We start from the raw sequence: 56,544 nt of genomic DNA, 5'->3' as shown, positions 1-56,544 counted from the left end.
CAGGCCCCCACCGGGCCTTCGAGGTTCAGCACGTCGCCTATGCCGAGTGATGGCAGCAGGTGCTCGGAAAACAGGCCGCCAGCGACCTTGCGGATATGAAACAGCATCCGTCCCTGGTCCTGCGCCGGCAGGTTGGCGATGGAGAAACAGCGGCTGTCACCGTTGTCGAGGCGGAACCTGAGGTACTGGCCGGCACGTACCTCGACGGGCTGTTCGGGTTGCAGCACCAGCTCGGTGATATCGACGCTCAGGGAGCGCTTGTCCAGTACCCGCGCGCTGAAGGCCAGCGTCGGCGTGTCCAGTGACCAGCCGGGAATCGCCAGGCGCATGTCGCCGCAAGCGTGGCTCTGGCACAGCAGCATTTCGTCGGCGGCCAGGGGATAGGAGGGCGCGGGCGTATCCGCGTCGCGCAGCCTGTCGCGATACTGGCCGGCGACCACCTTGACCTTGCACGAGCCGCAGGCGCCGCGACGGCACGAGAAGGGCACGGCAAGGCCACTGGCGAGCATGGCGTCGAGCAGCAGCTCGTCGCCGGCCTCGAAGGTTCTGCCCGAGGGCGACAATTCAATGACATGGTGGTTGGGCATGGCGACCTCGCGGCAGTGGGAGCGGTGATTGTTGCGGTAGACTTGGACCAGGAAAACCTCCAGTTTTGGATAATTCACATGGTCCAGTTACGCAAATGGCGGCCGTTGCTCAACCTGGACGGGGGCGAGCCGCAGGCCTCCTATCGAAAGATCGTCGAAGGACTGGTCAGCGCGATCAGCGATGGCCGCCTGCTTCCCGGAACCCCCTTGCCGGGTACCCGGGACATGGCGCAACTGCTCGACGTCAATCGCAAGACGGTGATCCTTGCCTACGAGGAAGCGGCGACCAAGGGCTGGCTGTACAGCGTGCCGCGCCGGGGAACCTTCGTCAGCCAGCAGCTCGCCGCGCAGGCGACGCCGGCGCGCCAGGTGGCGCAGCCATTCGCTCCGAAATTGCGCGATGCGCCTGCCACTGCGTATTTCGCGGCGAGCGAGCAGGCAACGGCGTGGCACCAGCGCCCCGGGGCACTGTTCTTCGACAATGGCGCCTGTGACCATCGCCTGTTGCCCCAGGCGGTCCTGCACCGTTACTACCGCAAGGCCCTGCGTCACAGCTTCGCCACCAATACCGTGCGCCATGGCAGCGACGGCAGCGGCCATCACCTGCGCCGGGTGCTGGCGGACATGCTGCGCCAGGAGCGCGGGCTGAACGTGGGGGCCGAGCACATCTGCCTCACCCAGGGCACGCAGATGTCGCTGTACCTGGCCGCCAGCGTGTTGCTCAGGCCCGGTGACGTGGTGCTGGTGGAGCGGCTGAGCTATCCGCCGGCCTGGGAGATCTTTCGCCAGCTGGGTGCCCGGCTGGAGACCGTGGACCTGGACGAGGAGGGTTGTCGCGTCGAGCAGATCGAAGCGCTGTGCCGGCTGCATCCGGTGCGCTTTCTGTATGTCACGCCCCACCACCAGTTTCCCACCACCGTCAGTTTGCGCGCCGGTCGCCGGCGGCAGTTGCTGGAACTGGCGCGGCGCCATGATTTCTGCGTGATCGAGGAGGACTACGACCACGAGTACCACTTTGCCGGGCGGCCCTACCTGCCGCTGGCCAGTGATCCCCTGCAGCGCCATGTGATCTATGTCGGCTCGTTGTCCAAGTCGCTGGGCAGCACCTTCCGTTGCAGCTTCATCGTCGCGCCGCCGGCGGTGGTCGAGACGCTGAGCCGCACCGCGGCGCTGAGCCTGGGGCAGGGTGATGCGGTGATGCAGCGGATGCTCGCCGACCTGATCGAGGCTGGTGAGCTCAGGAAGCATCTGCGGCGGGTATCCAGGGAATACCGGCAGCGCCGGGATATGTTGCTGGCTTGCCTGCGGGAGGCCTTTGGCGAGCGTATCGCAGTGCAGGTGCCGGAGGGCGGGTTGGCGCTGTGGGTGAGGTTCGCCCCGTCGATCGACGTGGGTCGGCTGGCGGTCGAGGCGCTGCGACTGGACCTGGTGGTGCGTGCCGGCCGGCAGTTTTCACCCGCCGGCCAACCCGAGAATGCCCTGCGCCTGGGGTTCGCCTCGCTGGATCCGGACGAGATCCGCCAGGCCGTGCAGCGTCTGGCCCAGGCTGCGAAGGCGGTGGCCGGCTGAGGCCAGCTACTGCAGCGCGCCCTGTTCCTGAGCCGGTGCGCCGAACGAGACGTAGTAGGCCAAGCCGACGAAGATCGCCCCACCCACGGCATTGCCCAGGAACACCGCCGCCAGGTTTTCCAGCAACTGCCCCCAGCTCAGGTAGCCGGCAAAGATCGCCGCCGGGATCAGGAACATGTTGGCCACCACGTGCTGGAAGCCGATGGCGACGAAGGCCATGATCGGGAACCAGATGCCGAGGATCTTGCCGCTCATCTCACGGCTGGCGTACGACAGCCACACCGCCAGGCACACCAGCCAGTTGCAGCCGATGCCGGAGACGAAGGCATGCAGGAAATCGGCACTGACCTTGCTGGTGGCGCCCGCCAGGGTCTTGCCCAGGTACGGCCCCTCGGTCAGTCCGAGCAGATGGCCGAAGCAGTAGGCGACGAACAGCGCGCCCAGCAGGTTGGCCAGGGTCACCAGGGCCCAGTTGCGCGCCACCGCCCACAGGCGGATACGTCCGGCGAACATCGCCAGGGGCAGGCTCATCATGTTGCCGGTAAGCAGTTCGCCCCCGGCCAGGATCACCAGGATCAGGCCGATGGGAAACACCGCGGCGCCCAGCAGGGTGCCGAACGAGGCCCATGGTGTGGGGATCATGGTGCTGACGTGGATCGCCAACAGGAAACCCAGGGAGATGAACGCCCCGGCCAGGAAACCGAGGATCAGGGTGGCGCGGGTGGGTAGATGGGCTTTACGGGTGCCGGCTTCTATGACCAGCTCGGTGATCCGGGAGGGGGTATTCACAGACATTTCAACAACTCGAACGCAAGGACGACGGCTCAGGCCGTGGATCGGGGTTTGGCAGCAGCGGGGAAGGCTTCGAAGCGGGCGGCACGTTAGCTGAGGCAATTTGACGCGGTCAAATCGATAGGCTGGATGAGGTGATAGATATCATCTATGAAGGGCGGGTGTTCAAGCGGGCTGTACTATATCAAAGCGACCGTAATGGACGACCTGCAACCGACGCGCTTGAAAAGGCGGCGCGGGACGTGCAGTATTCAGCAAATTACATGGTACATGCCATGGTATGTAATGGTGGAGTGAGCAATGGCCCGTATAGGCATCGACAAGGCAGCGGTTCAGCAAGCGCGGCAGGCGCTGATGGCCCGGGGTGAGAATCCGAGTATCGATGCGATACGTATCGAATTGGGCAACACCGGGTCGAAGACCACCATCCACCGCTACCTGAAGGAACTCGATCGCCAGCCTGTGTCGCTGCTGGGCAACAGTACGGCGCTGAGCGAACCGCTGGGGCGGATGGTCGAGCGACTGGCCGCGCAATTGCAGGAGGAAGGGCAGGCACGCATCGATGCCGCCGAGGCTGCCGCACAGGCCCATTGCGCGGCGATGCAGGCTGAGCTGCAACGGGTCCAGCGCGAACTGGCCGGCGCGCTGCGCCAGGTCGAGACCTTGAGTGGTGCGCTGCACGTCGAGTCCGAACGCCTGGCCGCCAGCCAGGCCAACCTGCAGGCCGAACAGTTGCGCAGTGCCGGTCTGAGCCAGTCCCAGGGCGAACTGCAGGCGCGCCTGGCCGACAAGGACGAGCAACTGCGCGCCAGCCTCGAACAGCGCCAGCAGGAGCAACGCCGGAGCGAGACCCAGGTCCGCCAGTTGCAGGGCCAGTTGCAGACCCTGCAGCAGGGCGCCATCGCCCGCCAGGATGAGCTGACCCGCCTGCACCGCGACAATGAGCGCCTGCTGGCCGAGCAGCGCCAGGCGACGGCACAGAGCAGGTTGCTGGACGAGCAATTGCAGCAGCGTGACGCCCAGGTGCAAGGGTTGCGGGCGATACTGGCCCAGGCCCAGGGCGCCAATGACGAGATGCGTCGTCAGTTGGCGGCACGAATCCAAGGCGCGATCGACGGTCCCCTGTAGGAGCGGCCTTGTGCCGCGAAAGGGCTGCGTAGCGGCCCCAGGATTTCAGCGTCGATGCAAAGATCGCCGGGGCCGCTTTGCGGCCCTTTCGCGGCACAAGGCCGCTCCTACAGGGACGTGTGCAGGCCTGAGGCAGGAAATGCGCCGTTCGTTCAAGCGTCACGTTCAGGCACCAGGCAACACTCGCGGCTCCATCCATGACCGGAGCCTTCCATGCGCATCCTCTATGCCCCATGCTTCTTCCTCGGTTTCATCGGCACAGCCGTCTACCTGATCAACCTCGGCGCCGACATTCTCTGGCTGCTGCCCCTGCTCGGCGTGGCCATCCTGCTGTCGTTCACCTGCGAAGCGCTGTATCCGTACAAGCCTGCCTGGAGCGAGGCTGACGGGGAGGGCGGGCGCGATGGCTTGCACGCGCTGGTCAACGAAACCCTGAATGTCGCCAGCATCGCCACGATTCCACTGTTCGCCGGCTGGCTGCCGGCCAGCGGGCTGTGGCCCAGCCACTGGCCGGTGCTGTGGCAATTGCTGCTTGCCATACCCCTGGCCGACCTGGGCATCACCCTGGTGCACTACGCCAGCCACCGCAGCGCGCTGCTCTGGCGCCTGCACGCGGTGCATCACAGCGTGACCCGGCTGTACGGCTTCAACGGCCTGATGAAGCACCCGCTGCACCAACTGGCCGAGGCCCTCGGCGGTGTGCTGCCGTTGCTGTTGCTGGGCTTGCCGCAGGATATCGCGGCGCTGCTGGCCTTCAGCATCTCGGTGCAGTTGCTGCTGCAGCACAGCAATGTCGACATGCGCATCGGCGGCCTGCGCCATCTGTTCGCCTGGGCGCCCGTGCACCGGCTGCACCATCTGAAGTACGGCACGCTGGGTGACGTCAATTTCGCCCTGTTCTTCCCGCTGTGGGATCGCCTGCTGGGGACCGCGCTGCATCTGCCTGGTTATGGGCTGGCCGATGACGACATGGGCATTGGTGATCGCCCGGACTACCCGCAAGCATACCTGGCACAGCTGCGTGAGCCGTTTCGCCCGGCAGCCACGGCGCAGCCGCCGGCACCACTGCCACGCGGCCTGCGCCAGGCCCTAGACCAGCGAGTCTGAGCGCAGGTGGCGCAGGGCCTCGCTGGCGCGGATACCGAACTGCTGACGCAGGCTGCGTGAAAGGTGCGCCGAGTCGGCAAAGCCCGCGGCCATGGCTGCTTCGGTCAGGGAGGCGCCGGTCAGGGCTTGGCGCAGGGCTTGGCGTAGACGCTGCCACAGCACCAGGCGTCGTACCGACAGGCCGAGGCTGTCGCTGAACAAGCGTTCCAGCTGGCTGATCGACAGCGCGGCCTCCTGCGCCAGCGCCGTGGCAGGCAGACGCTGGTCGTCCAGCGCACGGATCCGCGCCAGTGCCCGGTTCAGGCGAGGGTCCAGCGAACGGCGCGGTGTCAGACGCAGTGCTTGGGCCAGACCGGGGATGCTACGGGGTGCCTGTTGGCAGACGTCGAGCAAGGTCTCCAGGGAAAACGCCAGAGGTTCGGCGAACAGAGTGATGCAAGGCGGCTGATGAGCGAGGATGGCGTGGGGCTGCAGCGACCCGATGGCCAGCAACCTGCCGCTGCGCTGCTCGCCCGCGATCTCAACGCACACCTTGCCCTCGAGGGGCAGCAGCACCTGATGGGCATAGTGGGCGTGTGCACTGGTACGGCCCGGCGTGCCGAACAGCAGGCAATGGTCATCGGCCAGCCAGAGTCGACCTCGCCAAGCGCCGTCCTGTCGTTCGTTCATCCCTGCTTCCTATCCAAATTGGCCCATAAACACTCATGCGAGTGGATATCGTTCAAAGGCCGATTATGCTTGAGGTGACTTGCCGCGATCCGAGGCCGATGCCTCGTCGTGCTTCGCGCAGCCTGCAATGCCCTTGGGCCTGGGTGCGTGCTTTGGGATCTGCTGGAGCACTCCGGTCTACCACAACCAGACGGAGGCGACCCATGGCGGTCCTAGACAGCGCATCCACGGGCAGTAGCGCGCCCCAACGTGGCATCACCCGGGAGGAGCGCAAAGTCATCTTCGCCTCGTCCTTGGGCACCGTGTTCGAATGGTACGACTTCTACCTCTACGGATCACTGGCGGCGATCATCGCCAAGCACTTCTTCGCCGGGGTCAACGAGACCACCTCGTTCATCTTCGCCTTGCTCGCCTTCGCCGCCGGCTTTGCCGTGCGGCCATTCGGCGCCATCGTGTTCGGGCGCCTGGGCGACATGATCGGGCGCAAGTACACCTTCCTCATCACCATCGTGATCATGGGTATATCCACCGCGGTGGTGGGGCTGCTGCCCAGCTACGCGACCATCGGCGTGGCCGCGCCGGTGATCCTCATCAGCCTGCGCCTGCTGCAGGGGCTGGCGCTGGGCGGCGAGTACGGCGGCGCCGCGACCTATGTGGCGGAACATGCGCCCAAGGGCAAGCGCGGCTTCTTCACCGCATGGATCCAGACCACCGCCACCCTTGGCCTGTTCCTCTCGCTGCTGGTGATCCTGGCCTGTCGTACCGCCATGGGTACCGAGGCGTTCGAGGCCTGGGGCTGGCGCATACCATTCCTGCTGTCGATCCTGTTGCTGGCGATCTCGGTGTACATCCGCCTGCAGCTCAACGAGTCGCCGGTATTCATGAAGATGAAGGCCGAAGGCAAGGCGTCGAAGGCGCCACTGACCGAGTCGTTCGCCCGCTGGGACAACCTCAAGGTGGTGATCATGGCGCTGCTCGGCGGCACCGCCGGGCAGGCGGTGGTGTGGTACACCGGGCAGTTCTATGCGTTGTTCTTCCTGCTGCAGACGCTGAAGATCGACCCGCAGACCGCCAACCTGCTGATTGCCGGTTCGCTGCTGATCGGCACGCCGTTCTTCATCGTCTTCGGCAGCCTGTCCGACCGCATCGGGCGCAAGAAGATCATCATGGCCGGCTGCATCATCGCCGCGCTGACCTACTTCCCGATCTTCAAGGCACTGACCGAGTACGGCAACCCGGACGTGTTCGTCGCCCAGGAGCAGAACCCGGTGGTAGTGGTGGCCGACCCCGGGCAGTGCGCGTTCCAGTTCGATCCGGTGGGCAAGGCCCGGTTCACCAGCTCCTGCGACATCGCCAAGAGCCTGCTGGCCAAACGGGCCATTCCCTACGAGAACGAGAAAGCCGAGCCTGGCAGCGTGGCGCAGATCCGCATTGGTGAGCGGGTGATCCCGAGCTTCGAGGGCAGCAGCCTGGCCGCGGCGGACCTGAAGACCCAAAGTGATGCCTTCACCGCCACCCTGACGGCGGCCCTGAAGGAAGCCGGCTACCCCGAGAAGGCCGACCCGGCGAAGATCCACTACCCGATGGTGTTGTTGCTGCTGAGCATCCTGGTGATCTACGTGACCATGGTCTACGGCCCGATCGCTGCCTGGCTGGTGGAGCTGTTCCCGGCGCGGATCCGCTATACCTCCATGTCGCTGCCATACCACATCGGCAACGGCTGGTTCGGCGGCTTCCTGCCGACGGTGGCCTTCGCCATGGTCGCGGCGACCGGGGACATCTACTACGGGCTGTGGTACCCGATCGTGATCGCGGTGATGACCGCGGTGCTGGGGATCTTCTTCCTGCCGGAAACCAAGGATCGCGACATCAACCACACCTGACCGCCCGCAAGCCCGCTCCACACGCTCGTGGGAGCGGGCTTGCCCCGCGATGACGGTTGATCAGTCGAAGTACCCACGCAAGGTAAATCGGTACCCGACATCCACCGCCGCCATCTGCGGTTTGGCATAGGTTCTCTTCAGCACGAACTCGATCGCCGGTTCGTACAACCCGTCGCGCACCACGGCGCCCGCCAGTACCTCCACCACGTACCAGCCGTTGTCCAGCTCGATGATCGGCCGCCCCGGCTCCTGGTAGCGCGCCAGCAGGTCGCCCAGGGTCTTGTTGGTGAAGTGCTGCAGGACGCGCCAGGTGAACAGTATCAGCGCACGGTTCTCGACCCGCAGCACATACCCCGCACGACGATGCTTGAGACGGCTGCCGGGCTCCAGCAGTGCCGGCGTGCGCTCGTCGAGGGTGAACAGGATGCGATAAGGCAGGTTATCGATTCCGGCCAGCGGCAGGATCACCCCTTGCGCCACCGCCAGGTCGCCGCTGTCGGTGCTGGTGAAGGCGCGGGCGAGGTCGTCGGGCAGGTCGTGGTCTTCCTTGAACTGTTCGAGCAGTTGAACATCGCCAAGCAGGAAATAGTCGATCAGATCGTTGAGCACTTCACTGAATTCGTAGCGCATGGGTTGTCCTTGTTCTGGCTGCGCCGGGGGAAGCCAGCAATGTAGCAGCCTGCGGGGAATGCCACGCAGGTTTCAGGCGGACACTTGGCCGCTAATGCCGCTGGGCGATCTGGATCAGGTTACCGCAGGTGTCGTCGAACACGGCCACGGTGACAGGGCCCATGGCGGTGGGCGGCTGGGTGAACTTCACGCCGGCCTTGCACAGCCGCTCATACTCGGCCTGGATGTCGCGCACGCCGAACGAGGTGGCGGGAATGCCGTCCTGCTTGAGCGCGGCCTTGTAGGTCTTCGCCGCAGGGTGGGCGTCGGGCTCGAGCAGCAGTTCGACGCCGTTGGGGTCGTTGGGGGAGGTGAGGGTGAGCCAGCGGTGCTTGCCCATGGGGATGTCGTGCTTGGGTTCGAAACCCAGGACATGGTGGTAAAAGGCCTGGGCTTTGGCCTGATCGTCGACGAGGATGCTGGTGACCACGATCTTCATGCGTACCTCTCCGGTAATGCGCCGTTGCCTGAGTATAGAGAGTGTTTGCGCGGCCTCGGGTTGGGGCTTGTTGGCATCGCCAAGCTGCGAACGGACAGACGGTACAAATGCCTAATCCAAAAGTGATATCAGATCGCTTGCATGGCGCTTGGGCCGATCTATGCTCAGGGCATCCCGTGGATACAGGAGCCCCGGCCCATGTTCGAATACCATCGCAAGTCCGATCTGGTCGAAATCCAGCGCGCCCGGCAGGCCCTGGCGGGCATGGAGGCGAAGCTGGCCGCGATCAGCCGTTCCATGGCGATGATCGAGTTCGCGCCGGATGGCACGATCCTCGAGGCGAACGAGCATTTCTGCAAGACCATGGGCTACAGCGCCGACGAGATCCGCGGCAAGCACCACCGGATCTTCTGCGACCCGACCTACGCCAAGAGCGCCGAGTACCAGCAGCTCTGGCGCGAGCTGGGCGAGGGCAAGGCCATCAGCGGCACCTTCGAACGCCTGGACAAGGCCGGTCGCGAGGTGTGGCTGGAGGCCAGCTACATGCCGGTGATCGACGAGCGCCAGCAGGTCACCAGCGTGATCAAGGTGGCCTCCGACATCACCCGCCACGTGATCGAGGAGCACGAGAGCGAAAGCCTGCTCAAGGCCATCGGCCGCTCCATGGCGGTGATCGAGTTCACCCCGGCCGGGCGGGTGATCAAGGCCAACCAGAACTTCCTCGATACCATGGGCTATCGCCTGGAGGAAGTGGTCGGGCGCCACCATGGGCTGTTCTGCCTGCCCCATGAGCGCGAGTCGGCCGAGTACCGCGACTTCTGGGCCTCGCTCAACCGCGGCGAGTACCATTCGCACCGCTTCGAACGCGTCAACAAGCAAGGCCAGACCGTGTACCTGGAGGCGTCCTACAACCCGATCTTCGACAACAAGGGCCGGTTGTACAAGGTGGTGAAGTTCGCCAGTGACATCACCCGTCAGATCAGCACCCAGCAGACCGCTGCCGATGCCGCCCACGCCAGCTCGATGCAGACCGACGCCTGCGCGCGCAAGGGCACCCAGGTGGTGCAGCAGGCGGTGGAGGTGATCGAGCAGATTTCATCCGAGCTGAACGATGCCGCCCGCACCATCGACGCGGTAAGCAAGCAGTCCGAGGTGATCGGCCAGATCGTCCTGACCATTCGCGGCATCGCCGACCAGACCAACCTGCTGGCACTCAACGCCGCCATCGAGGCGGCCCGGGCCGGCGAGCATGGCCGGGGCTTCGCCGTGGTCGCCGACGAGGTGCGTAACCTGGCGGCGCGTACCAGCAAGGCGACCCTGGAGATCGTCGAGGTGGTGCGACAGAATCATGACCTGTCACTGACCGCAGTGGCCAGCATGCAATCGAGCCTGACCCGTACGGGGCTTGGCGTGGAGCTGGCCAACGAGGCTGGCACGGTGATCATGGAGATACAGCAGGGTTCGCGGCACGTGGTGGACGCCATCAGCCAGATCAGTTCGACCCTTCAATTGCACTGAGGCTCTGGCGCAGTTCCAGCTCCAGGCTGCGCAGGCTGGCCTGGAGCCGGGCGAGCAGCCGGTCCACCGGTTCGCCTTGGGCGATGGCCTGCTCCAGGGCCTCGCAGTCCTGTTTCACGCCCCTGACCTTGAGCATCTTGGCGCCCCCCTTGACCCGGTGGACCACGGGCACCAGGGCCTCGGGTAACGGATTGGCGCCGAGCGCCTGCAGTGCTTGCAGGTCTTCGGCGCTGCTTCGTGCCAGTTGCTCCAGCAGGCGCCTGATCAGCTGGTTGTCGTCCTGGGTGAGGTGACGCAGCTCGGCCAGGTCGAAGCCGCTGGAGCGCGGCGCTTCCCCAGCCGGGTCAGGCTGGGGCGCGGCAGCCAGTGGCAGGCAGGCCTTGAGCGCCTGCAGGCCGATCGGCTTGAACAGGCATTCATCCATGCCGTTGTCCAGGCAGCGTTGACGCTCTTCGGCCTGGGCGTTGGCGGTGACGCCGATGATGCGACAGGCCGATGAGCCAGTCTCGCGCTCCTGCGCCCGAATGGCGCGGGCCAGCTCATGGCCATCCATGACCGGCATGCTGCAGTCGGTGATCACCACGTCGAAATGATCCGCCTGCCAGAGTGCCAGCGCCGCCTTGCCCTGGTCGGCGAGGCTCACCTGGTGGCCCAGCAAGCGCAGCTGTTTGTCCAGCAGCAGCAGGTTGGCCGGGTAGTCGTCCACCACCAGGACCTTTAGCGGCCCGCTGAGGGCTGCGACCACCGCGTTGTCGGGCATCGCGTCGGCGCTGGGCTCGGCGCCGGGCAGGGTGAGGCGGACATCGACCTGGGTCCCCAGGCCCTCGATACTGTGCAGGGTCAGTTCGCCCCCCATGAGTTCGCACAGCTCGCGGCTGATCACCAGCCCCAGGCCGGCACCCTGGCGCGCCTGTCGACCATCGACCTGGGAGAAGGTGGTGAACAGCCGCGCCTGGTCGCTGGCACCGATGCCTACGCCGCTGTCCTTGATCTGCAAGCTGGCCTGCTGCAGGCCGCCATCGAGCGAGGTCATCAGCAACGACACGTCGACCTGACCGTGGTCGGTGAACTTGATGGCATTGCTCAGCAGGTTCGACAGCACCTGCTTGAGGCGCAGCGGGTCGGCGAGCACCCAGGCCGGGGCGGCAGGCAGCACCGCACGCAGTGCCAGCCCCTTGAGGCGGGCGCTGCCCTCGAAGATCCGCAGGGTGGAGCGAATCAGCTCGACCAGGTCGATGGCCACCGGTTGCAGGGTCATGTGGCCGGACTCGATGCGTGAGATGTCCAGCACATCGCCGATCAGCTCGAGCAGGCCGATCGCCGAGTCGTGGGCCGCCTCCAGGGCCTGGCGATCGCTATGACCGTGCCGGCTGTCCTCCAGGGCCATTTCCAGCAGGCCGATGACGGCGTTCATGGGCGTACGGATCTCATGGCTCATGACCGCCAGGAAGGTGCTCTTCGCCCGGCTGGCCTGTTCGGCATCGTCCTTGGCCTGGCGCAATTGTTCGAGCAGGCCGCGGCTGAGCGCCAGCTGCTCCTGCAGCGCGCGCTGGGCCTCGCTGCGCTGGTGGATCAACTTGCGCAGGTAGGTGTTCCAGAACACCACGCCAGTCAGCAGCAGGGCGGCCAGTACCAGGACCTGCAGGGCCAGGGTGCGGTAGTTGCGCCAGGGACTGTCGCTGACCACGGTGTTGGTGCGCCAGCGATTGACCAGTTGCTCCAACTCGTCGGGTGGAATGCTCAGCAACGCTTTGTCGAGGATCGCCTGCAACTGGTGTTCCGTCGGGCTTACCGCGAAGGTCGCCAGCGCCGGTTCGTCGCCCAGCAACCCGGCAATCCTGAGCCGGCCGTTGAACACCTGGTTGATGAAGTAGGTGGCATTGATCTGCGAGCTGAGGGCGACATCGGCGTCACCGTTGGCCACGGCCTCCATCAGTTGCAGGGGGTTTTCCCGTTCGACGGTGCGCAGGCCTGGGTACTGGCGTTCGAGCCCTTCGAGCGAAGGCGAGCCGCGCAGCAACGCCACCCGTTGGCCTTGCAGAGGTTGCACGGCGTCCAGCGCTGGCGCGTCCTGGCGGGTGACCAGGACCCGTGGGCTGATCATGTAGGGGCGGCTGTAGCGCATGCGCTGGGCGCGAAGCACACCGTAACCGATGGCAGCGATCATGTCGGCCTTGCCCTGGGCAACCTGCTCGACCATGTCCTCGAACGATTCCGACTCGACGACCTGGAAGCGCAGGCCGGTGCGCAGGCCAATACGCTCCAGCAAGTCCAGGGCGATGCCCCGTGGTTGCTGTTGGGCATCGGTAAAGCTCAGCGGCGCGAGAGAGGTGTTGATCATCACCTTGATCTGCCTGTGTCGGGCGATCCAGTCGCGCTCCTCGGCCGTCAGGGCGTCCAGGCGACGGTCGAGCAGGACACTGGTGCTGCCTCCGGTCCAGCGTCGCAGGATGTTCAGTCGCTCACTGTCGGCGATGCGTCCCAGGGCGAGGTCGACCAGTTGCAGCAGGCGTTGGTTGTCGCGCGCCAGGGCAAAGGCGAAAGTGCTGGTTGGCGCCTTGACGAAGTGATCGACCTTGACCCGTTCCTGGAAACCCTTGGCAATCGCGTAGTCGGCGCTGATCGCATCGCCCAGGTAGACATCGGCCTGCCCCAGTGCCACCGCGGCGACACCGGCGAGGGTGGAGCGGTAGAGGTTCAACTGCGCGCGTGGGTAGAGCTGCTGCACCGTGTGGATGGGCAGGTAATGGTCGACCATGGCCAGGCGCAGGCCTTCCAGGTCGTCACCCTCGGGCAGGCTCTGGTTCTGTCGCGACACGATCACCGGCAGGTCGTCGGCATAGGGCGTGCTCAGTACCAGGTCGGCATCACTGGCTTCGAAGGCATTGGAGCTGCCCAGCAGGTCGATTTCGCCCGCACGCAGCGCGTCGAGGGCCTGGGCGCGGCTGGTATAACGGCGCACCTCGATCGGCACACCCAGTTGTTCGGCGATCAGACCGGCGTAGTCGGCGCTCAGGCCCTCGTAGTCGGCCTGGCTGATGTTGATGTCGAAGGGCGGGTAGTCCGGGTGCGAGCTGCCCAGTACCAGGCGCCTGCGTTCATTGAGCCACTGGCGGTCGGAAGCAGCCACCGCCAGCGGCGGCGCCACGCTCAGGGCGCGGGCCAGCAGGTGGCGGGGCTCGCTGTGCACTTGCGCCTGGGTGGGCAGCGACAGCAGCGCGACCAGCAGCAGGCAAAGCGATGTCCCCTGGTGCATGGCTCAGGCCACGTTGTTGCGTTTGGCCAGGTCGACCATTTCCACCAGCGACTCGACCTTGAGTTTCTCCATGATCCGGCCGCGGTAGGTGCTGATGGTCTTGGCGCTGAGGTTCATCTGCTCGCCGATCAGTTTGTTGCTCTGGCCGGCGCTGAGCCGGCGCAGCACTTCCACTTCCCGGTTGGACAGTAGCCTCAGGCGCTCGGTCTCGCTTTCCAGGGTGTTGCTGTTGACCGCCATCTGCGGGAAGGTCGAGTAACCCTTGACCAGGGCCTTGAGGGCGAAGACCAGGGCGTCGAGGTCTTCGTCCTTGTTGACGAAGGCCGAGATGCCGGCGTCCATGCAGCGGCGCACGTAAAGGTCGGCGGGTTGGCCGGTCAGGGCCATGATCCGCGGCGGCGGGTCGATCAGCTTGAGGCGCTTGATCACCTCCATGCCGTCGAGGTCCGGCAGGCCGATATCGAGGATGACCACATCCGCCTTGGTCTGCTCGGCCAAACGGGCGGCTTCCTTGCCTTTACCGGTTTCCCCCACGACGGTGAAGCGTTCACGTTCGAGCAGCATGCGTACGGCAAGTCGAACAATGTGATGGTCATCGACCAACAGCACGGACGTCATTCAGGTAACTCCTGTCAAAGTGCAGCGCGCTTCCAGCCTACGATTACAGGCGCTGGGCAGCGGACTTGCTGGGCAGCGCGCACCTTACGGATATTCAGGAGCCTTGGTAATAGGCGAGTATAGGTGTGTTGAAATACCTGCACCAACCTGTAGAAAAGTCCTACAAGGAAGGTTCAGGCGCAGGGTGCGTGCGGCTTGTGCACACGTTGTGTCGAGGCGGGATTGTTGTCCAGTACCTTGCCGACACGGGTGGGGCGGATCACCAGCTGGCCGCCGCAGTTCGGGCAGCGGTTGTGGAAGTGCTGGTCGTTGCAGGCACGGCAGAAGGTGCATTCGAACGAGCAGATCAGTGCATCCGGGCTATTGGCGGGCAGGTCGGTGTCGCAGCATTCGCAGTTGGGGCGCAGTTCGAGCATGGGCTTGGTTTCCGTCCAGTTGGAAAATCCAGTGTGCTACGCCGCGCCCCCGGTCGGCAATCGTTTCACGAGCCTGGGCGATAGAGGTGGGCATGACCGGCGCGGTACAGGGCCGAGTCGGCGAACGGCGCGTCGCCCAGCACATGGCCGACCAGGATCAGCGCGGTGCGTCGGAAGCCTTTGGCGGCCACGCGTTCGCCGATGTCCGCCAGGGTGCCCTTGACCCAGTCCTGGTCCGGCCAGGTGGCACGATGGACCACCGCGATCGGGCAGTCGACACCATAGTGTGGCAGCAGCTCCTCGACGATGCGGGCCAGGTGGCGCACGCCCAGGTGGATGGCCAGGGTACTGCCGTGGCGGGCCAGGTCGGCCAATTGTTCACCGGCCGGCATCGGCGAACTGTCGCCAAAGCGGGTGAGAATCACGGTCTGTGCCACATCGGGCAAGGTCAGCTCGCAACCGAGCAGCGCGGCACTGGCGGCGGTGGCGGTGACGCCGGGGACGATCTGGTAGCCGATGCCCAGTTCGCGCAAGTGGCGGATCTGTTCGCCGATGGCGCCGTACAGGCTGGGGTCGCCGCTGTGCACGCGGGCCACATCCTCGCCATTGGCGTGGGCCTGGCGCATCACCTCGACGATCTGTTCCAGGTGGAGTTCGGCACTGTTGATCACGGTGTGCGCCTGGTGACCTTCCAGTACAGCGGCGGGGACCAGGGAGCCTGCGTAGATGATCACCGGGCACTGGCGGATCAGGCGCTGGCCCTTGACCGTGATCAGCTCCGGATCGCCGGGGCCGGCACCGATGAAATAAACCGTCATGGGGGTTCCTTGCAGAAATATGGCGCGGATTATCCGCCGATCGCCAAGGCCAGGGTAGCGCCGCCGAGTACCTGCCTGGGCACGTGCAGGCGGCCGTTTTCGCCAGCCAGGGCGAGGGCGGTGCTTTCGGCGACGCCCCAGCAGCCGGTCTGGGCGTACACCGTGGCCGAACGATGGCTGAGCAGCGGCTCGAAGACCGTCAGGTGCGTGGCGTCGAAGCAGATGTAAGGCAGCCCGAGGCGCTCGGCCAATGCCAGCAGGCCGGGTTCACGAGCCTTGGGCTCGATGCTGGCAATGGCGCGCAGGGCCGAGAGGGGCAGGGCGTGGCGAGTGAGCGTCTGGCGCAGCAGCACCGCCAGTGTCTCGACCGGGCAACCACGGCGGCAACCAAAGCCGGCGAACATCGCCGGCTGCACGGGCAGATCGCGCATCAGGCCTGGCTGGAACGACGGTAAAGCCACGCGCTGAGCAGGCCCAAGGCCAGCCAGAACGCGGCGTTGGTCAGCCAGGAAGCGATCTTGAACTGGGTCTCGAGGGCTTCCGGCGCCAGGCTTTCATGCACTGCGGGTTGCGGCGCGCCGATCAGGTGCGGGATCACCAGCAGGGCCACACCAAGCACCTTGAACAACCAGTGCCGGGCGAACACCAGCAGCGCCAGGCCGGCGGCGGTGGCTGCGGCGGTGCCGATCCACCAGGTCTGGCGCTGGCCAAGGTCGGCGGCGGCGGTGCCGGGCAGTTCCGGTGGCAGGCCCAGGGTCGGTGCCAGGCAGAACACGGCGAAGCCGGCCAGGCCCCACAGTGCGCCGGTGGCCACGCGGTTCGGTTCGCGCAGGCTGTAGAGGGCGACCAGGATCAGGGCAAAACCGACGGCGACCACCAGGTTGCCGCCAGTAGTGGACAGCACGCGCTGCCAGCCGTCCTCCGGCGCCCAGGCCTCGGCACTGTGTTCATGCTCATGGGGCGCTGCGGCGTCGCCGTGCTCATGCTGTTCGGCGACCGGGGCAGTGGATTCGTAGGTTTCCGCCTGGAGAATCAGTGGGGCGACCCAGAAGCTTTGCAGCAGGGTCAGCAACAGGGCCGCGAGCAGGCCGCTGAAACCCGCGGTACGGGCGATGCGCGTAATCATGCGGATTTACTCAGTGGCAAGGGAAGGCGGCACTGTGGCGGGTGTCGTGGGCGGCATTGTGCACCGCCTCGATGTGCGAGAAACCGGCGAAGTACACCAGGCACAGCCCCAGCAGGCTGGCGCCGACCGCGACGATCAGTCGCTGGCTGAGGCTGACGGGGGTGGCGATACTGTGTTTGGCGCTGGTGATGGGCATGACGCGTTCCTCTGCTGCTTTTGTTGTGGCAACGGGCATGCGCGACGACCCCGGGCACGGCTGGCCCGAGTGATACGACGACGCCCGCCCACCGCGGGGTGTACTGTGAGCTCGTCAGGCCGGTCTCCGGGCTCGCGAGGTGGAGCAAGGCTCCTTCCATGGCGTCACCTTCCCATGCCTTGAGGCTGGCACAGTGGTCCGGACGCTTCTCTCGCTTACCGTTGCGGGGGCAGCACCGGCCTTGTCGGCTCCTGGAATGGAGACGCGACGCACCGGTTTCCCGTTTCACCCCCGTGGGGGCACCTGAACGCAATGCGCTAGCAAATCACGGGGCCGGGCCCGCGTCAATCGCCGCGGCGGTTGACCGCCAGGCAGGCACTGCGTAGCCTTGCCGCTGCGAGGTTCTCGGGCGTTGGCCCGAGCTAAGACGGGAACGCGGTACAAGCCGCGGCTGCCCCCGCAACTGTAAGCACTGAAGGGTTCGGCACAGCCACTGCGCAGGCGCGCGGGAAGGCGCCGGCCCACCGGCCAGCGAGCCGCAGCGGTGCAAGCCAGGAGACCTGCCTCGTGACGTTTTCGACTTTCAACCGGGCGGGGTGATCCGGTGGCGAACGCGCCAGGCCGGCATGGCCGTGGCTGTCGTCCTGCATGCCCGCGCCATTGCTGCCAAGGGCATCGCGACATGAAAACACTGGCCAAGCTTCCCGTCACCATCGTCACCGGCTTCCTCGGCTCAGGCAAGACCACCTTGCTGCGCCATATGCTCGACAACGCCCAGGGCCGCCGCATCGCGGTGATCGTCAACGAATTCGGCGAGCTGGGCATCGACGGCGAGATCCTCAAGCAGTGCAGCATCGGTTGCACAGAGGAAGAGGCCAATGGCCGCGTCTACGAACTGGCCAACGGTTGCCTGTGCTGCACCGTGCAGGAAGAATTCTTCCCGGTGATGCGCGAGTTGGTGGCCCGGCGCGGCGACCTCGACCACATCCTTATCGAAACCAGCGGCCTGGCCTTGCCCAAACCGCTGGTACAGGCCTTCCAGTGGCCGGAAATCCGCAACGCTTGCACCGTCGACGCGGTGATCACCGTGGTCGACAGCCCGGCCGTGGCCGCCGGCACCTTCGCTGCCTACCCGGACCAGGTCGACGCCCAGCGCAAGCTCGACCCGAACCTCGACCATGAGTCGCCGCTCCATGAATTGTTCGCCGACCAGCTGGCCAGCGCCGATCTGGTGGTGCTGAACAAAGCCGACCTGATCGACGCCGAGGGCCTGGCCAAGGTCCGTGCCGAGGTGGCCGAGGAACTGCCGCCGGCGGTCAAGGTGATCGAGGCCAGCAGCGGCCGCCTGCCGCTGGAAGTGTTGCTGGGCGTGGGCGCCGAGTCCGAGGCGCATATCGACGGTCGCCGTACCCATCACGACTCGCATCACGACGGCGATGACCATGACGACCATGACCACGACGCCTTCGACTCGATCTCCATCGACCTGCCCGAGGCCGACGAGAGCCTGCTGCTCGATGCCCTGACCCAGCTGGTCACCGAGTTCGGCATCCTGCGCGCCAAGGGCTTCGCCGCCATCCCCGGCAAGCCGATGCGCCAGCTGATCCAGGGTGTGGGCACCCGCTTCGACAAGCATTTCGACCGTGCCTGGCGCAGCGACGAGCCCCGGATCACCCGCCTGGTGCTGATCGGCCAGGATCTCGACGCGGCGCAGCTGGAAGCGCGCCTGCGCCAGGCCCTGGGCGCCTGATCCATGCACCTGCTGCGGACCCAGCCCGGCGGCTTCGTGCCGGACGACAGCATCGCCGATCTCGGCCAGACCCCCGCCGACCTGGTGATCCTCTGCAGCGGCGATTCACACCTGGCGCTGCTCGCCGAAACCGCCGAGCAGTTGCCGGCGGATTTCCCCAGCGTGCGCCTGGCCAACCCGATGCAGGTGCAGAACCACGCCTCGGTCGACTTGTATATCGACCAGGTGCTGCGCCATGCCAAGGTGATCCTGATATCACTGCATGGCGGTGTCGGTTACTGGCGCTATGGTGTCGAGCAACTGGTCGAACTGGCGGGGCGAGGGGTACAGCTGATCCTGGTGCCCGGCGACGACCGCCCCGACCCTGAGCTCACCGACCTGGGCACGGTTCGCGGCGAACAGGCCGAACGCCTCTGGCACTTCCTGCGCCAGGGCGGCAAGGCCAACGCGGTGAACCTGTTCAACTGCCTGGCCAGCCAGTGGCTGGGGCGCGATTACCCGTGGGACGAGCCACAGCCCTTGCCGCGCACGGCGGTCTATCATCCAGCCAAGGGCACGGCTTGTCCCGAGGACTGGTACGCCGAGTGGAACCCCGAGCATCCGGTGGCGCCGTTGCTGTTCTACCGTTCGCACCTGCAGGCGGCCAACACCGCGTTCATCGATGTGTTCTGCCAGCGCCTGCAGGCCTGCGGTCTGAACCCATTGCCCATCGCCGTGGCCAGCCTGAAGGAGCGCGCCTGCCTGGACCAGGTCGAGGCCTGGCTCGATGAGGTGCAGGCCGAAGTGGTGATCAACACCACAGGTTTCGCCCTGTCCAGCCCCGAGCAACCCAACCTGCGCCCGCTGCGCCGCGATGTACCGGTGCTGCAGGCCATCTGCGCCCAGGACAACCAGCCTGGCTGGGAGCAGAGCGAACAGGGCCTGGGCGCTCGCGACCTGGCGATGCACATCGCCCTGCCGGAACTTGACGGGCGCATCATCACCCGGCCGGTGAGTTTCAAGGACCTGGCCTGGCGCAGCGAGCGCAGCCAGGCCGATGTGGTCTGCTACCGGGCCCATCCCGAGCGCATGGACTTCGTCGCCGAACTGGCACGGCGCTGGGTGACCCTGGCGCGTCTGGACAACCAGGAAAAGCGCGTGGCCCTGGTGCTGGCCAACTACCCGACCCGCGACGGGCGCATCGGCAATGGCGTCGGCCTGGACACGCCGGGCGCGGCGCTCAATATCCTCAGGGCCCTGCAAGCGCAGGATTACCCGGTGGCCGGGCTGCCCGACAGCGGCACCGAGCTGATTCACCAACTGCTCGGCGGGGTTACCAACGACCTTGACCACCTCGACCAGCGCCCCTGCGCCCAGAGCCTGGCCCTGGCCGACTACCAGCGCGCCTTTGCCGCCTTGCCCGAGGCCAACCAACGCGCCGTGCTGGAGCGCTGGGGGCCGCCCGAGCAGGATCCGATGTTCCGCAGTGGGCGCATGATGGTCGCCGGCCTGCGCTACGGCCTGACCTTCGTCGGCATACAGCCGGCGCGGGGCTATCAGGTGGACCACAGCGCGGTGTACCACGACCCGGACCTGGTGCCGCCCCATGGCTACCTGGCGTTCCACTTCTGGCTGCGCAACGGCTATGCCGCCGACGCGGTGATCCATGTGGGCAAGCACGGCAACCTGGAATGGCTGCCGGGCAAGGGCGTGGGCCTGTCCGCCGAGTGCTGGCCGGATGCCTTGCTCGGCCCGTTGCCCAACATCTACCCGTTCATCGTCAACGACCCGGGCGAGGGCGCCCAGGCCAAGCGCCGCACCCAGGCGGTGATCATCGACCACCTGATGCCGCCGCTGACCCGTGCCGAGACCTACGGCCCGCTGCGCCACCTGGAGCAATTGGCCGACGAATACTACGAGGCGCAGTTGCTCGATCCGCGCCGCGCCCGCGAGCTGCAACGGGACATCCTTGAACTGGTCAAGACCCATCATATCGACCGCGAGCTGCAGCTCGAAGGGCAGATGGAGGACGCGGCGGTGTGGCTGCCGCGGCTGGACACCTACCTGTGCGACCTGAAGGAATCGCAGATCCGCGACGGCCTGCACGTGTTCGGCCAGTCGCCGCAGGGGCGTTTGCGCAGCGATACGCTGCTGGCGTTGCTGCGGGTGGCACGGGGCGATGGCAAGGGCGGTAACGCCAGCCTGATCCGTGAACTGGCCAGGGCATTGGGGCTGGGCTTCGATCCGCTGGATTGTGATCTGGGGCAGACCTGGAACGGGGCACGCCCGGACCTGCTGGCACAACTCGACGCCAGCCTCTGGCGAACCTGCGGCGATACCCGCGAGCGCCTGGAGTTGTTGGCTTTGTCACTGATCGAGCAGGCCCTGCAGGGTGCTGTCGCGCTGCCGGACGAAGCAGGGTGGGACGCGGTGCGCGCGGTACTGCGCACACTGGTCGAGCAGGTCGCCCCCGACCTGGATGCCTGCGGCGCTGCCGAGATCGATGGCCTGCTGGCGGCCCTGGCCGGGCGCTTCGTCCCCGCCGGACCCAGCGGCGCGCCCAGCCGCGGGCGGCTGGACGTGCTGCCCACCGGGCGCAACTTCTATACCGTCGATGTGCGCAACCTGCCCACGGCCACGGCCTGGCGCCTGGGCTTCGCCTCGGCCAACCTGATCCTCGAACGCCATTTGCAGGACCATGGCGATCACCTGCGCCAGCTGGGCCTGTCGGTGTGGGGCACGGCGACCATGCGCACCGGCGGCGACGATATCGCCCAGGCCATGGCGTTGATGGGCGTGCGCCCGGTGTGGGCCACCGGCAGCCAGCGGGTCGATGACTTCGAGATCCTGCCGCTGAGCCTGCTCGACCGGCCACGGGTGGACGTGACGCTGCGGGTGTCGGGCTTTTTCCGTGACGCCTTCGGTAACCTGATCCGTCTGTTCGACGCTGCCGTGCAGGCGGTGGCGGCGCTGGATGAGCCGGACGACCTGAACCCCCTGGCCGCGCGGGTGCGCGCCGAGCGTGAAGCGCTGCTCGGCGCTGGCGTCGAACCCGAGCAGGCGGCGCGGCAGGCCGGTTGGCGGGTGTTCGGCGCCAAGCCCGGCGCCTACGGGGCCGGTGTGCAGAACGCCATCGACGGACGTCTGTGGCACAGCCGCGACGACCTGGCCGAGGTCTACCTCAACCATGGTGGCTACGCCTATGGCGCCGCCGACGAAGGCACCCCGGCCCGCGCCGCGTTCGCCCAGCGCCTGGCGCAGGTGCAGGCAGTGCTGCAGAACCAGGACAACCACGAGCACGACCTGCTCGACTCCAACGACTACTACCAGTTCCAGGGCGGCATGCTGGCGGCCGCCGAAACCCTGGCCGGCACCTCGCGGGCCAGCTACCACGGCGACCATAGCCAGGCCGACCGGCCGCGGGTGCGCACCCTCAAGGAAGAACTCAACCGGGTCATTCGCGCCCGGGCGCTCAACCCCAAGTGGATCGACGGCGCCAAGCGCCATGGCTATAAAGGTGCGTTCGAGCTGGCGGCCACGGTCGACAACCTGTTCGCCTTCGACGCCACCACCCACCTGATCGACGATCATCATTACCAAGGGCTGGCCGATGCCTATGTGCTCGACCCGGCCACCCGTGATTTCATGCGCGAGCACAACCCCGAAGCCCTGCGTGACCTCACCGAGCGCCTGCTGGAAGCCCAGCAGCGCGGGTTGTGGCAGGAGCCGGGCGACTATCGTGAAAGCCTCGAGCAGCAGTTGCTCGCCGGCGAGGAAGACAGCTGAACATGAGCGAACCCGTGCAATTCCCCCTGGCCGCCGTGGTTGGCGCCGACGACCTCAAGCTGGCCCTGTGCCTGACAGCCATCGACCCGAAGATCGGCGGCGTGCTGATCGAAGGCCCACGTGGCATGGCCAAGAGCACCCTGGCCCGGGGCTTGGCCGATCTGCTTGGCGACGGCCCGTTCGTGACCCTGCCGCTGGGGGCCACCGAGGAGCGCCTGGTCGGCACCCTCGACCTGGATGTCGCGCTCGGCCAGGGCCAAGTGCGGTTCTCACCGGGCGTGCTGGCCCATGCCGACGGAGGCGTGCTGTACGTCGATGAGGTCAATCTGTTGCCCGACCCCTTGGTAGACCTGCTGCTGGACGTGGCCGCCAGCGGCACCAACCGCATCGAGCGCGACGGCATTTCCCACCGGCACGCGGCCCGTTTCGTGCTGATCGGCACCATGAACCCGGAGGAGGGCGAACTGCGCCCGCAACTGCTCGACCGCTTTGGCCTCAACGTGGCCCTGGAAGGTTTGCCGGCGCCGGAGGCGCGCCAGCAGATCATTCGTCGCCGGCTGGCTTTCGACAGCGATCCAATGGCGTTCTGCGAACAATGGGCCGGGCAGCAGGCGGCGTTGCGCGAACGCTGCCGGTCGGCCCGTGAGCGCCTGGTATCTATCGCCCTGGACGACCAGGCCCTGGCGTGGATCACCGAGCGCTGCTTCGCCGCCGGTGTGGACGGTTTGCGTGCCGACCTGGTCTGGCTGCGCGCGGCGCGGGCCCACGCCGCCTGGCGGGGTAATTCGGTGATCGAGGAGGTGGATGTACAGACGGTTGCCGAGTTTGCCTTGCGCCATCGGCGCCGTGCTGAGGCACCGCCACCCCAGGCCACTTCGGCGGGCGGGCAGGCGAGTGCGCAGGAGGCACCGGGCGGTCAGGGCGACTGGGGGGCATTGCCTGCCCAGCCAGTGGCCACGGGAGCTCGGCGCGAGGTGCCGAACTGGGCAAAAAAGCCCTGAGCATCCGTTCGCCCCATGATCGGGTGGCGGATGCCAGGCCTCGCGTCGGTCATTTGACGGGGACTTCCCGGGGCCGCCCGCGCACCAGCGATAGCGGGCGCATCGCCTGGCTGGCAACCTTGCTCAAAGGGCGGCCACACCAGCGCCGCGACTTGTGCTGGCAGCAGCGCCAGGCACAGGCGCCGGAACTGTGGCTGGTGATCGTCGATGCGTCGGCTTCGACCCGGCGCAATCAGGCGCTGGCCCAGGCCAAGGGTCTGCTGGCCGGGTTGTTCGATGAGGCCTACCGTCAGCGCGCACGCCTGGCCTTGCTGACAGCCAGTGGCAACCGTCCGCAATGGCAACGCCACGGCCTGAAAGCCTCGGCGGCCTTGCAGCCCTGGTTGCAGGCGCTGGGGGCGGGCGGCGGTACACCGTTGCCGGCGGCACTGGAAGAGGCGCGTCAGTGGTTGCTGGCCCGGAGCAAGCGCCTTCCCCATGAAACCCAGCGCTGCCTGGTGTTGACCGATGGTCGCCTGCAACAGGGCCCTGTGTTGCAGCCACTACCTTGCGTGACGTTGCTGGTGGATATGGAAACAGCGGCGGTGCGCGTGGGCCGGGCACGTCAACTTGCCGAACAACTGCAGGCCGACTATCGGCATATCGAGCAGTTCGCGGTGGTCAAATAAGGATGTAACTGCGACAGGATGTCGCAATAGAAAAAGTTATCCCCGAAAGTGGGGAAACTTGCACAAGTGCGTGGCAACCACGCACTGGCGGCACAGTGCTCTTTTACTTCGGCATTGACCAAGGTTGCAGGTCGTAACCTTTGCCGGACAGTTCGGCGCGCACTTCCTCGATCAGGCTGGCCCATTGCGCGGGGTCGGAATAGACGCGCGAGGACACTTGTTTGCTGCCGATACGGGTGCTGGTCCGGTCGATCACTGCCAGGCTCAGTTCACCAGTACCGTTGGGTGCATCCCAGGCTACGCACTGGAAGGGTTCGAAGGCGTGGTCGGCGATCAGCAGTGCTTCGTTGACACGGAGCGGGGCGTTCATGGTTCGGTCTCTCTTATGGTCCCAAACAGCGAAATAAGGTGCCGCGGTGTTATTCCACAAAAGTGTACAGCGCGGGGTTATTTGTACTGATGCTCCAGATCAGGGTTCAAGTCACATGGCCGTTGAAATTTTTTTATATCGATGATGTTTTCCTGCCTGCCCAGCGCACCTAAGACGGCAATTGAGTTGGAAAATTCCCGGCGCGGCATGACGCTTTCTTAGCGGGCTGACCAACGGTAGTGGGGGGCGTCAAGTTCATTGCTACTGTTAATTCGGGCGTCGCAACTGTCTGTTTATAGTTAAAAAACCTAAATCTGGCGCCAAGGAAAGGTCATGCTCGATACCGCATCCCTACGCCGCTTGCTGATTGTCGACCCCTGCGATGATTGCCACCGCCTTTTACCGGGCCTGCGCAGTGTCGGCTGGGATGTGCGAAGTAGCACGCTCGAGGCGGCAATGGAGCAGCCCTGCGACGTCGGCCTGGTACGCCTGCAGGCCTCGCACCTGCTGCACCCCGAAGCGCTCAAGGACCTGATCAAGCGCAGCAATACCGAATGGATCGCCGTGCTCAGCGCCGAAGAGCTGCGCCTGCAGAATGTCGGCGATTTCGTCTGCGAGTGGTTTTTCGACTTCCACACCTTGCCGTTCGATGTCTCGCGAGTGCAGGTTACCCTGGGCCGCGCCTTCGGCATGGCGCGGCTGCGCGGCAAGGGCGCGGTACGGGTGGATGAGCCCGAGCATGAACTACTGGGTGAGAGCCGGCCGATCCGCGAGTTGCGCAAGCTGCTGGGCAAGCTGGCGCCAACCGAATCGCCGGTGCTGATCCGTGGCGAAAGCGGTACGGGTAAAGAGTTGGTGGCGCGTACCCTGCATCGGCAATCGCAACGGCGCGACAAGCCGTTCATCGCCATCAACTGCGGCGCCATCCCCGAGCACCTGATCCAGTCCGAGCTGTTCGGCCATGAAAAAGGCGCGTTCACCGGTGCGCACCAGCGCAAGGTGGGGCGTATCGAGGCGGCCAATGGCGGCACCCTGTTTCTCGACGAGATCGGTGACCTGCCGCTGGAGCTGCAGGCCAACCTGCTGCGTTTTCTCCAGGAAAAGCACATTGAGCGGGTAGGGGGGAATCAGCCTATCGCGGTGGACGTCAGGGTTCTGGCGGCTACCCATGTGGACCTGGAGAAGGCCATCGCGCTGGCGCGCTTTCGTGAAGACCTGTACTACCGGCTCAATGTCCTGCAGGTGGTGACCGCGCCGCTACGCGATCGGCATGGCGACCTGTCGATGCTGGCCAGTCACTTTTCCCAGTTCTACAGCGCCGAAACGGGCCGGCGACCGCGCTCGTTCAGCGACGGTGCCCTGGCGGCCATGGGGCGGCACGAATGGCCGGGCAATGTTCGTGAGCTGGCCAACCGGGTGCGACGCGGTCTGGTGCTGGCCGAGGGGCGGCAGATTGAAGCGCAGGACCTGGGCTTGCAGGAGCTGCAGGAGCAGGACCAGCCATTGGGCACGCTGGAGGACTACAAGCACCGGGCCGAGCGTCAGGCGCTGTGCGATGTGCTGAACCGGCACAGCGACAACCTGAGCATCGCGGCCAAGGTGCTTGGGGTGTCGCGGCCGACGTTTTATCGGTTGTTGCACAAGCATCAGATTCGTTGACGCCAGGGGCTGCTTTGCAGCCCTCTTCGCGGCACAAGGCCGCTCCTACAGGGGGCGCGGTCCTCTGTAGGAGCGGCCTTGTGCCGCGAAAGGGTCGCAAAGCGACCCCGGCAATAAATGCAAAATCCTTGAAGGGATGACCGTTACAACCATCCCTCAACTCGACTGGGCAAGATGCCCATCCGCCAGTTCCTCCACCGTCTCCGGCTCATCCGGCAGTGCAGTGATCACGCTGAAGTCGCTGACTTCCACCTCTCCACCGCCATACCCCAGCAGGTGGAAGGAAAACGCCTTGCGGACGGTAGGGTTGTCGAAGTCGAACTCCATTTCCAGCGGTTCGTCGGCCGTCACCCGCATCTCTTCAGGCAGCCCGAGCTGCACGTCCTGCTCCAGTTCCTTGGCCTTGAGGCGGATGTACGCCGCATGCCGGGGATCCAGCGCCCGTACCTTCAAGCGTACGCGGGTGCGGGAGCCCTCAGGCATTTCCAGGTACTGCGCGCCGATCAGGTTGTCCGCCCAGTCATCTTTGATGCGCTCGGCCAGGGCGATGGGTGATGGCCCGCCGAACTGGTAGCGCAGGTTGAGCGGGGTCTGCAGCAGCGACTGATCAAGGCTCGCTGCCAGCAGATTGAGCTGCGGACCGAGGCTGTCGTCGCCACGGCCGAGGAATTTGGCCTGGTCGGCAATGAATCCACTGCTGGCATAGCGTCGGCAGCGTTGCTGGAAGTCGCACTCGCTGAAGGTGCCCTGGCCGTCGTGGTAGCGCAGCATGCCATTGGTGAAGGAGATCATCTCGCGGCCGCTGTCGTAATCGCGGTACAGCGAACGTCCGCCCAGGGCTGCCGGGATCGGCAGGGCGAAGTAGTCGAGCAGGGAAGTGCTCAGGTCGATATGGCCGTAGGTGCCCTGCTTGAGCCTGGGCAGTTGGGCCTGTTCCGGCGCCAACGTAAGGTTGAAGCCCCAGGCCGAGGCCAGGCGCACGCCATCGATGCCATGGGATTCGTCCGAGGTGACGATCACCAGGGTATCTTCCAGCACGCCCTGTTTCTCGAGGCTGTCGAGGAAGCCGCCCAAGGCATCGTCGAGGTAGGCCACCGCGGCCTGCTTTGGCGTATCGAAGCGTTGCAGGTAGGCGTCAGGCGCCGAATAGGGCTGGTGGGTGCCAACCGTGAGCAGGGTGAGCATCCACGGCTGGGGTTGCTTGCGCAGCTCACCGACGTAGTCGAGCGCGCCTTCGAAGAAGGCGCGGTCGTCCTTGCCCCAGGGGAACTCCAGGTAGTTGTCGTTGGCGAACCACTCCAGGCCATGCACCGAGTCGAAACCGATGTGCGGCATGATCCGGTCCTTGGCCATGAAGCGCAGGCCGGCGCCCTGCAGATAATGGGTGGCGAAACCGGCCTCGCGCAGCTGGGCCGGCAGGCAGGCCTGGTTGCGTTGTTGCTGGGTCAGCAGCTCGACGCCCTTGGGCGTGCCGTTGGCCAGCTTGTCGTAGTCGCCGCAGAGCATCGCGTAGAGACCGCGAATGGTCTGGTGGGTGTGCAGAACATAGTCGGGGGTGTTCATGCCGCGCTCGGCCCACTGGCTGAGCCGCGGCATCAGGTCCTGCTCGAAGCGACTGCCCAGTGCCTCGCGGTTGGGGCGCAGGTAGGCGCCGGGGATGCCCTCGACGGTGATGATCAGCAGGTTGCGCGCCTTGCCTGGCGCATCCAGCAGTTTGACGCCATTGAGGTCGGACTGGGTCAGGCCGGCGCTGGACAGCGCCGTAACCGTTGGCGCCTGGCCCATGCCACTCAGGGCCTGGTGCTGGAGTTTGCCCACCGCCGCCGACAGCGCCTGGTGGGTGAGACCGTACTGGCGCCATTGGTCGGCATCGGAGGGGGTCAACTGCTGGCCGCCCCAGTGCAGGCCGAACAGCACCACGGGCACGGCCCAGAGGCGTCGTGGCAATGGCGCGCCGACAGGTGAGCGCCATACGCTCGCCAGCCAGCCGCCAAGGCCGGCGGCCAACAGGGCGGGCAGCCAGGGATGGGCCAGGGCGCCGGCGGTGGAGTTCTCCATGAACTGCGGGTCGACCAGATAGGCCAGGTCGTCGACCGTGGGCAGCCGGCCGACGGCACTGACCAGCTCGGCGGAGGCCACCCACAGGCCGCCCCAGGCCAGCAGCAGCGGCAGGGCCAGCCACCAGGCGCGACGCTGCCCGAGCAGCAACAGCAGGCTGCCGATGGCCAGGTCGGACAGGTAGCCGAAGGGGTTGGACCAGCCCAGCAGGGCACGCGCGGTCAGCGGAATCACCAGCACCAGGATTGCCAGCGTGGCAAGGCGGGCGCGAGGGTGACCGAGCAGGTTGTTCACGAAACTTTCCTTAATGCCATTAAATCGTCACAAAACTGTGCACGATGATAACAGGCCGATGCCGGGAAAGTCGGTCGCTACAAAACCGGTAACCAAATCCCGGGCCCTGGATCGGGCCCGGCGGAAGGGTCAGAAGTAATAGGGGAATTTCAGGCTGAACGAGAAGTCCGGCGAGTCCTCGGTAAGGCCGATGGACAGGTTGGGCACGATGGTCAGGTTGTCGGTGGCGGCGAAGGTCAGGCCGATGTTGAAGTTGGCGGCGTTGTAGTCGCTGTTGGTGATCGACTGCCAGTCGCCGCCGTCCGGCTTGATCTTGCTCTTGCTGGCGAACTGGTCGGTGACCGAGAACGACATGCTCATGCGTTCGTTGAGGGCAAAGGCGATACCGCCGCCGATCTGCCAGGAGTCGCCCAGTTTCACGTCCCCCTTGACCTTGCTGTTGACCTGGGGGCTGATATCGCTGAACGAATCCTGCATGTTGTAGGTATACGACAGGCTGGCGAACAGCACCGCCGGGTCGAAGGTCTTGACCAGCGAAATGCCCGGCGTGATCGCCCAGACGCCGTTGCCGGTCGGCAGGCTCTCGGGCACCGACAGGTTGTTGTTGGTCGGGTCCTCGACCAGCTTGATGCCATAGGGGTCCTTGCCGGTGGGCGCCTTGACCCGCAGGGTGAACACCGCGTCGGGCCAGTTCTCCGATTCGTCGAGGAATTTGTAGGCCACGCCAACGTTGACGTCGCCGATGGCCGGGTCGCGGGTGACCGACGCATCGGAGGTGACCGGGCCGGCACCGCCGGCGCCGCCGGAGGAATAGGTCGATTCGCGATAAACGATGGGTACGTTTATATCGAACTGCCAGCGTTGATCCATGTTGTAGCGGGCAGTCAGGTCCAAGGTCCAGTTGTCGGCCTTGATCCGGTCCAGGTTGATGTTGCCGAGGAAGATCGAGTCGAGGGCGAGGAAACCGTTGAGGGTCAGGGCGCGGGTATCGTAGTGGGTGTAGGTGATGCCGGTCTCGACGCTGAACTTGCCGCCACCGAAGAAGCCACTGGCCTCGTCATACAGGTTGGAAACGCTTTGCGCGGGTTCCGAATCGTCCTTGAGCGACTGGCCGTAGGAGCTGCCAGTGCTGCCCGGTGCGCCGGATGCCACGGTCTGTGCGCCTTTGGCCGGTGACGAGGGGGATTTGGTCAGGCGCTTGGGCGGCGGGGCTGCCGGGGTTTCCTCGACCTGGCGCACACGCTGCTCAAGCACCATCAGGGCATTCTGCTGGGCTTCGTAGCGTTGCTTCAGTTCGCGTAATTCCTGCTTCAGTGCCTCGACCTGAGGGTCCGGAGCCGCGTTAAGCATTGTCGCAGGGGCCAATGTACTCAAACAGATTACAGCTCTGAACGTCAACGATCGTTGCATGGGTTAGCCGTCCCTTCTGACTACATACGATGAGACTGAGCGTAGATCAGTATCCGAGGGCGCGAAGACCTTTGAGCTGGTCAAGATTGCCGTTCAGCGCGGCGGCAGGGACATTGTCGCGCAACACGACGTTGAGCGAAGTGAGGTTGCTGACCTGGTTGCCGCTGCCCAGCAGCGTGGCGTTCTGCATCAGCCCGCCCTGGGCGATCTGCTGCAGGGTGCTGCCCTGGTTGTTGCTGGCCACGACGTTCATTTGCACGCCGGTACCGCTCGCGGAGACGCTCAGGGAGCCTGCGGCATTGCTGCCGACCAATGTCGAGCCCGCAGCCAGCACCTGGCCTTGCTGTGGCGCCTCGGGGGCCTGGTTGGCCTTGGTGACGTTGATATCGACGTTGTTGTTGGCCATGTTGTTGTCACCGGCCGCGCGCACCACCTGGGTGACGCCGACGGTGGTGTCCAGGCCGCCGCCACCGGTGACGGTGCCGGTGCCCTTGGAACTGGACGAACCACTGCCTTTCTCGTCGATCATGGACACGTAGAACTGCGGCTTGATGGTCGACTGCTGCACCTGCATCGAGGTCTTCGCGCCGATGACATCGCCATTGGCGTTCTGCCAGGTGCTGCTCATGACCACGCCGAAGCTGACGATTCGCCCCGGCAGCACATAGCGACCGCGCAGGTTGGCCAACTCCTGATCCTTCAGTTCAATGGGTTTGAACGTCTCTGCCTGGATGGGCAGGGCGGTGGCCAGGCAGATCAGGGTAAGCCAGGCTGGAGTCTTCATGGGATGCTCCCGACGCGTCGCGCTCGATTATCATTAGAAGAAGTCGCTGCGGATGAAGCCGAAGTCCATCAGTTCGGCATCCTTGACCGGGGTGAAGGAATTGATGCGGTCCTTGGCACTCAGCGGCAGGGGCGGGTCGAGCAAGGCGTTGGTCTTGTCGTAGCCCTGGCCGATCACGGCGAAGATGATGCCGTTCCAGCCCTTGAGGAAATCTTCGACCTTGTAGCGTTTGTGGCCGAGCACCGGGTCGCCGATGTAGACCCAGCCCTTGTCGACCCGTTGCAGGACCACGAAGTGCTTGTAGCCACGGATGTCCATCAGCACCACCACGGGAATGCGCACGCTGGTCAGGGTGTCGGCTGCGACCCGGTAGCCGCGGGCACGCATGCCGAGGCTTTCCACATAGCGCTTCATGTCGAGCATCGAGAAGCCCTGGACCTTGACCAGGTCCTGGTCGGCGTGGGCCAGCATGCCCTCGATGATCGTGTGTTCGTCCACGTCCAGCCAGTAGGCCTGGCGCAGAATGGTTGCCAGCGCTGCGGCGCCGCAACTGAAATCGGTCTTCTGTTGCACCAGGTCGGCGAATTTGCGCTCGCGGATGCTCTGGATGGGCTTGTAGATCACCGCACCCCCCGGCAAAACCGAAAGCGGCATCTGCGCCGCTTCGCTGTAACTGGCCATGCACAGCAAAAACGCCAAGGCGATCATACGCATGGTCTTGTCCCCCGATCCTGTTGAGGAAAAGGCCCCCCGAAGGGGGCCTCAAGGTCACAGCTGTCAGAACGAGGTGTTGGAGATGGCCAGCGAGTTGCTTTGCTGGTTGCCCACACCGGCTGCCACGTTGACACCGAGGTTGCCGCTGCCGCCATTCACCGAGCCACTCAGGGTGGCGGTGTTGGTCACAGGGTTAGCCCAGCCGGTAGGAGTCAGCACCTGGAAGGACACGGTGTTGCTCAGGTCGTACGAGCTGGACTCGCTGTAGCTCTTCGAGCCGGATTTGGCGTACTCGGAGGCTTTGCTACCCGATTTTTCGAACGAAGAGTCGTAGGCCTTCTCGAACGAAGAGTCGTAGGACTTCTCGAACGAAGAGCTGGAAGACTTGTCGCGCGACTTGTCATACGAGGCGTCGATCGAGGCGCTCAGCGACGCATCGAACGAATCGGTGCGGCTGCGCTCGTGGCGGCCGAAGTCCTGGGTGTGGGTCACGCTGCCACTTGCCGAGGCATCCAGCGAAGCGTTCAGAGAACCACTGGCCGAGGAGCTCGACTCATGGCTACGCGAACCACTGGCGTCCGAGCTCTTCGAGCCACTGGCACTCCAGCTGTTGGCACCGGCGGCCTCCCAGCTCGACGAGGAGCTGCCTTCCTTGCTGAAGCTGGAGTCCTTGTCGTACGAGGCGCTGCCACTTTTCGTGGTGGTGAAGGTCAGCGTATCGACCCGGAAGGTGCGGTCGGCGTTGTTGTTCACGACCAGGCCTGGGCCGTTCTGGTCGGCGGAGGCGGTGGCGGTGGCATTACCCAGTGGCGCATTGGAGTTGGCAATGGCCATGGTGTTTTTCTGTTGGTTCAGGTCGCCACCGGCAATGTTGATGCCCATGTTGCCGCTGCCGTTGTTGCCCGAGCCGCTCATGATGCCGGAGTTGGTGACGCCGTAGTTGTTGACCTTGTTGTTGTTGCTGTACTGACGCACATCGGCGGTGGCCGAGGCGGAGCCGAACACGAAGGTGTTGTCCAGGCTCGAGTCGGCACCGGCGTTGGCGATGGCGGCGGCGTTGTCCTGCTGGTTGCCGGCGCCGGCGGCCACGTTGACACCGACGTTGCCGCTGGTGCCGGAAGCCGAGCTGCTCATTTCGGCTTCGTTCACGGTGCCTTCATTGCTGATGCGGTTGTTGGTGCTGCTTTGCTTGTCCCAGGCATTGGCGGTTGCATACACCGGGATCTTGGTAGGAGGAGGGGTGTGATGACCGTTGTTGTGATGACCATTGTGATGGTCGTTGCCACGCCGATCATTCTGCCCAGCTTGTACAGCCACAGCCATGATCGCAGCAATTGCGAAAACCAGAGGCTTGAGTGCCATCGAGGGTTTCATGGTGGTTCTCCGTACTTTATTTTAGGTTAAGTGTTGTTGTTACCTGTTTGGGTCAATCCGCGACCCGGATGCTCAGGGTGTTGGCCGTTCGGTTTCCCACCCCGGCACTCTGATTCAACTGCACCACGCCACGGCTACCGGTGAATGCCTGGTCGCTGGTGCTGACCTGGCGATGGCCGGGTGTCTGGGCAGTTGGATCCGAGCTGTTGACCAGCGCCACGTTCTGTTGCAGAAGGACGCTGTCGTCGATGCTTTGCGGTTGGGCACTGACGCTGATGCGCAGTGCGTTGGCTTGCTGGTTGCTGGCGCCGGCGCTCTGGTTGACCCCGAGGATGCCGTTGCCATGACTGAAGGCCGTGCCCTGGATGCTGGACTGGGCGTCCAGCGCAGGGTCGACATGGGTGCGCAGGCGCTGGCGGATCTGGGTGCTGGCGTTGGCGTCGTGGCCGATGGCGATGGCCCGGGCGTTGACCTGTTGCTGTTGGTCGCCGGCTGCCTGGTTGACGCCCAGGTTGCCTTGGTATTGCGCGCCGGAACTGTCGATGGTGGCATTGTTGATCACGGGGGATTGGGCGAAGGCCGAAGCACTGCACAGCGTGGCCAGGATCAGCAGCGAATGCCTCATGTCATTGGCCTCCGCCGAGCACTTTCAACGCGCCCAGGCCTTGCTGGACGTTGGAGTTGACCATGTTGGCGATGCCGTTGCCGCCCGAGCCCGAGCCACGTCCGCCGGCGATGTTGGGCAACTGGGTCTGGTTGCCGATGTTGCTGCCGATGGTGTTGGTCTGCTGGGTGATCAGCGAGTTGATCCCGGCGCCGCTGGTGATGCCGGCGAAGTCGCCGTCGCTCAGCTCACTGGTTTGCCTGAGGATGTGCGCGGACGGGTTGGTGTTGACAGTGACCGGATTGGGGTCGGGCATCATGGGGGCGCGTATCGCGCTGCGCGTCTGCACTTCGCGGGTGATGACGACGATGCCGTTGTCTGCCTGGGCGGGCAGGCTGAAGCTGGATCCCAAAGCGCAACCAAGCAGCAGGAGGTGACAGATCTTGCCTTTTTCTGGTTTCCCCACGATGGCAATTCCTTCTTCGGCGTTTGGGCCAGGGGCCGCGTTGCCAGAAGGAGAGCAGAAGCTGTGCCGGTTTTTGTTATTGCTTGAGAATCAGGAGCTTGTGTGCGAAGCGCTCGTGCGTCAGAGAGTTGGTGTATCAGTGCTGAGACAGATCCCCGGCAAGGAAGGGGGCGAAGCCCGTATTATCGGGCTTCGAAGGGGAGGCGACGGCGGTGTATCAGCGATGTGACACTGCCCCCGAAACTGCGGCAATACGCGCAAATCCGGGGACTAAGGCCAGTCGGTGTGTATCAGCGGTTTAACATTCAGTGGGGAAGGCCGGGCATTTTCCGTCAAGCAAGCGTTGCACCGCGCCCAGTACCGTGACGCTGCGCTGTGGCCAGTCTCCGTCGATGACCTGCACGTTCTGTTGATGGCGTTGCAACCAGGCCAGGCTGTCGTCAAAGAACGCCTGGCGCTCCTCAAGGCGGGGCTGGCAGCGTTGCCCGTCACCGACCCATTCGACGCCCTCAGGGCGCAGCAGCAGGTGCAGGTCGTAATGGCGCGCCGTCAGCGCTTCTTCGATCCAGGCGGGGCAGTTACCGAACAGTGCCCGGCTCCAGAGGATGTTGCTGAGCAGGTGGGTATCGAGAATCAGCAGTGCCGGTGCTTGCTCTCGGCCTTGATCTTCCCAGGCCAGCTGGCCGCGGGCGATGGTGGGGATGTCGGCATAGCAGGTGTCGCGTTGTTCGCGCTCCATGAAATGGCGGACGTACTCGCCGACCAGCACGCCACCGAAATGCGCCTGGATTTCGCCGCTCAACCAGCTCTTGCCGCTGGACTCCGGGCCACACAGCACCAGGACTTTCATACCGTTGCCAGCGCCGGGTCGCGGCGCCACTCCAGCCAGCCGCGCACGGCGATCAGGGTGAACAGGGCGTAGAGCGCGGCGGTGAGGTACAGACCCTTGTACAGGAACAGGCCGACGAAGATCACGTCCACGACTACCCACAACGCCCAGCATTGCAGGCGCTTCTGCGCCATCCACAGCTGCGCCACCAGGCTGAAGCCGGTGAGGGCGGCGTCCAGCCAGGGCTGGGCGGCGTCGGTCCAGTGCGCCATGCCCGCGCCCAGCAGCAAGCTGGCCAGCAGGCCGGCCGCCAGGCCCTTGAGCATCGGCGCAGGGGCCAGGCGGGTCACCTGGCGGGCATCCTCGATACGGTCAGGTCGGGTCCACTGCCACCAGCCGTACAGCTGCAGCACCGCGTAGACCAACTGCAGGAGCATGTCCGAGTACAGCTTCACCTCGTAGAAGATCCAGCTGTACAGCACCACCATCACCAAACCGATCGGCCAGCACCAGGGGTTCTGCTTGACGGTGAGCCAGACGGCGATGACGCCGAGCGCGGCGGCGAAGAGTTCGAGGCCGGACATCGGCGATCCTTGAGCGGGGAAAGGGCGGGATGCTACAAGTTTCGAGCGGCAAGCAGCAAGCTGCAGTGGCGGGGACACTGCTGGGGCGCTCTTTCTTGCCGCTTGCAGCTTGTCGCTTGCCGCCACTAAACCCTGAACTGGCGCAGCAGTTGCTCCAGGTCCTCGCTCAGCCGCGCCAGGGCTACTCCGGCGTCGCTGGACTGGCGCGCGGCCTCGGCGGTCTGTTGCGACAGGTCGGCGGTTTCGGTGACGTTGCGGTTGATCTCCTCGACCACGTGGGACTGCTGCAGGGTGGCGCTGGCGATCGAGGCATTGAGCGCACCGAGGTTGCCCAGCGCCTGGCTGATGGCATCGAGGCTGCTACCGGCCTCGCGAGCCTGCTCGACCGTCTGGCGCGAGGCTTCGCTGCTGGTGTCGATGGCCCGCACTGCGGCCTCGGACTGACCCTGCAGGTGCTCGATCATGGTCTGGATCTCGGCGGTCGACTGAGCGGTGCGCTGCGCCAGCAGACGCACCTCGTCGGCGACCACGGCGAAGCCGCGGCCCTGCTCGCCGGCGCGGGCGGCCTCGATGGCGGCGTTGAGGGCGAGCAGGTTGGTCTGCTCGGCGATCGAGCGGATTACCTCGAGCACGCCACCGATCTTGGTGCTGTGACTGGCCAGTTCACGGATCACCTGCACCGCTTGCTCGATGGTTGCCGAAAGCCGGTCGATCTGCTGCAGGCTGCCGTGGATCGCCTGCTGGCCATGGCCGACCTGGGTCTGGGCGTTGCGCATCTCGCTGGAGGCCTGTTCGGCGTGCTTGGCCACGTCATGCACGGCGTAGGAAACCTCGTTGATCGCGGTGGCCACCTGGTCCATCTGCAGCGATTGCTGAGTACTGCGGGCCTGGGCGGCGCCTGCGTTGTCGCCGACATGGCCGGCAGATTCGGCCAGGTGATGGGCAGCGCCCTGCAACTGGCCGACCACCCCCTGCAGCTTGCCGTTGAAACGGTTGAAGTGTTCGCCCAGAAGGGTGATTTCATCACGGCCATGGGTGTCCAGGCGCCGGGTCAGGTCGCTTTCGCCACTGGCGATGGTGCCCATGGCTTGTACCGCCTCCTGCAGCGGGCGGGCGATGCTGCGGGCGATCAGCATCACCAGCAGGGCCATCAGCAGGGCGATGCCCAGGCCGACCAGCGAGGCGTCGCGCAGTTGGCGGGCGAACTCGGCCTGCACGTCGTCGACGTAAACGCCCGAGCCGATGATCCACCCCCAGGGTTTGAACAGCTGGATGTAGGAGGTTTTCTCCACCGGGTCGCTGGCGCCGGGCTTGGGCCAGCGATAGTCGACCGGCCCCGCACCCTGGCTGCGGGCCAGGGCGACCATCTCGTTGAACACGGCAAAGCCATCCGGGTCGCGGATGGCCGAGAGGTCCTGGCCATCGAGCTTGGGGTTGGCCGGGTGCATGACCATCTTCGGTTGCAGGTCGTTGATCCAGAAGTAGTCGTTCTGGTCGTAGCGCAGCCCGCGCACCACTTGCAGGGCTTGCTGCTGCGCGGCTTCGCGGGTGAGCGTGCCGGCGGCCTCCAGGCCCTGGTAATACGTCAGGATGCCGGCGGCGGTCTGCACCACGTGGCGGGTCTTTTCGGCCTTGGCCTGGTACAGGTCGCCGTGGAGCTGGCGCAGCATCAGCAGGCCCAACACCAGCAGCATGGCCACGGCCACCAGCAGGATCAGCCACAGACGGCGGCTGATCGACATCGACCTCAGGGTCTTCATGATGCGTTACTCCAGTCTTTGTTCTTTTTATCCAGGGCATCCAAGCATGCTTTGCCGCCGGCCCCCACTCGACCAACGGCTAATGAGTCTTTCTTGACATCCTGTGTAGCAGGTAACGCAAGCCTTGAAACACAGGCTCTGCTAGGATTTCGGCCGCGCCAGATGAAACCTTTAGGCTGCTGGGCTTTTCAGCTGGCCTTGAGAGCCACTGTCGCTGTAAAAAGCACGCGCCGCGTGCGGCATCATTGAGTCAATCAAAACAAGCGGCCTGCCACGCGCAGCGTCGCACTTGGGGGAAAGATGGATTTTTGGAGTGCCTTGCAGGCAATCATCTTGGGCGTGGTCGAGGGGCTGACGGAGTTCTTGCCCATTTCGAGCACCGGGCACCAGATCATCGTCGCCGACCTGATCAACTTCGGCGGCGAACGCGCCATGGCGTTCAACATCATCATCCAGCTGGGCGCGATCCTGGCGGTGGTGTGGGAGTTTCGACGCAAGATCTTCGACGTGGTGCTGGGCCTGCCCACACAGGTGCCGGCACGGCGTTTTACCGCCAACCTGCTGATCGCCTTCTTCCCGGCGGTGGTCCTTGGCGTGCTGTTCGCCGACCTGATCCACGAGTATCTGTTCAACCCCATTACCGTGGCCGCCGCACTGGTGGTGGGCGGGGTGATCATGCTGTGGGCCGAGCGTCGCCAGCATCGGGTGGAAGTCGATCATGTCGACGACATGCGCTGGAGCCATGCGCTGAAGATCGGTTTCGTCCAGTGCCTGGCGATGATTCCGGGCACCTCGCGCTCCGGTTCGACCATCATCGGCGGCCTGCTGTTCGGCCTGTCGCGCAAGGCGGCCACCGAGTTCTCGTTCTTCCTGGCCATGCCGACCATGGTCGGCGCGGCGGTGTATTCGGGGTACAAGTACCGTGAGTTGTTCCAGCCGGGCGACCTGCCGGTGTTCGCCCTCGGTTTCGTGGTGTCGTTCATCTTCGCGATGATCGCCGTGCGTGGGTTGCTCAAGTTCATTGCCAACCACAGCTACGCGGTGTTTGCCTGGTACCGGATTGCCTTTGGCCTGCTGATCCTGGCGACCTGGGAGTTCGGTTGGGTCGACTGGTCGACGGCGCACGGTTGACATGGCCCGTATGCAGCGTGCGCCTCGGGGCGAGGAGGGCGTGCGCCATGCACGCCTGAAATGGCTGGTACTGATGGTGCTTTGCCTGTTGCCGGTGGTGGGTGGCCTGCGAATGGGGTTGAGTGATGGGACCTGGCTGCCACTGGCGATGTATCCGCTGGTGAGCCTGGTCAGCTTGATGTTGTACTGGCAGGACAAGCAGCAGGCGCGGAACCAGGCTTGGCGCACGCCGGAGAAGGTGTTGCATGCCAGCGAGCTGCTGGGGGGATGGCCGGGGGCGTTGCTGGCGCAGCAGGTGTTTCGGCACAAGACGCGGAAGGTTGCCTATCAGGTGGTGTTCTGGGGGATTGTTTTTGTGCATCAGGTGTTTTGGGTTGATTATCTGTTCTTGGCGGGGCGTTGGGGGTTCGTGATCTGAGGGTTGTTGTTGTTGTTGTTGTTGTTGTTGTTGTTGTTGTTGTTGTTGTTGTTGTTGTTTGATGGTTTTTAAAGTTGTATGCGCATTCATTTATGATGTCGACGCTTATTCACCTTTCCGCCCTTACGGCGGGTTACTTTGGTCTTGGCCAAAGTAACCAAAGCCGCCTCGCTCCATTCATCCGGCCCTCCGCTTCGCTCCGGGTTCCCTCACTCCGGCCTTGCTCCCGGGAGGACCGCGCTGCAGGGCCCATCCTGGGCCCCAGCGCTTGACGGGCATCCATGCCCGTCACCTCCCTCCGCAAGACCTCCGTTCGGCCTCCTGAAGTCGCGAAGTTACGGGCGGCGCCTGGACTGGCGCAGCTGTCGCTAGTTTGAATTTAACTAATCTCTCGATCGCATCGCGGGGCAAGCCCGCTCCCACGCAATAGTCGCCGTTATATAAAACCCTGTAGGAGCGGGCTTGCCCCGCGAAAGGGCCGGAACAGTCAATACATAACTAATGGTCAAACAACTAACTTCGCATTTCTTGCTCTTGCTCTTGCTCTTGCTCTTGCTTCTAAGCGCGCGATAGTTCAGGCAACACCAATTGCGACTTCAGGAGGCCGAGCGGAGTTCTTGCGGAGGGAGGTGACGGCCATGGATGGCCGTCAAGCGCTGCGCCCCAGGATGGGGCGTTCAGCGCGGTCCTCCCGGGAGCAAGAACGGAGCGAGGGAACCCCGGAGCGAAGCGCAGGGGCCGGATGAACGGAGCGGGGCGGCTTTGGTTACTTTGGCCAAGACCAAAGTAACCCGCCGTAAGGGCGGAAAGGTGACTAAATGTCGATATCTTCTACGAATGCACATAAAAAACTCAAAACAAGCACCAAAGAACCCAACTCACCCCTCAGCATACATCCACCTCATCAACGAATGCCGCCCACTGATCCCCAACTTGATCGCCGCCCTGCGCAAGTAGCTCTCCACCGTATTGACCTTGAGCCGCAAATGCTCGGCCTGCTGCGGCGCCGTACGCCCGGCCAACAATCCTTCGCACACCTGCATCTCCCGCTCCGACAAGCTGATCCCCGTTTGGCGCAGCCGTTCGAGAAACCGCTGTCCAAGGCTGTCGACATCCACCGGTTCAGGCGCAACTGGCTGCAAGGCATTGATGTGCTTCTCCAGCATCGGCATCAGCAACGGCGAAATGTCTTCAAGCCGGCTGCGCTCGGTCGCCGAAAAGCCAACCCGCGGGTCAGCCCGCAACACCGTGATCTCGTAGCGGTAACCATCCTTGCGTCGCGCCAGGTGCAGGCGGGCAGGGTCGTCGAAGTCTTCGCCCGAATCACCGGCACTGAACACCGTCTCGCTGATCAGCGTCGCGTCCGGGCGGGTGGCGCAAACCGGGTCGCGCAACTGGCGAATGTGTGTGGCATCAATAGTCAGGTGGGTCTGGATCAGGTCGTGCAGATGCCGCGGAAAATGGCGACTGCCGGTACTGGCTATGACTTTGCCGATCTGCGGGAAGAGCAGGTGCGAATTCATCGTGTCATCCATGATAGGCGTTGGAACAAAGGGCCCGCGCACGCCAGTGACCAGCGTCCTTGACTGCCGGCGGGGCCGTTGGAGCTGCTTGCTATCCTAGTACAACGATTGAGTGACGGTTAAATGAAGCAGGAATAATGGCATAACAATATCATCGATCCCGCCGGGCATCCGCCTTATCGTGCAGTCGGGTATGATGCCGATCCTTTCCCATCACGAGGCCCGCCCCATGTCCCTGAGCGCTGACCAGATCGTCGAATTCCGCCATTTCGCCGAACAGCTGGCCGAGGCCGCCGCCACCGCGATCCAGCCGTACTTTCGCGCCAGCCTGGATGTCGAGGACAAGGGCGGACGCCTGTACGACCCGGTGACGGTCGCCGACAAGGCCGCTGAAGAGGCCATGCGCCAGCTGATCCAGGTTCATTATCCAACGCATGGCATCCTCGGCGAGGAGCAGGGCGCCGCACAGGGTAGCAGCCCGTTGACCTGGGTGCTCGACCCAATCGACGGTACCCGAGCCTTCATCACCGGCCTGCCGCTGTGGGGCACCCTGATCGCTCTCAACGATGGCGAGTGCCCGGTGGTCGGCGTGATGAACCAGCCGTTCACCGGCGAGCGCTTCATCGGCACCCCGCAAGGCGCATGGCGCGGCGAAACGAAGCTCAAGACCCGCGCCTGCGTCGACCTGGCCTCGGCCACGCTGATGTGCACCACCCCTGACATGTTCGACACCCCGGCACGCAAGGCGGCCTTCGAGGCGGTCGCCGGCAAGGCGCGGCTGATGCGCTACGGCGGCGACTGCTACGCCTACTGCATGCTGGCTTCGGGGTTCGTCGATGTGATCGTCGAGGCGAGCCTGCAGCCGTACGACGTGCAGGCGCTGATGCCGATCATCGAAGGGGCGGGCGGTGTCATCACCGCCTGGGATGGCAGCTCGGCCCAGGACGGTGGCTGCGTGGTGGCCTGCGGCGATCCGGCGCTGCACGCGCAGGTGGTGGAGATGCTGCGTCACGCCATGTAATGCTGTGCGCCCGCAATCGGCCTCGCCATCGCACTTTTTCGCATTTGTGCGTTCTATGCATGGCCAGGCCCCGCCGATCCCCGGCTGGGCCGACGACTTCCACCGGTGCCGATGGCCGTACGACGACATGCTCAGTTTCCCCGCCGCCTGCTGCTGGCCGGTACCCTGGTGTGCCTGGCCGCCTGCACCCAGCAACAGGGGCGCGACATGCTCACCCAGTTCGGCAACGGCAAGCCGGACGAGCTGTTCCAGACCAGTGTCGACCGCATGGCGACCCTGGCCATGCGCGACAACCTGCAAAGCCTCTACTTGCTGATGAACAAGCTGTACCTGCGTAACCCCAGCCAGTGGAAACAGTCCGGGTACCTCGACGCCACCACGGCGGCGCGGCAGATCCGCATCGCCATCGAGCAGCGCCAACCCTTGCCGCAACTGGGCGAGCGCCGTGACCTGGCTGCCCTGAGCTACGCCCTGAGCCCTGAATTTCGCGGTGATCGGGTCGGCGCGTTCATCTACGCCATTGGCAGCATGCTGGTTACCGCCCATGGCGGGCGCACCGAGTTCTACATGACCGACACCCTTGACCCGTTGTTCATCAACAACGCCGCCCGCAACATCGAGAAGGCCACCTGGATGCTCAGCCAGCGCCAGGATGCCAACGGCGTGCTGCTGCTGTTCTCCAACGAGATCTCCGAGCAGGGCAGCAACCTGAGCTTCGCCGTGGAGTTCGGCAAGGTCGTCGCCCGCCTGGACCTGCTGGCGCAGATGCTCGATGAGCGCTACCGACGGATCGGCCTGAACTATGCGCAGAGCCTGCTGCTGATGAATTTCCTGCCGGTGCAATGATCCATGTCCGCTGATCGCACAAGCTGACCGGGTCACTGTCCGCTGTCCGCCCGGCGTTTGTCGCCTGCGCATTGCCCAGACCCCGGGTTTTTGCTTAGTGTGGGCTTTGCCAGCCGACCGTCACCTGCCCCGACACACTCCGCGTGGCTGAATAGAATGACCGTGAACGACCACCTGCGCACCCCTCGGTAGCCGCAGGCGGCGCCCATAACAATAACGATGGCGAGTGCCTTGTCCATGGAAAGCCGCCTGCTGAGCGAGCAAAGCTGCGTGTTCCACCACGCCGACCCTTATGCCGTGTCCGACTATGTGAACCGGCATGTGGGCCAGCACCATATCGGCCTGTCCCGCACCACCCACCCCCAGGCCAGCCTCAGCCACCGCAAGTTCGCCGAGCTGGACCTGTGCCGCATCAGCTACGGCGGCAGCGTTCGCGTTACCTCGCCGGCACTGGAAACCATCTACCACCTGCAGGTGCTGCTCAACGGCAATTGCCTGTGGCGCGGGCACCAGCGCGAGCACCACCTGGTGCCGGGCGAGCTGCTGCTGATCAACCCGGACGACCCGGTGGACCTGACCTATTCCGAGGATTGCGAGAAGTTCATCCTCAAGCTGCCGGTGCACCTGCTCGACAGTATCTGCGCCGAACAACGCTGGCAGCGCCCCAGTGGCGGTGTGCGCTTCCTGCGCAACCACTACCGGCTGGAGGAACTGGGCGGTTTCCTCAATCTCTTGGGCATGATCTGCAACGAAGCCGAAGTGAGCGGCTCACTGCCGCGGGTGCAGGGGCACTACAGCCAGATCGTCGCCAGCAAGTTGCTGACGCTGATGACCACCAATGTGCGCATGGAGACGCTGGGCGGGGCGGGCATGGGTCTGGAGCGGATTCTGGACTATGTGGAGCGCAACCTGAAACTGGAGGTGAGCGCCGAAGCGCTGGCCGAGCAGGCGAACATGAGCGTGCGCTCGCTGTATGCGCTGTTCGATCGCCACCTGAGCACCACGCCCCGGCAGTACATCCGCCAACGCAAGCTGGAGCGCGTGCAGGCCTGCCTGAGCGATCCCAGCTGCGCGGTGCGCAGCGTCACCGAACTGGCGCTGGACTACGGCTTCCTGCACCTGGGGCGGTTTTCCGAGAGCTATCGCCAGCGTTTCGGTGAGTTGCCGTCGGAAACGCTCAAGCGGCGAGGCTAGCCAAAGCGCGGGACAAACCCAAGTGGGCTTGCCCCGTGTTCGAGGTGGATCAGGCCACATCCACCAGCACGATCTCGCTGTCCTGCAGCGCGGTCACCTTCAGCACCGTCTCCTGCTCGATCGCCACGCCGTCGCGCGCCTTGGCCTGCAGCCCGTTCACTTCGACCAGCCCCTTGGCCGGTACCAGGTAAGCACGGCGCCCTTCATCGAGACGGTACTCGGCGCTTTCCCCGGCGCGCAGGGTAGCGGCCACCAGACGTGCATCGGTGCGGATGCGCAGGCTCTGCTCATCGCCCTCGCGACCGCTGGCCAGGGTCACGAAACCCTCGCCACGCTCGCCTTTGGGGAACGGCCGGGTACCCCAGGACGGCGCATCGCCGACCTTCTCGGGGATGATCCAGATCTGGAAGATCCGCGTGTCGACCTTCTCCAGGTTGTACTCGCTGTGGACGATGCCGCTGCCGGCACTCATCACCTGCACGTCGCCGGCCTCGGTACGGCCCTTGTTGCCCAGGCTGTCCTGGTGGGTGATGGCACCTTCGCGAACGTAGGTGATGATCTCCATGTCACGGTGCGGGTGAGGCGGGAAGCCTGCGCCGGCGGCGATCAGGTCGTCGTTCCAGACCCGCAGGTTGCCCCAGTGCACACGCGCCGGGTCATGGTACTCGGCGAACGAGAAGTGATGGTGGGCGTCCAGCCAGCCGTGGTTGGCGTGGCCAAGGCTCTCGAAGGGTCGCAGTTGCAGCATGGTAATGCTCCTCTGATTCGGTGGAATGGGGCCATGATGCGGCTTTAATAGATCGATAAAAAGCGTAAATATCGGCTTTATATGATCTGATAATTCGATAATATTTGGTGTGAATCAGCATGCGTTTCATCGCCTAATGCCCTGATCCATAAGCATTCGCTGGCACTTTTGCGTGGATGAGGCGAACATGCCCGTTGTTTCGACTTTCAATGGAGTGACCGTGCCTCACGAGCATCCCCAGGCCCCGGCCGACCTGACCCCGCCCGCCCAGTTGCCCTGGCTGCGCCGCCTGGCGGCCCGCCTGCTAGGGCGTGGCCTGTCGCGCCTGCAGGCGCAGCACCGTGACTCCTGGTTCCTGGGCCACGCCACGGGGCAGCGCAACGGCCATTCTGACGGCCTGCGCGAAGGCTATGAGCGGGGCCGGGTGGATGGCTATGAGGCCGGGCGCCAGGTCCTGGTAATCCGCGATACACGCCCCGAGCATGTCGCCGTGCCGGGCCAGGACGACAACCTGTTTGACGACTGGCGCCTGCCGCTGACCACCGAGCTGAAGAAGCGCTTCAAGGCCGATGTCGCCCAGCGCCTGCCTGCCGAGGCGCAACCGAGCGCGGCGCAGTGGAAGCTGATCTTCAGCGACACGCCGTCCACTTGCGTGGTGGCCGGTGCCGGGGCGGGCAAGTCGACCTCGCTGGTGCTGCGCATCCTGTTGCTGCGCCACTACCTGGGCTTCGAACTCGATGCCCTGACCGTGGTGACCTTCACCCGCGAGTCGCGCAAGGACTTCATCCAGCGCCTGCTGCAGGTGTTCGCCCTGTGGCAGGTTGAGCTGTCACCGGCCCAGGGGCGCGAGCTGGTGCGCACCTTCCACTCGCGCATCCTGCCACTGGTGCGCAGCCTGCCGGGTTTCGCCCAGGTACGGGCGTTCGAGACCCTGGGCAGCGAGATGCCCGTTGGCAGCGAGGCCAGCGCCGACAGCAATCCGTTCGACCTGCGCCTGAACGACGCCCAGCGCCAGCAACTCAACCTGTGCTACCGCGACCTGATGGGCCAGAGCCCGCGTTTTGCCCAGTTGATCGGGGCGCTGCGCCAGGAAGCCCTGCTGCTCAAACCGCTGGATCCGGATCACCCGGACGTGCAGAAACGCGCCCAGGTGACCCAGTTGGCGGCCCAGCGCGACGAGGAGTTGTGCGATGTGATCGAGGACCTGTGGTTCGCCGCCGGCGCCTGGCCGATCAAGGGCATCGAGCCGTGCCGGGACACGGTGCAGATCCGTGGCAGCCGCTTCCATGTGCACGGTCGCCTGGAAGGGCTGGATGCCTGGGTGGTACTGGGCTTCGACCCAGCCGAGAGCGGCCAGTACCAGCGCCCTGGCGCCAAGCTGGCGGTGCGTGCGGAATGGGCGGTTAAACGCACCCTGTTTCAAGCTTTCTGTGATAAGCCATTGATATGGCTTGATAACTACTCATCGGCAAAGCGCTTGGCGGCATCCTTGGCGGGTGATGCCGTGGCGGGTCCTGGCTTCGAGTACAAGGTCAAGGGCGAGCTGGCCCCGGCGCCGCTGCTCGACGCCTTCGTCACCGCGGCAAGCTTTATCGAGAACCTGGGCCTGGACGTCAATGCCGCAGTGGCGGCCATGAGTTTCCCGTCCGGCGACACCGATGCGGTCTTCTTCGAAGCCCTGGCCTTGTACTGGAAGGCGCTGGAGGCTCATCTGCTGGCCCAGTCGCCGCCGGTTATGACCTACAACCGCATGTTCGCCCTGTTCGGCGAGAACAACCCGGAGAACCTCGGGCTGTTGCCCGACCCGCTGCTGCGCCCCCTGGCGCACCTGATGATCGACGAGTTCCAGGATGTCTCGCCGCAGATCGTCAGCTGGCTGCGTGCGAGCCTGACCGAGATTCGCCGCCGTGGGCCGACCCTGCATGCCGGACGGGTGGCGCAGCATTCGTCGCTGATGTGCGTGGGCGATGACTGGCAGTCGATCTACGGCTGGCGCGGCAGCTCGCCGAAGTACTTCATGGAGTTCACCAAGGCGTTTCTGTCCCCCGCCAACACGCGGGTGATGCTGGTGGAAAACTACCGCAGTCAGCAGCACATCATCGATGCCGCCGAGCACCTGGTCAAAGGCGCGCCGGCCATCACCGGGAAGAAGGCCAGGGCCGCGGGGCCTGCGGCCGAGCTAGCGCTGACGCCGGTTCGGGTCTTCGACCGCGACGAGGCGGCACTGGCCGAAACCGTGATCGAACACTATCAGCGTGGCGAAACGGTCATGATGTTGTTTCGAAAAACAAGCGATAAGTTATTGATTGAAAAGCATTTATCGGCAGTTATTAAGGCTGATTCTAGCTTGCCGCCTGGCCAGCGCCGCCTGCGCCAGCTGACCTATCACAGTGCCAAGGGCCTGCAGGCCGATGCGGTGTTCATGCTGGGCGATTGCCAGTACCTGACCAGCTCGCCGTACAAGAACCAGGTCTACCGCCTGGCCGGCCTGGGCAAGCCAGGTGATGCCCAGGCGTTCGACACGGCGCAGAAGGAAGAGGTGCAGCGCCTGGCCTATGTGGCGGTCACCCGGGCGGTCCGCCATTGCTATTGGCATGTGGAGAAGGCCAGCGGCGAGGCTGCCGGGCAGCCGCGCGCATCAAGCCAGGTGCAGGGCCGGCAGGTCTTCTTCGAGGACCTGCGCGGCCAGTAGCTTCAGTCGTTGGGATCGCGGCGGGTGGTCAGGCGCAGGTAGAGGCCGTCTTCGTCCTCCTCCAGGCCCAGGGCCATGCGTTTCATGCCCGCGATGTAAGGCTCGTTGGTGATGGCCTGGCGCAGGGGCTGGCCATCTTCGCCAAGGGGGCTGCGGCCCAGTGCCTGGGTCAGGGCCTCGATTACCGGGGGTTCCAGCGTGTCGTCCAGTTCATTGCCTTCCAGGTAATCCAAGCCGACGTCCCAGCGGCGCCTGAGCGCATCGAAGCGGTTACTGTACTCCCGGCGCAGTAGACGGCGCCAGGTTGGGTGACGGGAGATCCATTGGCGACGCAAGTCTGCGCTGGCGTCTTGTATCTCGACCTCGTCATGTACCGCGTCTTCGGTCCACGTAGAGACCTCGGCGGTTTGCCGGTAAAGCATCTCCTGCTGCGGTTCGGGGAAATCGAGACGCCTAGACAAGCGGGTGCGCAGGGCCAGGCGGATCTCGATCAGATCCAGACCTTCGCCCAGGCCGTTGTGCAACACGTCGTCCGACAGCGTATCGAAGCGATGCAGGTCCGGCAGCGCAGGCCTGGCGCCACGCTCGCCCAGCGGCCGGGCTTGCCAGGCGTCCAAGACTCGCAGTGCATCGCGCCGCGCCAGTCGCGCGTTATAGAGGTCCTGTGCCAGGGCGTTCACCTGATCACGCCGGAACAGGCGCCGGAAGAATTGGAACAGAGGTGGTGTGGCAATCTCCATGCCTGCGGTTTCATCGTAGGCCATGACTTCGATTTGAAGCGTACCGAACCCATCGGCACCGGCATCACCGCAACTGACCGGGAATGCGGCGGCCACCTCGTTCAGCCGCCTGCGCAGGCGGCTACTGGCAGCTGCCCGGTCAAGCAGCGTCCAGACCTGGCGGGCAAAGACCTCGGGTTGACGCAGCGCACTGGCCGACATGCCGACCTGTTCGACCACATCACGCAGGCAGGCATTGCGGTCGCCTTCAAATAGTGCGTTCCAGGTGGCTTGCTGGGCATTGCTGGCGTTGTTCAGCCAGGTTGTTCGCTGCGCTGAAGCTGGAAGAGGTTCCGCGACTGCTTCTTCCTCGACGGAGGCGCCGATTACTCTGAGACTTTCTCGGGTCCGTTCATCCAATGGGTTGTAATTGAAGCGCCAGCGATAATTGGCGCGCCTTGCCAGCAGATGGTCGAAATAGGCAGAGTTCAGGAGGGTGTCGAAATCGGGAACCTGCCCGATGCGATTCATGCTCAGGTCCACTTCGCGCAGCATGCAGGGGGTGCGTTGCATCAAGGTGCTGAGCCCGGTGGGCCACTGCTGAAGTTGGCCGCTGTCCAGGCGCAGGGTGGCCAGATTTTCCAGGCCGCTCAGGTCTGGACTGAGGCCCAGCGGATTCAGGGTCAGGTGCAAGTGCCGCAATTCGCGCATTGAACGGAACGCGCCCGCCATGTCCGCATCCAGCGCAATGCGGTTGGCCCGCAAGTCCAGGTTCTCCAGGCGCAGGCCTGTGATCATCTGCAGGTCCGCCAGGGTGAGGGTCAGACGGTTGCGGGGCAGTTCCAGGCTGCGCAGATTGTTCAGGGTCGGCAATACTTCGTGGGCGGTGACCGGCAGCTCACCCAGGCGCGCACTGCTCAAGCGCAGTTCTCGAAGTTGCGGGGCATTGCGCAGCGCTCGCAGGACCGATGTGGCGCTGAGTTGCGGGCTGCTGCGTACATCGACTCGGCGCAATGACGGGAAGGCCTGTAAAAAATCGGCAGGCATCTCGATCACATTGAGGTTCTCCAGCGTCAGCGTGGTGATGTGATCGAAACGTGTCGATAGCGGCGGCAGTGCATCGAGGGCGACATTGGACAGGCTGAGCATCTCGCCGTCCAGGCGTTGCCAGGCCCGGATCAGCCGGTCGGTGGTGGTGGTGTAAAACGCGCCGACTTCCTCGCCCCAGTCGTTGGCGCCTGCGCTGGCCCAGGCGCCAAGTTGCTCGCGCAGCACTGCCAGTTGAGTGCGCATCACCTGTATCTGCTCGGTCGCGCTACCTCTGGCGCGCAGGGTGCCCAGCAATTGTCGGATCTCGCGCCCCGTGAGCCCGGGGTACAAGGCGTGCAACTCGCGCTCGGCACGGGAGGCGAACATCCCAGGGCTGAGCGGGTAGCCATACCGGCCATCGCTCAGCCGCAGTGGCGAGCGAAAGCCGGTGGGCATGGGTTGCTGGCCAATCAGCCGGGCGGCGGCGGATCGGTCGGCGAGTGCCGCGTGATAGCGCTGTTGCGCGGACCATTGCGGGTGACGGGCCAGCAGGTTGTCGCTGATGAGCTGGCTATCGGTGTTGGCCAAACTGTTGCGGTACAGGCCCAGAATTGCACGGTCCAGTCGCACGCGGGCTTGCAGCAGCCGTGCTTCCTCGGCGATACGCAGCGGCACCCGGCCTGCAAGCAGGCTGTCCCGTTCGGCACTGTTGGCCTGGCCGGCCAGTTCGTCGAGTGCCCGCCAGGGCAGGCTGGGAAACTGCCGAGCGATGGCCAGGGTCGCGGGGGAAGCTGCCTTGGGCTGGTTGCTGTACAGACTGTCGAACAGCGATGCCCGCCTTGCACTCAGCCGGTCGGCCATCAGCGTCTGCAAGGCCTGTTGATGTTGATCGCCTGGGGTCCCTTCAGGCAACAGTGCCGCCACCGTTTCTTCGTCCAGGTTTTCCAGGACGATCCTGGCCAGGTATCCATTCTCAAGGTCGCTGCGGGTCACCTGTATCACCTGGTCGCCGAGCCGGTTGCGGCCATAGCGGGTGGCGCTGCCCATGGGCTCGGCACCGTCGAACACCTCCAGCGCCACATCCTCGGGCCAGCCGGGCAGTTCGCCGAGTACGCTGATGGCGAATTGTTTGTAGGCGGCCAGCGGACGGCCCTGGCGGGTTCGGGCGATGATGGTGTCGGCGGTGCTGTCGGCGTTCAACCGTCGCAGGGCGTCCTCGATCAATGGCGCAGGGCGTCTGCCGTCGGCGTGGGCCTGTTCCAGCACGCCACGCTCCAGGCCGCTGCTGTCGAGTGCGGCCAGCAGGTCCTCATCGGTCAACCCCTTGCAGAGTGGGCCCAGGCGACGCATCAGCTTGACCCGAGGCCACGCCTGAGGCCGCTCGTGCTCCACGCGCCAAGCGCCGTTGCCATTGCCGTGCAAGCGTGGCTGGTAGGCCTGTGGATCGTCCGGGTGGAGGATTCGCCAGTCTCCCCCGGCATCTTTGCGGACCTCGTGGAGGGCATCGTCCAGTTCCAGGAAATGCCGATCGTCATACTGCAGGATGCCTTCATCGTCCGGCTGCAGGTCCACCGGCAGTTCGACCGGGCTGCGATAGGGCGCGAGCTGAGGCTGCCACAGCCGTTCCTGGTCATCGAGCCGGAGGCTTTCCATCCAGTCGACGAAGCCCGAGGCCTTGGCCAGCCTGGCGACACCGGCGATGGCGACCACACTGCCAAGGTTGACGAGCAACGACTCGACCTGGCTCACGGCCTGGGCGTTGTCACCTTCGGACCAGGCCTCGAAACCGTGGAAGATGCTGCTCATCACCTGGCCGGCGCCTACGGCCAGCATGGCGACGTCCAGGCCCGGAACGAACATGGCCGCCACCCCCAGCAGGGTCAGGCCGCGTTCGCCCCACAGCATCAGGCGTTCCTCCCGGGCCTTGGTGTCGATATCCGCCGTCGGTACCGCTACCCTGCGAGCGTCGTCCAGCAGCCGCTGCACATGGTCGTTGAACAGCTTGGGCCACACCGGGAAGGCAATGGGCGTTTCATGTACCGCCAGCGCGGGGAAGCGGACGGGACGCGGTGCTGACTGATCATCTGATTCGCTGGCAATCTCCCTTCCTTGCCAGGGATGCGTGGCGGGCTCGGTCTCGGCAAAGGCCGGGGAAGGTGTCTCGAGAGGGGGCACTTCGGCCAGTGGGCCTTCGAACAACCTGGCCTTGAGTTTTCTTGCCAGCTCCGGGCGATCCTTCAGGGCGACATGTTCCAGAAAACGTTCGCGATAGTCGGGCTCCAGCAAGCGGCGACGCAGGTACCTGCCGAAGGCCAGCAGGTTGATGAATTCCTGTACAGGCCGATCGTCGTCGAAGGGCAGGTAGGCGATATAGACGGGATCGGACTGTCCGTCTGCCGCCAACAGCCACAGGTCGTGCAGTTGCGTGCCCAGCATGCTCAAGGTCCGCACAGAGGCTGTTGCCGCTCCGTAACCTGGCGCCTGGTCGCTGGTGCAGAGCTGGAGCAAAGCCTGGAGACCAACATCGGTCAGGTGCCCACGCATATGGGCGATCAGCGCCTGCGCGGTGAGTTCGTCGCGCCGCGCCTGGCTCCACAGCGGTTGCAGCACGTTTTTTCGCCTACCGCCATAGAAGCTTCGCAGGTGCTGCTGATAGCGCTTGCCCAGGTCGAGCGCACGGCAGTGGCCGACAAAAGCGCTGGTACTCAGACCTGGGACCGGGGTGGTGTCGTCGACGCTGAGCTGCAAGGTGCTGAAGGGGCCGACTTCGGCCATGCCTTCGAAGTTGTGCAGGGCGGCTTCGAGCAGGCTGGTGAGGGTGGCGGCGCCGGACGGTTGTTCGCTCGGGATCGCTGGGCGAGGCCTGTCATGGGAGGCATCTGGATCGGGGAGCTCACCCTCCAGACCCTGGGTGAATGGTTGACGGCTGAACTGCGCTTGCGTGAGGGAAACCTGAACGCCCAACCGCGCCTTCAGCAAAGGTTCGCAGAACTCGGTAATGCCCTGCAGGCCCTGCAAGGCCTTGGCCAGTGTCTTGCTGCTGGCCGCACGCTGCTTGATGGCTTCGCGCAATTCGGCTTGTCGGACAGGGGACGCCAGGACGAACCAGTCCGCGAGCTGCCCGTCCGGTTGGACGTGCTCCCGGTGGGCGCGGCGCAACAACCTTTGAGCGTGGGCTGGCTGCAGCTGTCTGGTCCAGCCTGGCAGGCTGCGCAGGATCTGTTGCCGGTGGTAGGGCGGGTCGATGCTATGCATGGTCGCATTCCAATGAAGGGGAGCGGCCATTCAAGTGCAGGTGGCAAGGTCTCGGGCGGTACATAATTGAGCCGCCGCCAGGGTGATGGCTGACACGCCCCAGACCGTTTGGCCCACAGCACCTGCGGCGGACTCACCTTCGGCCATTGACGGCGACGGCCTAGGGTCAGTCGGCGGGGACGCTGCTATGGTCTAGACAAAGCCTGAACGTGGAGCACTGCCATGCCAGCTTTCACCATCCTGCATATCGACCACCTGGTCCTGCGCGTCGGCGATCTGCAGCGCAGCCTGGCCTTCTACCATGAACTGCTTGGCTGCCCGGTGCGCAAACGCCGGGATTCGCTGGGCATGATCCACCTGGGGGCCGGCGACGGCCTGATCGACCTGGTGGCGATCGACGGCCCGCTGGGGCGCCAGGGCGGCGCGCAGCCCGGCCCGACCGGGCACAATGTCGATCATTTCTGCCTGCGCATCGAGCCGTTCGACGAACCGTCGCTGAGCGCACTGCTGCGCGATGCCGGGGTACGGGTCGAGGCCGCGCAGAAACGCTACGGGGCTGAAGGCGAGGGTGTCTCGCTGTATTGCTATGACCCTGATGGCAATCGGGTCGAACTCAAGGGGCCGCCGTTGGGTAGGGAGTTTTAGAGGCAGGCCGTCAAGGTTGTTGGGCGTTGACCGAGTGAGGCTACCAGGTGTCCGCCGCAACCCTTGCAGCGCCTATCAGATCGAGCGCCGCCCGCGCGGCGCATCGCGGCACAAGGCCGCTCCTACATTTGTTGCAACGTGCCAAACCTGTCAGGCCATGGTTGCCTGCCTTGGTGCAGGTTAGGCGGCAGTAGTGCCCACAAGGCGGCCCAGGTAATGGCACAGGTTTGACTGGCCCGAAACAGATGTAGGAGCGGCCTTGTGCCGCGATGCGCCGCGCGGGCGGCGCTCGATTTGACAGGCGCTGCAACTACAACGCCGATCACCCTAAGGAACCTCGTCCGCCCCAAGCAACAACCCAACCTGCTGACCCTTGGGCAACCGCCCCACCACCAATTGGTGCGACCGGCGCAGCAGGTCGCTCAGCTCGTCGCGGCCCATGGGGTAGGGCGGCAGCATGCTGATCCATTTCGCCCGCGCCAGGTAAGGCGCCGGGCGAATGCCGGGGCGGTCGCAGTAGCCGAGGAACAGCTCGTCGGCCACCTTGAACGACAAGCCGGCGCCGCCCAGGTCCTGCACGGCGAACATCTTGTTGCCGGCCACCGAGAACACCCGGATGCCGCCCCATTTATAGTCTTCCCGCGCCCCGGGCAGGGCCAGGCACAGCGCCGCCACCTGATCCTCGGACATCCTTTTCTCAGACATAACGCTCTCCACAGGCCTCGAACGAGACCGCCAGGTGATCGATCCACGCGCGTACCGCCGGCAGCAGGCCGCGGCGGTGCGGGTAGACCGCCTGCAGGTAGCCGCCGGGCAGCGACCAGTCTGGCAGCAGGCGCACCAGTTCGCCACGGGCCAGTTCCTCCTCGCAGAACATCGACGGCAGGGCGGTGAAGCCCAGCCCGGCGCGTACCGCGGCGTTGCGCACGACGAAGTCGTCGATGGCCAGCCGCGGCTCCAGGGCAACGTCCTCCTGGCGCCCGTGCGGCCCATGCAAACGGAAGTGCACCAGGCGGTCGGCCTCGGCCGCGCCTAGCACTGGCAGGCTGGCCAGCTCGGCGGGTTCGCGGATATGGTCGGCGAAGCCAGGCGCTGCCACCAGCTGCATCTGCGCCTGGCGCAGGCGGCGGGTGACCAGCGCCGGGTCCTCGTCACCCAGGTCGCGTACCCGCAGGGCCACGTCAATGCCCTCGGAGATCAGGTCGACCCGGCGGTTGAGCAGCACCATGTCCAGCTGCACCAGGGGGTACTGGGCAAGAAAGCGGCTGACCACATCCGGCAGGAAGGCGTGGGCCAGGGCCACCGGGCAGGACACCCGCAGGCGGCCGCGGGGCTCGCTGGACATGCTGGCCACCACCTCGTCGGCCATTTCCGCCTCCAGCAGCATGGCCTGGCAATGGTTCAGGTAGCGTTCGCCCACGGCGGTGAGCTTGAGCTGGCGGGTGGTGCGCTGCAGCAGGCGGGTGCCCAGGCGCTCCTCCAGCTCGGCGATGCGCCGCGACAGGCGTGACTTGGGGATGCCCAGCTGGCGCCCGGCGGCGGCGAAACCACCGGCTTCGACCACCCGGGCGAAGTAGAAGAGGTCGTTGAGGTCTTGCATTTGGCTGTCTCATTGTTCCATCAGTGGAACAAACTAACGCGTTTTTACCGACTTATCAGCTATTCGATGTGCCTATAGGATTGCTCCCATCGTGATCGCCCACCGCCGCGGTCTTCATTCACAGGAGAGTCCCATGAAACTGTTGCATATCGATTCGAGCATCCTGGGCGACAATTCCGCCTCCCGTCAGCTGAGCCGCGAAGTGGTCGAGGCCTGGAAAGCTGCTGACCCGAGCCTCGAAGTGGTTTACCGTGACCTGGCCGCCGACGCTATCAGCCACTTCTCCGCCGCCACCCTGGTAGCCGCCGGCACCCCGGAAGAGATGCGCGACGCTGCCCAGGCCCACGAGGCCAAGTTGAGCGCCGAGACCCTGGAAGAATTCCTCGCCGCCGACGCCGTGGTGATCGGCGCGCCGATGTACAACTTCACCGTGCCGACCCAGCTCAAGGCCTGGATCGACCGCGTGGCGGTGGCCGGCAAGACCTTCCGCTACACCGAGGCCGGCCCTGAAGGCCTGTGCGGCGACAAGAAGGTGATCCTGGTGTCCACCGCTGGCGGCCTGCATCAGGGCCAGCCTACCGGCGTCGGCCATGAAGACTTCCTCAAGGTGTTCCTCGGCTTCATCGGCATCACCGACCTGGAAATCGTCCGCGCCCATGGCCTGGCCTACGGCCCGGAACACCGTGCCAAGGCTATCGACGCCGCCCAGGCGCAGATCGCAGGTGAGCTGTTCGCCGCCGCCTGATCGCCATTACGTACCCAAAGCCGACTGCCGCCCAGCGCGCCAGTCGGCTTTTTTCATCCAGTTTTCATGTGTCGCCGGCGCGCCGGGTTCTATGCTGGCATCCATACCTGAGCACCGCGCAGTGCCTTGCGACGAGGAGCGCCCTGCGATGAAGCGAACCCGCATGCTGATGGCGCTGTTGCTGCTGGGCGGCCTGCTGGCCCGCGCCGACGCGGCGCCGTGGGCAGCCGGCTTGCACCGCCTGACCTTCAGCGACCCGGTGGACGCCCGGCCCATGCAGGCGTTGGTGTTCTACCCCTCCAGTGGCGAGGCGCATCCGGTGCGCATCGAGGGCTACCAGACCCGTGTCGCCGAAGAGGCGCCGGTAGCCATGGGCCAGTTCCCGCTGCTGGTGATCTCCCACGGCAATACCGGCAGCCCGATGGCCTTGCACGACCTGGCCAATGGCCTGGCCCGCCAGGGTTTCGTGGTAGTGGCGGTGGTTCATCCCGGCGATAACAACCGCGACCACAGTCGTTTGGGTACCCTCAGCAACCTCTATGGCCGCCCCCTGCAGATCAGCGCCGCGATCACCGCAGCGAGAAACGACAAGCTGCTCGCGCCGTACCTGAACGATGGCAAGGTCGGGGTGATCGGCTATTCCGCTGGCGGCGAGACCGCGCTGATCCTGTCCGGCGCACGTCCCGACCTCGAACGCCTGCGCCGCTACTGCGAGCAACGCCCTGGTGATGCTGATGCCTGCAAGACCCATGGCGTGCTGATCGCCGACCACAGCGAGCTGGCGCCTCGCGCCGATCCCCGGGTGGGCGCGGTGATGCTGATGGCGCCGTTGAGCCTGATGTTCGGCCGCCACGCCCTGGCCGGCGTGCAGGTGCCGGCGCTGATCTACAGCGGTGACAACGACCAGCTCCTGGCCCTGGAGCACAATGCCGATGCCCTGGCGCGCAAGCTGCCGGTCACGCCTGACTACCGCCTGCTGACCGGCGCCGGCCACTTCGTGTTCATGGCCCCCTGCGACGACGAGCAGCACCAGCGCATGCCGGTGCTGTGCAAGGACGCCGAGGGCGTCGACCGTCGGCATATCCATCGCTCGCTGCGCAGCGAGACCAGCGCTTTCTTCAGCCAGGCACTGGGCGCGCCGGAGCCCGCCGAGCGTTCAGCCGCGGCGGGCCAGCAGCAGGGTCAGGCCCACCCCTGACAGGGCGAGCAGGGCGGCGACGCAGAAGATCGAGGCATACCCCAGGTGCACCGCCACCGCGCCCATTACCGGGCCGGCGATGGCCAGCGCCAGGTCGAAGAACACCGCGTAGGCGCCCAGCCCGGCGCCACGGCTGCTGCTGGGCACCTGGCGGATCGCCTCGACGCCCAGGGCCGGGTACACCAGCGACAGGCCGAAGCCGGTCAGCCCGGCACCGACCATCGCCCACAACGGCGACGGCGCCAGCCATAGCAAGGTCAGCCCGAGCACCTCGGTGGCCATGCAGACGATGGCCACGTTGTAGCCGCCGAAGCGGTTGACCGCATTGACGAACAGCAGCCGCGACAGGATGAAGCACAGGCCGAAGGCGCTCAGGCACCAGGCGGCGCCGACCCAGCCTCGCTCGAGGTAGTACAGGGTGACGAAGGTGGTCAGGGTGCCGTAGCCGATCGACGCCAGGGTCAGTCCCACGCCGCAGGGCGCGACGCGGCCGAACGCCGACCAGAACGGCAACCGTTCGCCGCGCACCACCACCACGTCCGGCCGGGTGCGCAGCACCAACAGGGCCAGCAGCGCCAAGCCCAGCAGTGCCGGACCGAGCACGGCGAAGCTCAGGCCACCCACCAGCAGCACGCCGGCGGGCGCGCCGATGGCGATGGCGCCATAGGAGGCGATGCCGTTCCAGGAAATGACCTGGGCAGTATGTTCCGGCCCAACCTGGCCGATCCCCCAGCTCAGCGTCGCGACGCCGATCAACCCCTGGGCGATGCCCAGCAACAGCCGGCCGCCCAGCAGCAGTGCCAGGCTCAGCCAGGGCAGGGTCAAGGTCCAGGCCGACAGCAGGGTCAGCACGCCACAGCCGGCGATGCCGTACAGGCCGTAGCGGATCGCGCGCTTGC

47 protein-coding genes, 3 pseudogenes and 2 riboswitches (2 of these 52 running past the window's edge) are annotated in these 56,544 nt (G+C 65.1%); of the genes and pseudogenes, 20 read left to right on the top strand and 30 right to left on the bottom strand.

Annotated elements, in window-relative coordinates; genetic code table 11:
- Positions 1-665, bottom strand: the beginning of a protein-coding gene (locus tag AC0MAZ_RS17055; protein ID WP_475858665.1) for a M24 family metallopeptidase. 1,063 nt of this gene lie to the left of the window's left edge; 665 of the gene's 1,728 nt are visible here — the first part of the coding sequence; its start codon is at positions 663-665; its stop codon lies off the left edge, out of view.
- On the opposite strand from AC0MAZ_RS17055, the gene pdxR reads away from it, so the two are divergent.
- The gene (gene pdxR, locus AC0MAZ_RS17050; protein ID WP_475858664.1) at positions 666-2,156 is read left to right on the top strand and encodes a MocR-like pyridoxine biosynthesis transcription factor PdxR; all 1,491 of its coding nucleotides are present in this window, start codon (positions 666-668) and stop codon (positions 2,154-2,156) included.
- Positions 2,157-2,162: 6 nt separating this feature from the next.
- On the opposite strand, the gene AC0MAZ_RS17045 is transcribed toward pdxR, so the two are convergent.
- A complete protein-coding gene (locus tag AC0MAZ_RS17045) occupies positions 2,163-2,951 on the bottom strand; it encodes a formate/nitrite transporter family protein (protein ID WP_267812541.1) in 789 nt (262 codons plus the stop codon).
- A gap of 297 nt (positions 2,952-3,248) precedes the next feature.
- Here AC0MAZ_RS17045 and AC0MAZ_RS17040 point away from each other — a divergent pair, with 297 nt between their 5' ends.
- Both AC0MAZ_RS17040 and AC0MAZ_RS17035 read left to right on the top strand, forming a co-directional pair.
- The gene (locus tag AC0MAZ_RS17040; RefSeq protein ID WP_203646335.1) at positions 3,249-4,076 is read left to right on the top strand and encodes a DNA-binding protein; all 828 of its coding nucleotides are present in this window, start codon (positions 3,249-3,251) and stop codon (positions 4,074-4,076) included.
- Positions 4,077-4,289: 213 nt separating this feature from the next.
- Positions 4,290-5,183: a sterol desaturase family protein gene (locus AC0MAZ_RS17035; protein WP_475858663.1), complete on the top strand. Its 894-nt coding sequence runs from the start codon at positions 4,290-4,292 to the stop codon at positions 5,181-5,183.
- On the opposite strand, the gene AC0MAZ_RS17030 is transcribed toward AC0MAZ_RS17035, so the two are convergent.
- On the bottom strand, positions 5,166-5,852 hold the full coding sequence (locus AC0MAZ_RS17030) for a helix-turn-helix domain-containing protein (protein WP_203646339.1): 687 nt from the start codon (positions 5,850-5,852) through the stop codon (positions 5,166-5,168). The two genes, AC0MAZ_RS17035 and AC0MAZ_RS17030, sit on opposite strands and share 18 nt — an antisense overlap.
- 203 nt (positions 5,853-6,055) lie before the next feature.
- Here AC0MAZ_RS17030 and AC0MAZ_RS17025 point away from each other — a divergent pair, with 203 nt between their 5' ends.
- Positions 6,056-7,735 (top strand): MFS transporter, encoded by a 1,680-nt coding sequence (locus AC0MAZ_RS17025; RefSeq protein ID WP_475858662.1) that lies wholly within the window; start codon positions 6,056-6,058, stop codon positions 7,733-7,735.
- Positions 7,736-7,795: 60 nt separating this feature from the next.
- On the opposite strand, the gene AC0MAZ_RS17020 is transcribed toward AC0MAZ_RS17025, so the two are convergent.
- Entirely contained in the window at positions 7,796-8,365 is a 570-nt protein-coding gene (locus tag AC0MAZ_RS17020; RefSeq protein WP_475858661.1) for a hypothetical protein, read from the bottom strand.
- Between the two features lie 91 nt (positions 8,366-8,456).
- On the bottom strand, positions 8,457-8,843 hold the full coding sequence (locus tag AC0MAZ_RS17015) for a VOC family protein (RefSeq protein ID WP_234561489.1): 387 nt from the start codon (positions 8,841-8,843) through the stop codon (positions 8,457-8,459).
- A gap of 141 nt (positions 8,844-8,984) precedes the next feature.
- Between AC0MAZ_RS17015 and AC0MAZ_RS17010 the strand changes: the two are divergent.
- Both AC0MAZ_RS17010 and AC0MAZ_RS17005 read left to right on the top strand, forming a co-directional pair.
- Positions 8,985-9,776 (top strand): annotated as a pseudogene (locus AC0MAZ_RS17010) (PAS domain-containing protein); the annotation flags it as partial.
- A 90-nt stretch (positions 9,777-9,866) separates the two neighbouring features.
- Positions 9,867-10,361 carry a methyl-accepting chemotaxis protein gene (locus AC0MAZ_RS17005; protein WP_371349979.1) on the top strand — a complete coding sequence of 165 codons (495 nt, stop codon included), beginning with the start codon at positions 9,867-9,869 and terminating at the stop codon, positions 10,359-10,361.
- On the opposite strand, the gene AC0MAZ_RS17000 is transcribed toward AC0MAZ_RS17005, so the two are convergent.
- The 7 genes from AC0MAZ_RS17000 to AC0MAZ_RS16970 form a co-directional block, all read right to left on the bottom strand.
- On the bottom strand, positions 10,336-13,617 hold the full coding sequence (locus AC0MAZ_RS17000) for a transporter substrate-binding domain-containing protein (protein WP_475858660.1): 3,282 nt from the start codon (positions 13,615-13,617) through the stop codon (positions 10,336-10,338). The genes AC0MAZ_RS17005 and AC0MAZ_RS17000 overlap by 26 nt on opposite strands.
- Before the next feature lie 3 nt (positions 13,618-13,620).
- The gene (locus tag AC0MAZ_RS16995; protein ID WP_203646370.1) at positions 13,621-14,235 is read right to left on the bottom strand and encodes a response regulator transcription factor; all 615 of its coding nucleotides are present in this window, start codon (positions 14,233-14,235) and stop codon (positions 13,621-13,623) included.
- Positions 14,236-14,408: 173 nt separating this feature from the next.
- Positions 14,409-14,651, bottom strand: coding sequence for a DUF1272 domain-containing protein (locus AC0MAZ_RS16990; protein ID WP_203646372.1), 243 nt, complete (start codon positions 14,649-14,651; stop codon positions 14,409-14,411).
- A gap of 65 nt (positions 14,652-14,716) precedes the next feature.
- Positions 14,717-15,469, bottom strand: coding sequence for a precorrin-4 C(11)-methyltransferase (gene cobM, locus AC0MAZ_RS16985; RefSeq protein WP_203646373.1), 753 nt, complete (start codon positions 15,467-15,469; stop codon positions 14,717-14,719).
- Between the two features lie 29 nt (positions 15,470-15,498).
- Positions 15,499-15,900, bottom strand: a complete 402-nt coding sequence (locus AC0MAZ_RS16980; protein ID WP_232856971.1) for a cobalamin biosynthesis protein — start codon at positions 15,898-15,900, stop codon at positions 15,499-15,501.
- Positions 15,900-16,595, bottom strand: a complete 696-nt coding sequence (locus AC0MAZ_RS16975) for a CbtA family protein (protein WP_203646375.1) — start codon at positions 16,593-16,595, stop codon at positions 15,900-15,902. The genes AC0MAZ_RS16980 and AC0MAZ_RS16975 overlap by 1 nt, the downstream gene beginning before the upstream one ends.
- Before the next feature lie 10 nt (positions 16,596-16,605).
- The gene (locus AC0MAZ_RS16970; protein ID WP_028690797.1) at positions 16,606-16,791 is read right to left on the bottom strand and encodes a CbtB domain-containing protein; all 186 of its coding nucleotides are present in this window, start codon (positions 16,789-16,791) and stop codon (positions 16,606-16,608) included.
- Between the two features lie 100 nt (positions 16,792-16,891).
- Positions 16,892-17,114: riboswitch (cobalamin riboswitch) on the bottom strand.
- A 59-nt stretch (positions 17,115-17,173) separates the two neighbouring features.
- Positions 17,174-17,373: riboswitch (cobalamin riboswitch) on the top strand.
- 100 nt (positions 17,374-17,473) lie between these two features.
- Between AC0MAZ_RS16970 and cobW the strand changes: the two genes are divergently transcribed.
- From cobW to AC0MAZ_RS16950, 4 genes are read left to right on the top strand one after another with little or no spacing between them, the layout of a single operon-like run.
- The gene (gene cobW / locus AC0MAZ_RS16965) at positions 17,474-18,541 is read left to right on the top strand and encodes a cobalamin biosynthesis protein CobW (protein ID WP_475858659.1); all 1,068 of its coding nucleotides are present in this window, start codon (positions 17,474-17,476) and stop codon (positions 18,539-18,541) included.
- A gap of 3 nt (positions 18,542-18,544) precedes the next feature.
- The gene (gene cobN / locus AC0MAZ_RS16960; protein ID WP_475858658.1) at positions 18,545-22,306 is read left to right on the top strand and encodes a cobaltochelatase subunit CobN; all 3,762 of its coding nucleotides are present in this window, start codon (positions 18,545-18,547) and stop codon (positions 22,304-22,306) included.
- Between the two features lie 2 nt (positions 22,307-22,308).
- Entirely contained in the window at positions 22,309-23,307 is a 999-nt protein-coding gene (locus AC0MAZ_RS16955; protein ID WP_254464864.1) for a magnesium chelatase ATPase subunit I, read from the top strand.
- A 53-nt stretch (positions 23,308-23,360) separates the two neighbouring features.
- Positions 23,361-23,975, top strand: a complete 615-nt coding sequence (locus AC0MAZ_RS16950) for a vWA domain-containing protein (RefSeq protein ID WP_475858657.1) — start codon at positions 23,361-23,363, stop codon at positions 23,973-23,975.
- Positions 23,976-24,078: 103 nt separating this feature from the next.
- Here AC0MAZ_RS16950 and AC0MAZ_RS16945 read toward each other — a convergent pair whose 3' ends face one another.
- Positions 24,079-24,345: a hypothetical protein gene (locus tag AC0MAZ_RS16945; RefSeq protein WP_028690802.1), complete on the bottom strand. Its 267-nt coding sequence runs from the start codon at positions 24,343-24,345 to the stop codon at positions 24,079-24,081.
- 333 nt (positions 24,346-24,678) lie between these two features.
- On the opposite strand from AC0MAZ_RS16945, the gene AC0MAZ_RS16940 reads away from it, so the two are divergent.
- On the top strand, positions 24,679-26,004 hold the full coding sequence (locus tag AC0MAZ_RS16940) for a sigma-54 dependent transcriptional regulator (RefSeq protein ID WP_110739696.1): 1,326 nt from the start codon (positions 24,679-24,681) through the stop codon (positions 26,002-26,004).
- Positions 26,005-26,160: 156 nt separating this feature from the next.
- On the opposite strand, the gene AC0MAZ_RS16935 is transcribed toward AC0MAZ_RS16940, so the two are convergent.
- The 11 genes and pseudogenes from AC0MAZ_RS16935 to AC0MAZ_RS16885 all read right to left on the bottom strand — a co-directional run.
- Positions 26,161-28,356: an LTA synthase family protein gene (locus AC0MAZ_RS16935; protein WP_475858656.1), complete on the bottom strand. Its 2,196-nt coding sequence runs from the start codon at positions 28,354-28,356 to the stop codon at positions 26,161-26,163.
- 129 nt (positions 28,357-28,485) lie between these two features.
- Entirely contained in the window at positions 28,486-29,766 is a 1,281-nt protein-coding gene (locus tag AC0MAZ_RS16930) for a coiled-coil domain-containing protein (RefSeq protein WP_203646387.1), read from the bottom strand.
- Between the two features lie 46 nt (positions 29,767-29,812).
- Entirely contained in the window at positions 29,813-30,550 is a 738-nt protein-coding gene (locus AC0MAZ_RS16925; RefSeq protein ID WP_203646389.1) for a hypothetical protein, read from the bottom strand.
- Between the two features lie 33 nt (positions 30,551-30,583).
- A complete protein-coding gene (locus tag AC0MAZ_RS16920) occupies positions 30,584-31,264 on the bottom strand; it encodes a C39 family peptidase (protein ID WP_203646390.1) in 681 nt (226 codons plus the stop codon).
- 63 nt (positions 31,265-31,327) lie between these two features.
- Positions 31,328-32,638, bottom strand: coding sequence for a heme utilization protein (locus tag AC0MAZ_RS16915; RefSeq protein WP_232856976.1), 1,311 nt, complete (start codon positions 32,636-32,638; stop codon positions 31,328-31,330).
- Positions 32,639-32,690: 52 nt separating this feature from the next.
- Complete coding sequence (locus AC0MAZ_RS16910; RefSeq protein ID WP_203646392.1) at positions 32,691-33,263, bottom strand: adhesin; 573 nt, start codon at positions 33,261-33,263, stop codon at positions 32,691-32,693.
- A 1-nt stretch (position 33,264) separates the two neighbouring features.
- A complete protein-coding gene (locus AC0MAZ_RS16905) occupies positions 33,265-33,708 on the bottom strand; it encodes a hypothetical protein (RefSeq protein ID WP_203646393.1) in 444 nt (147 codons plus the stop codon).
- A gap of 298 nt (positions 33,709-34,006) precedes the next feature.
- Entirely contained in the window at positions 34,007-34,558 is a 552-nt protein-coding gene (locus AC0MAZ_RS16900; protein ID WP_475858655.1) for an AAA family ATPase, read from the bottom strand.
- On the bottom strand, positions 34,555-35,121 hold the full coding sequence (gene pnuC, locus AC0MAZ_RS16895; protein ID WP_203646398.1) for a nicotinamide riboside transporter PnuC: 567 nt from the start codon (positions 35,119-35,121) through the stop codon (positions 34,555-34,557). Before pnuC ends, AC0MAZ_RS16900 begins: the two co-directional genes overlap by 4 nt.
- A 125-nt stretch (positions 35,122-35,246) precedes the next feature.
- Positions 35,247-35,762: pseudogene (locus tag AC0MAZ_RS16890) on the bottom strand (methyl-accepting chemotaxis protein); the annotation flags it as partial.
- 405 nt (positions 35,763-36,167) lie between these two features.
- Positions 36,168-36,791 (bottom strand): annotated as a pseudogene (locus AC0MAZ_RS16885) (cache domain-containing protein); the annotation flags it as partial.
- Between the two features lie 390 nt (positions 36,792-37,181).
- Between AC0MAZ_RS16885 and AC0MAZ_RS16880 the strand changes: the two are divergent.
- Positions 37,182-38,012 carry an undecaprenyl-diphosphate phosphatase gene (locus AC0MAZ_RS16880; protein WP_203646402.1) on the top strand — a complete coding sequence of 277 codons (831 nt, stop codon included), beginning with the start codon at positions 37,182-37,184 and terminating at the stop codon, positions 38,010-38,012.
- A gap of 10 nt (positions 38,013-38,022) precedes the next feature.
- Entirely contained in the window at positions 38,023-38,430 is a 408-nt protein-coding gene (locus tag AC0MAZ_RS16875) for a DUF1294 domain-containing protein (protein WP_475861453.1), read from the top strand.
- 878 nt (positions 38,431-39,308) lie between these two features.
- Here AC0MAZ_RS16875 and AC0MAZ_RS16870 read toward each other — a convergent pair.
- Entirely contained in the window at positions 39,309-39,953 is a 645-nt protein-coding gene (locus tag AC0MAZ_RS16870; RefSeq protein ID WP_475858654.1) for a helix-turn-helix transcriptional regulator, read from the bottom strand.
- Positions 39,954-40,182: 229 nt separating this feature from the next.
- Here AC0MAZ_RS16870 and hisN point away from each other — a divergent pair, with 229 nt between their 5' ends.
- The 3 genes from hisN (at position 40,183) to AC0MAZ_RS16855 (ending at position 43,014) form a co-directional block, all read left to right on the top strand.
- Entirely contained in the window at positions 40,183-40,974 is a 792-nt protein-coding gene (gene hisN, locus AC0MAZ_RS16865; protein WP_475858652.1) for a histidinol-phosphatase, read from the top strand.
- A gap of 111 nt (positions 40,975-41,085) precedes the next feature.
- Positions 41,086-41,820: a hypothetical protein gene (locus tag AC0MAZ_RS16860; protein WP_203646410.1), complete on the top strand. Its 735-nt coding sequence runs from the start codon at positions 41,086-41,088 to the stop codon at positions 41,818-41,820.
- Positions 41,821-42,057: 237 nt separating this feature from the next.
- Positions 42,058-43,014, top strand: coding sequence for an AraC family transcriptional regulator (locus tag AC0MAZ_RS16855; RefSeq protein WP_203646413.1), 957 nt, complete (start codon positions 42,058-42,060; stop codon positions 43,012-43,014).
- A gap of 49 nt (positions 43,015-43,063) precedes the next feature.
- Here the strand turns inward: AC0MAZ_RS16855 and AC0MAZ_RS16850 are convergent, their stop codons facing one another.
- The gene (locus AC0MAZ_RS16850; protein ID WP_203646415.1) at positions 43,064-43,762 is read right to left on the bottom strand and encodes a pirin family protein; all 699 of its coding nucleotides are present in this window, start codon (positions 43,760-43,762) and stop codon (positions 43,064-43,066) included.
- A gap of 187 nt (positions 43,763-43,949) precedes the next feature.
- Between AC0MAZ_RS16850 and AC0MAZ_RS16845 the strand changes: the two genes are divergently transcribed.
- Positions 43,950-46,454, top strand: coding sequence for a UvrD-helicase domain-containing protein (locus tag AC0MAZ_RS16845; protein ID WP_475858649.1), 2,505 nt, complete (start codon positions 43,950-43,952; stop codon positions 46,452-46,454).
- A 2-nt stretch (positions 46,455-46,456) separates the two neighbouring features.
- Here the strand turns inward: AC0MAZ_RS16845 and AC0MAZ_RS16840 are convergent, their stop codons facing one another.
- Positions 46,457-51,457, bottom strand: coding sequence for an NEL-type E3 ubiquitin ligase domain-containing protein (locus AC0MAZ_RS16840; protein WP_475858647.1), 5,001 nt, complete (start codon positions 51,455-51,457; stop codon positions 46,457-46,459).
- A gap of 222 nt (positions 51,458-51,679) precedes the next feature.
- Between AC0MAZ_RS16840 and AC0MAZ_RS16835 the strand changes: the two genes are divergently transcribed.
- On the top strand, positions 51,680-52,102 hold the full coding sequence (locus AC0MAZ_RS16835; protein WP_203646423.1) for a VOC family protein: 423 nt from the start codon (positions 51,680-51,682) through the stop codon (positions 52,100-52,102).
- Positions 52,103-52,429: 327 nt separating this feature from the next.
- Here the strand turns inward: AC0MAZ_RS16835 and AC0MAZ_RS16830 are convergent, their stop codons facing one another.
- The gene (locus tag AC0MAZ_RS16830; protein ID WP_232857676.1) at positions 52,430-52,807 is read right to left on the bottom strand and encodes an MmcQ/YjbR family DNA-binding protein; all 378 of its coding nucleotides are present in this window, start codon (positions 52,805-52,807) and stop codon (positions 52,430-52,432) included.
- Entirely contained in the window at positions 52,800-53,702 is a 903-nt protein-coding gene (locus tag AC0MAZ_RS16825; protein ID WP_198743936.1) for a LysR substrate-binding domain-containing protein, read from the bottom strand. The genes AC0MAZ_RS16830 and AC0MAZ_RS16825 overlap by 8 nt, the downstream gene beginning before the upstream one ends.
- A 133-nt stretch (positions 53,703-53,835) precedes the next feature.
- Between AC0MAZ_RS16825 and AC0MAZ_RS16820 the strand changes: the two genes are divergently transcribed.
- Positions 53,836-54,447 carry an FMN-dependent NADH-azoreductase gene (locus tag AC0MAZ_RS16820; RefSeq protein ID WP_062363121.1) on the top strand — a complete coding sequence of 204 codons (612 nt, stop codon included), beginning with the start codon at positions 53,836-53,838 and terminating at the stop codon, positions 54,445-54,447.
- A 148-nt stretch (positions 54,448-54,595) separates the two neighbouring features.
- Entirely contained in the window at positions 54,596-55,645 is a 1,050-nt protein-coding gene (locus tag AC0MAZ_RS16815; RefSeq protein ID WP_475858644.1) for an alpha/beta hydrolase family protein, read from the top strand.
- Here the strand turns inward: AC0MAZ_RS16815 and AC0MAZ_RS16810 are convergent.
- Positions 55,604-56,544, bottom strand: the 3' portion of a protein-coding gene (locus AC0MAZ_RS16810; protein WP_203646628.1) for an MFS transporter. Its footprint extends 226 nt past the window's final position; the window shows 941 of its 1,167 coding nt (coding positions 227-1,167); the start codon falls outside the window, past its right edge; the stop codon is at positions 55,604-55,606. The two genes, AC0MAZ_RS16815 and AC0MAZ_RS16810, sit on opposite strands and share 42 nt — an antisense overlap.

The organism is Pseudomonas sp. A, assembly GCF_056270345.1.
Note: the sequence above shows the minus strand (reverse complement) of the source record. Positions and strands in the feature narration are given on the sequence as shown.

Excerpts from the sequence above, each read along its gene's own strand:
- pdxR (WP_475858664.1), top strand. The coding sequence starts at position 666 with ATGGTCCAGTTACGCAAATGGCGGCCGTTGCTCAACCTGGACGGGGGC.
- AC0MAZ_RS16840 (WP_475858647.1), bottom strand. The coding sequence starts at position 51,457 with ATGCATAGCATCGACCCGCCCTACCACCGGCAACAGATCCTGCGCAGC.
- AC0MAZ_RS17045 (WP_267812541.1), bottom strand. The coding sequence starts at position 2,951 with ATGTCTGTGAATACCCCCTCCCGGATCACCGAGCTGGTCATAGAAGCC.
- AC0MAZ_RS16900 (WP_475858655.1), bottom strand. The coding sequence starts at position 34,558 with ATGAAAGTCCTGGTGCTGTGTGGCCCGGAGTCCAGCGGCAAGAGCTGG.
- AC0MAZ_RS16945 (WP_028690802.1), bottom strand. The coding sequence starts at position 24,345 with ATGAACGCCCCGCTCCGTGTCAACGAAGCACTGCTGATCGCCGACCAC.
- AC0MAZ_RS16940 (WP_110739696.1), top strand. The coding sequence starts at position 24,679 with ATGCTCGATACCGCATCCCTACGCCGCTTGCTGATTGTCGACCCCTGC.
- AC0MAZ_RS16830 (WP_232857676.1), bottom strand. The coding sequence starts at position 52,807 with ATGTCTGAGAAAAGGATGTCCGAGGATCAGGTGGCGGCGCTGTGCCTG.
- AC0MAZ_RS16815 (WP_475858644.1), top strand. The coding sequence starts at position 54,596 with ATGAAGCGAACCCGCATGCTGATGGCGCTGTTGCTGCTGGGCGGCCTG.
- AC0MAZ_RS17030 (WP_203646339.1), bottom strand. The coding sequence starts at position 5,852 with ATGAACGAACGACAGGACGGCGCTTGGCGAGGTCGACTCTGGCTGGCC.
- AC0MAZ_RS17020 (WP_475858661.1), bottom strand. The coding sequence starts at position 8,365 with ATGCGCTACGAATTCAGTGAAGTGCTCAACGATCTGATCGACTATTTC.
- AC0MAZ_RS17005 (WP_371349979.1), top strand. The coding sequence starts at position 9,867 with ATGCAGACCGACGCCTGCGCGCGCAAGGGCACCCAGGTGGTGCAGCAG.
- AC0MAZ_RS17015 (WP_234561489.1), bottom strand. The coding sequence starts at position 8,843 with ATGAAGATCGTGGTCACCAGCATCCTCGTCGACGATCAGGCCAAAGCC.
- cobW (WP_475858659.1), top strand. The coding sequence starts at position 17,474 with ATGAAAACACTGGCCAAGCTTCCCGTCACCATCGTCACCGGCTTCCTC.
- AC0MAZ_RS16970 (WP_028690797.1), bottom strand. The coding sequence starts at position 16,791 with ATGCCCATCACCAGCGCCAAACACAGTATCGCCACCCCCGTCAGCCTC.
- cobN (WP_475858658.1), top strand. The coding sequence starts at position 18,545 with ATGCACCTGCTGCGGACCCAGCCCGGCGGCTTCGTGCCGGACGACAGC.
- AC0MAZ_RS16920 (WP_203646390.1), bottom strand. The coding sequence starts at position 31,264 with ATGCGTATGATCGCCTTGGCGTTTTTGCTGTGCATGGCCAGTTACAGC.
- AC0MAZ_RS16980 (WP_232856971.1), bottom strand. The coding sequence starts at position 15,900 with ATGCGCGATCTGCCCGTGCAGCCGGCGATGTTCGCCGGCTTTGGTTGC.
- AC0MAZ_RS16995 (WP_203646370.1), bottom strand. The coding sequence starts at position 14,235 with ATGACGTCCGTGCTGTTGGTCGATGACCATCACATTGTTCGACTTGCC.
- hisN (WP_475858652.1), top strand. The coding sequence starts at position 40,183 with ATGTCCCTGAGCGCTGACCAGATCGTCGAATTCCGCCATTTCGCCGAA.
- AC0MAZ_RS16910 (WP_203646392.1), bottom strand. The coding sequence starts at position 33,263 with ATGAGGCATTCGCTGCTGATCCTGGCCACGCTGTGCAGTGCTTCGGCC.
- AC0MAZ_RS16930 (WP_203646387.1), bottom strand. The coding sequence starts at position 29,766 with ATGCAACGATCGTTGACGTTCAGAGCTGTAATCTGTTTGAGTACATTG.
- AC0MAZ_RS16880 (WP_203646402.1), top strand. The coding sequence starts at position 37,182 with ATGGATTTTTGGAGTGCCTTGCAGGCAATCATCTTGGGCGTGGTCGAG.
- AC0MAZ_RS16915 (WP_232856976.1), bottom strand. The coding sequence starts at position 32,638 with ATGAAACCCTCGATGGCACTCAAGCCTCTGGTTTTCGCAATTGCTGCG.
- AC0MAZ_RS16990 (WP_203646372.1), bottom strand. The coding sequence starts at position 14,651 with ATGCTCGAACTGCGCCCCAACTGCGAATGCTGCGACACCGACCTGCCC.
- AC0MAZ_RS17035 (WP_475858663.1), top strand. The coding sequence starts at position 4,290 with ATGCGCATCCTCTATGCCCCATGCTTCTTCCTCGGTTTCATCGGCACA.
- cobM (WP_203646373.1), bottom strand. The coding sequence starts at position 15,469 with ATGACGGTTTATTTCATCGGTGCCGGCCCCGGCGATCCGGAGCTGATC.
- AC0MAZ_RS16955 (WP_254464864.1), top strand. The coding sequence starts at position 22,309 with ATGAGCGAACCCGTGCAATTCCCCCTGGCCGCCGTGGTTGGCGCCGAC.
- AC0MAZ_RS16975 (WP_203646375.1), bottom strand. The coding sequence starts at position 16,595 with ATGATTACGCGCATCGCCCGTACCGCGGGTTTCAGCGGCCTGCTCGCG.
- AC0MAZ_RS17000 (WP_475858660.1), bottom strand. The coding sequence starts at position 13,617 with ATGCACCAGGGGACATCGCTTTGCCTGCTGCTGGTCGCGCTGCTGTCG.
- AC0MAZ_RS16925 (WP_203646389.1), bottom strand. The coding sequence starts at position 30,550 with ATGAAGACTCCAGCCTGGCTTACCCTGATCTGCCTGGCCACCGCCCTG.
- AC0MAZ_RS16860 (WP_203646410.1), top strand. The coding sequence starts at position 41,086 with ATGGCCGTACGACGACATGCTCAGTTTCCCCGCCGCCTGCTGCTGGCC.
- AC0MAZ_RS16835 (WP_203646423.1), top strand. The coding sequence starts at position 51,680 with ATGCCAGCTTTCACCATCCTGCATATCGACCACCTGGTCCTGCGCGTC.
- AC0MAZ_RS16875 (WP_475861453.1), top strand. The coding sequence starts at position 38,023 with ATGCAGCGTGCGCCTCGGGGCGAGGAGGGCGTGCGCCATGCACGCCTG.
- AC0MAZ_RS17040 (WP_203646335.1), top strand. The coding sequence starts at position 3,249 with ATGGCCCGTATAGGCATCGACAAGGCAGCGGTTCAGCAAGCGCGGCAG.
- AC0MAZ_RS16855 (WP_203646413.1), top strand. The coding sequence starts at position 42,058 with ATGGAAAGCCGCCTGCTGAGCGAGCAAAGCTGCGTGTTCCACCACGCC.
- pnuC (WP_203646398.1), bottom strand. The coding sequence starts at position 35,121 with ATGTCCGGCCTCGAACTCTTCGCCGCCGCGCTCGGCGTCATCGCCGTC.
- AC0MAZ_RS17025 (WP_475858662.1), top strand. The coding sequence starts at position 6,056 with ATGGCGGTCCTAGACAGCGCATCCACGGGCAGTAGCGCGCCCCAACGT.
- AC0MAZ_RS16845 (WP_475858649.1), top strand. The coding sequence starts at position 43,950 with ATGCCCGTTGTTTCGACTTTCAATGGAGTGACCGTGCCTCACGAGCAT.
- AC0MAZ_RS16850 (WP_203646415.1), bottom strand. The coding sequence starts at position 43,762 with ATGCTGCAACTGCGACCCTTCGAGAGCCTTGGCCACGCCAACCACGGC.
- AC0MAZ_RS16820 (WP_062363121.1), top strand. The coding sequence starts at position 53,836 with ATGAAACTGTTGCATATCGATTCGAGCATCCTGGGCGACAATTCCGCC.
- AC0MAZ_RS16870 (WP_475858654.1), bottom strand. The coding sequence starts at position 39,953 with ATGAATTCGCACCTGCTCTTCCCGCAGATCGGCAAAGTCATAGCCAGT.
- AC0MAZ_RS16825 (WP_198743936.1), bottom strand. The coding sequence starts at position 53,702 with ATGCAAGACCTCAACGACCTCTTCTACTTCGCCCGGGTGGTCGAAGCC.